General features: G+C 56.1%; 49 protein-coding genes and 14 pseudogenes (1 of these 63 only partly in view). 25 read left to right on the top strand and 38 right to left on the bottom strand.

Going from position 1 to position 56,969, the window contains the following annotated elements:
- Both WDJ57_RS16870 and WDJ57_RS16865 read right to left on the bottom strand, forming a co-directional pair.
- On the bottom strand, window positions 1–297 hold the 5' portion of the coding sequence (locus tag WDJ57_RS16870) for a metal-dependent hydrolase (protein ID WP_338902069.1). Its footprint begins 228 nt before the window's first position; the window shows 297 of its 525 coding nt (coding positions 1–297); it begins with the start codon at window positions 295–297; the stop codon falls past the left edge of the window.
- 524 nt (window positions 298–821) lie between these two features.
- Entirely contained in the window at window positions 822–1,004 is a 183-nt protein-coding gene (locus tag WDJ57_RS16865; protein WP_338902068.1) for a hypothetical protein, read from the bottom strand.
- 232 nt (window positions 1,005–1,236) lie between these two features.
- Between WDJ57_RS16865 and WDJ57_RS16860 the strand changes: the two genes are divergently transcribed.
- Together WDJ57_RS16860 and WDJ57_RS16855 are read left to right on the top strand one after the other, a co-directional pair.
- Window positions 1,237–1,923 carry a CPBP family intramembrane glutamic endopeptidase gene (locus tag WDJ57_RS16860; protein ID WP_338902067.1) on the top strand — a complete coding sequence of 229 codons (687 nt, stop codon included), beginning with the start codon at window positions 1,237–1,239 and terminating at the stop codon, window positions 1,921–1,923.
- Between the two features lie 257 nt (window positions 1,924–2,180).
- The gene (locus WDJ57_RS16855; RefSeq protein ID WP_338902066.1) at window positions 2,181–3,245 is read left to right on the top strand and encodes a DUF1616 domain-containing protein; all 1,065 of its coding nucleotides are present in this window, start codon (window positions 2,181–2,183) and stop codon (window positions 3,243–3,245) included.
- Window positions 3,246–4,206: 961 nt separating this feature from the next.
- Here the strand turns inward: WDJ57_RS16855 and WDJ57_RS16850 are convergent.
- The gene (locus WDJ57_RS16850; protein ID WP_338902065.1) at window positions 4,207–4,566 is read right to left on the bottom strand and encodes a hypothetical protein; all 360 of its coding nucleotides are present in this window, start codon (window positions 4,564–4,566) and stop codon (window positions 4,207–4,209) included.
- Window positions 4,567–4,624: 58 nt separating this feature from the next.
- On the opposite strand from WDJ57_RS16850, the gene WDJ57_RS16845 reads away from it, so the two are divergent.
- Window positions 4,625–5,125 (top strand): hypothetical protein, encoded by a 501-nt coding sequence (locus tag WDJ57_RS16845; RefSeq protein WP_338902064.1) that lies wholly within the window; start codon window positions 4,625–4,627, stop codon window positions 5,123–5,125.
- 415 nt (window positions 5,126–5,540) lie between these two features.
- Here WDJ57_RS16845 and WDJ57_RS16840 read toward each other — a convergent pair whose 3' ends face one another.
- From WDJ57_RS16840 to WDJ57_RS16830, 3 genes and pseudogenes are all read right to left on the bottom strand, one after another.
- Complete coding sequence (locus WDJ57_RS16840; protein ID WP_338901824.1) at window positions 5,541–6,356, bottom strand: IS5 family transposase; 816 nt, start codon at window positions 6,354–6,356, stop codon at window positions 5,541–5,543.
- A gap of 20 nt (window positions 6,357–6,376) precedes the next feature.
- A complete protein-coding gene (locus WDJ57_RS16835; protein ID WP_338902063.1) occupies window positions 6,377–7,495 on the bottom strand; it encodes a DUF7289 family protein in 1,119 nt (372 codons plus the stop codon).
- Between the two features lie 1,024 nt (window positions 7,496–8,519).
- A pseudogene (locus tag WDJ57_RS16830) lies at window positions 8,520–8,780 on the bottom strand (glycosyltransferase family 1 protein); the annotation flags it as partial.
- Between WDJ57_RS16830 and WDJ57_RS16825 the strand changes: the two are divergent.
- Window positions 8,772–8,938 (top strand): annotated as a pseudogene (locus WDJ57_RS16825) (RNA-guided endonuclease TnpB family protein); the annotation flags it as partial. The pseudogenes WDJ57_RS16830 and WDJ57_RS16825 overlap by 9 nt on opposite strands.
- Before the next feature lie 115 nt (window positions 8,939–9,053).
- On the opposite strand, the pseudogene WDJ57_RS16820 reads toward WDJ57_RS16825, so the two are convergent.
- The 3 genes and pseudogenes from WDJ57_RS16820 to WDJ57_RS16810 form a co-directional block, all read right to left on the bottom strand.
- Window positions 9,054–9,938, bottom strand: a pseudogene (locus WDJ57_RS16820) (cell division control protein Cdc6); the annotation flags it as partial.
- Between the two features lie 60 nt (window positions 9,939–9,998).
- Window positions 9,999–11,249 (bottom strand): RNA-guided endonuclease InsQ/TnpB family protein, encoded by a 1,251-nt coding sequence (locus tag WDJ57_RS16815; protein ID WP_338902061.1) that lies wholly within the window; start codon window positions 11,247–11,249, stop codon window positions 9,999–10,001.
- Between the two features lie 260 nt (window positions 11,250–11,509).
- Window positions 11,510–11,821: pseudogene (locus tag WDJ57_RS16810) on the bottom strand (AAA family ATPase); the annotation flags it as partial.
- A 436-nt stretch (window positions 11,822–12,257) separates the two neighbouring features.
- On the opposite strand from WDJ57_RS16810, the pseudogene WDJ57_RS21680 reads away from it, so the two are divergent.
- Window positions 12,258–12,302 (top strand): annotated as a pseudogene (locus WDJ57_RS21680) (hypothetical protein); the annotation flags it as partial.
- Window positions 12,303–12,354: 52 nt separating this feature from the next.
- Here WDJ57_RS21680 and WDJ57_RS16800 read toward each other — a convergent pair.
- The 4 genes and pseudogenes from WDJ57_RS16800 to WDJ57_RS16785 form a co-directional block, all read right to left on the bottom strand.
- Window positions 12,355–13,134, bottom strand: a pseudogene (locus WDJ57_RS16800) (glycosyltransferase); the annotation flags it as partial.
- Window positions 13,135–13,161: 27 nt separating this feature from the next.
- Window positions 13,162–14,070, bottom strand: a complete 909-nt coding sequence (locus tag WDJ57_RS16795; protein WP_338902060.1) for a hypothetical protein — start codon at window positions 14,068–14,070, stop codon at window positions 13,162–13,164.
- A complete protein-coding gene (locus tag WDJ57_RS16790; protein ID WP_338902058.1) occupies window positions 14,067–14,789 on the bottom strand; it encodes a hypothetical protein in 723 nt (240 codons plus the stop codon). The genes WDJ57_RS16795 and WDJ57_RS16790 overlap by 4 nt, the downstream gene beginning before the upstream one ends.
- Window positions 14,786–15,637 carry a hypothetical protein gene (locus tag WDJ57_RS16785; RefSeq protein ID WP_338902057.1) on the bottom strand — a complete coding sequence of 284 codons (852 nt, stop codon included), beginning with the start codon at window positions 15,635–15,637 and terminating at the stop codon, window positions 14,786–14,788. The genes WDJ57_RS16790 and WDJ57_RS16785 overlap by 4 nt, the downstream gene beginning before the upstream one ends.
- Window positions 15,638–15,881: 244 nt before the next feature.
- Here WDJ57_RS16785 and WDJ57_RS16780 point away from each other — a divergent pair, with 244 nt between their 5' ends.
- Window positions 15,882–16,121: a MarR family transcriptional regulator gene (locus WDJ57_RS16780; RefSeq protein ID WP_338902056.1), complete on the top strand. Its 240-nt coding sequence runs from the start codon at window positions 15,882–15,884 to the stop codon at window positions 16,119–16,121.
- 342 nt (window positions 16,122–16,463) lie between these two features.
- Here WDJ57_RS16780 and WDJ57_RS16775 read toward each other — a convergent pair whose 3' ends face one another.
- From WDJ57_RS16775 to WDJ57_RS16750, 6 genes are all read right to left on the bottom strand, one after another.
- The gene (locus WDJ57_RS16775) at window positions 16,464–17,732 is read right to left on the bottom strand and encodes a sulfatase-like hydrolase/transferase (RefSeq protein WP_338902055.1); all 1,269 of its coding nucleotides are present in this window, start codon (window positions 17,730–17,732) and stop codon (window positions 16,464–16,466) included.
- A complete protein-coding gene (locus WDJ57_RS16770) occupies window positions 17,729–18,667 on the bottom strand; it encodes an NAD-dependent epimerase/dehydratase family protein (protein ID WP_338902054.1) in 939 nt (312 codons plus the stop codon). The genes WDJ57_RS16775 and WDJ57_RS16770 overlap by 4 nt, the downstream gene beginning before the upstream one ends.
- Window positions 18,657–19,820 carry a glycosyltransferase family 4 protein gene (locus tag WDJ57_RS16765; RefSeq protein ID WP_338902053.1) on the bottom strand — a complete coding sequence of 388 codons (1,164 nt, stop codon included), beginning with the start codon at window positions 19,818–19,820 and terminating at the stop codon, window positions 18,657–18,659. Before WDJ57_RS16765 ends, WDJ57_RS16770 begins: the two co-directional genes overlap by 11 nt.
- Before the next feature lie 13 nt (window positions 19,821–19,833).
- On the bottom strand, window positions 19,834–20,070 hold the full coding sequence (locus WDJ57_RS16760) for a hypothetical protein (RefSeq protein ID WP_338902051.1): 237 nt from the start codon (window positions 20,068–20,070) through the stop codon (window positions 19,834–19,836).
- A 101-nt stretch (window positions 20,071–20,171) separates the two neighbouring features.
- Window positions 20,172–22,292: a DUF2206 domain-containing protein gene (locus WDJ57_RS16755; protein ID WP_338902049.1), complete on the bottom strand. Its 2,121-nt coding sequence runs from the start codon at window positions 22,290–22,292 to the stop codon at window positions 20,172–20,174.
- 128 nt (window positions 22,293–22,420) lie between these two features.
- Window positions 22,421–23,542 carry a glycosyltransferase family 4 protein gene (locus WDJ57_RS16750; RefSeq protein ID WP_338902048.1) on the bottom strand — a complete coding sequence of 374 codons (1,122 nt, stop codon included), beginning with the start codon at window positions 23,540–23,542 and terminating at the stop codon, window positions 22,421–22,423.
- A 123-nt stretch (window positions 23,543–23,665) separates the two neighbouring features.
- Between WDJ57_RS16750 and WDJ57_RS21675 the strand changes: the two genes are divergently transcribed.
- The 7 genes and pseudogenes from WDJ57_RS21675 to WDJ57_RS16720 all read left to right on the top strand — a co-directional run.
- Complete coding sequence (locus tag WDJ57_RS21675; protein WP_380630240.1) at window positions 23,666–23,950, top strand: sulfatase-like hydrolase/transferase; 285 nt, start codon at window positions 23,666–23,668, stop codon at window positions 23,948–23,950.
- Window positions 23,951–24,290: 340 nt separating this feature from the next.
- Window positions 24,291–24,608 carry a sulfatase-like hydrolase/transferase gene (locus tag WDJ57_RS16745; protein ID WP_338902047.1) on the top strand — a complete coding sequence of 106 codons (318 nt, stop codon included), beginning with the start codon at window positions 24,291–24,293 and terminating at the stop codon, window positions 24,606–24,608.
- A gap of 454 nt (window positions 24,609–25,062) precedes the next feature.
- Window positions 25,063–26,244 carry an ISH3 family transposase gene (locus tag WDJ57_RS16740; RefSeq protein WP_338902046.1) on the top strand — a complete coding sequence of 394 codons (1,182 nt, stop codon included), beginning with the start codon at window positions 25,063–25,065 and terminating at the stop codon, window positions 26,242–26,244.
- A gap of 836 nt (window positions 26,245–27,080) precedes the next feature.
- Window positions 27,081–28,235 (top strand): glycosyltransferase family 4 protein, encoded by a 1,155-nt coding sequence (locus WDJ57_RS16735; protein ID WP_338902045.1) that lies wholly within the window; start codon window positions 27,081–27,083, stop codon window positions 28,233–28,235.
- 79 nt (window positions 28,236–28,314) lie between these two features.
- Entirely contained in the window at window positions 28,315–29,220 is a 906-nt protein-coding gene (locus WDJ57_RS16730; protein WP_338902043.1) for a hypothetical protein, read from the top strand.
- A gap of 131 nt (window positions 29,221–29,351) precedes the next feature.
- Window positions 29,352–29,759: pseudogene (locus tag WDJ57_RS16725) on the top strand (IS4 family transposase); the annotation flags it as partial.
- Between the two features lie 141 nt (window positions 29,760–29,900).
- Window positions 29,901–30,576, top strand: a pseudogene (locus WDJ57_RS16720) (transposase); the annotation flags it as partial.
- 13 nt (window positions 30,577–30,589) lie between these two features.
- Here WDJ57_RS16720 and WDJ57_RS16715 read toward each other — a convergent pair.
- The 7 genes and pseudogenes from WDJ57_RS16715 to WDJ57_RS16685 form a co-directional block, all read right to left on the bottom strand.
- Window positions 30,590–31,483 (bottom strand): hypothetical protein, encoded by an 894-nt coding sequence (locus WDJ57_RS16715; protein ID WP_338902042.1) that lies wholly within the window; start codon window positions 31,481–31,483, stop codon window positions 30,590–30,592.
- Window positions 31,483–32,361: a glycosyltransferase family A protein gene (locus WDJ57_RS16710; RefSeq protein ID WP_338902041.1), complete on the bottom strand. Its 879-nt coding sequence runs from the start codon at window positions 32,359–32,361 to the stop codon at window positions 31,483–31,485. The genes WDJ57_RS16715 and WDJ57_RS16710 overlap by 1 nt, the downstream gene beginning before the upstream one ends.
- 47 nt (window positions 32,362–32,408) lie before the next feature.
- Window positions 32,409–33,401 carry a hypothetical protein gene (locus tag WDJ57_RS16705; RefSeq protein WP_338902040.1) on the bottom strand — a complete coding sequence of 331 codons (993 nt, stop codon included), beginning with the start codon at window positions 33,399–33,401 and terminating at the stop codon, window positions 32,409–32,411.
- Between the two features lie 68 nt (window positions 33,402–33,469).
- A pseudogene (locus WDJ57_RS16700) lies at window positions 33,470–33,633 on the bottom strand (IS4 family transposase); the annotation flags it as partial.
- Window positions 33,634–33,640: 7 nt separating this feature from the next.
- Window positions 33,641–34,177 (bottom strand): IS630 family transposase, encoded by a 537-nt coding sequence (locus tag WDJ57_RS16695; RefSeq protein ID WP_338902039.1) that lies wholly within the window; start codon window positions 34,175–34,177, stop codon window positions 33,641–33,643.
- On the bottom strand, window positions 34,140–34,697 hold the full coding sequence (locus tag WDJ57_RS16690; RefSeq protein ID WP_338902038.1) for a helix-turn-helix domain-containing protein: 558 nt from the start codon (window positions 34,695–34,697) through the stop codon (window positions 34,140–34,142). Before WDJ57_RS16690 ends, WDJ57_RS16695 begins: the two co-directional genes overlap by 38 nt.
- Before the next feature lie 365 nt (window positions 34,698–35,062).
- Window positions 35,063–36,631: a flippase gene (locus WDJ57_RS16685; RefSeq protein WP_338902037.1), complete on the bottom strand. Its 1,569-nt coding sequence runs from the start codon at window positions 36,629–36,631 to the stop codon at window positions 35,063–35,065.
- 426 nt (window positions 36,632–37,057) lie between these two features.
- On the opposite strand from WDJ57_RS16685, the gene WDJ57_RS16680 reads away from it, so the two are divergent.
- Window positions 37,058–38,080 carry an IS110 family transposase gene (locus WDJ57_RS16680; protein WP_338902035.1) on the top strand — a complete coding sequence of 341 codons (1,023 nt, stop codon included), beginning with the start codon at window positions 37,058–37,060 and terminating at the stop codon, window positions 38,078–38,080.
- Between the two features lie 224 nt (window positions 38,081–38,304).
- Here the strand turns inward: WDJ57_RS16680 and WDJ57_RS16675 are convergent, their stop codons facing one another.
- The 4 genes and pseudogenes from WDJ57_RS16675 to WDJ57_RS16660 form a co-directional block, all read right to left on the bottom strand.
- Window positions 38,305–39,297: a transposase gene (locus WDJ57_RS16675; protein ID WP_338902034.1), complete on the bottom strand. Its 993-nt coding sequence runs from the start codon at window positions 39,295–39,297 to the stop codon at window positions 38,305–38,307.
- A gap of 97 nt (window positions 39,298–39,394) precedes the next feature.
- A pseudogene (locus tag WDJ57_RS16670) lies at window positions 39,395–39,958 on the bottom strand (IS1595 family transposase); the annotation flags it as partial.
- Window positions 39,959–40,244, bottom strand: a pseudogene (locus WDJ57_RS16665) (zinc ribbon domain-containing protein); the annotation flags it as partial.
- Between the two features lie 102 nt (window positions 40,245–40,346).
- Window positions 40,347–40,586, bottom strand: coding sequence for a MarR family transcriptional regulator (locus WDJ57_RS16660; protein ID WP_338902033.1), 240 nt, complete (start codon window positions 40,584–40,586; stop codon window positions 40,347–40,349).
- Between the two features lie 310 nt (window positions 40,587–40,896).
- On the opposite strand from WDJ57_RS16660, the gene WDJ57_RS16655 reads away from it, so the two are divergent.
- Entirely contained in the window at window positions 40,897–41,085 is a 189-nt protein-coding gene (locus WDJ57_RS16655) for a hypothetical protein (RefSeq protein WP_338902032.1), read from the top strand.
- A gap of 334 nt (window positions 41,086–41,419) precedes the next feature.
- Here the strand turns inward: WDJ57_RS16655 and WDJ57_RS16650 are convergent, their stop codons facing one another.
- A complete protein-coding gene (locus WDJ57_RS16650; RefSeq protein ID WP_338902031.1) occupies window positions 41,420–41,650 on the bottom strand; it encodes a winged helix-turn-helix transcriptional regulator in 231 nt (76 codons plus the stop codon).
- A 455-nt stretch (window positions 41,651–42,105) separates the two neighbouring features.
- Between WDJ57_RS16650 and WDJ57_RS16645 the strand changes: the two genes are divergently transcribed.
- From WDJ57_RS16645 to WDJ57_RS16635, 3 genes are read left to right on the top strand one after another with little or no spacing between them, the layout of a single operon-like run.
- The gene (locus WDJ57_RS16645; protein ID WP_338902030.1) at window positions 42,106–42,969 is read left to right on the top strand and encodes a hypothetical protein; all 864 of its coding nucleotides are present in this window, start codon (window positions 42,106–42,108) and stop codon (window positions 42,967–42,969) included.
- Window positions 42,970–43,749, top strand: a complete 780-nt coding sequence (locus WDJ57_RS16640; RefSeq protein ID WP_338902028.1) for a hypothetical protein — start codon at window positions 42,970–42,972, stop codon at window positions 43,747–43,749.
- The gene (locus tag WDJ57_RS16635; protein WP_380630253.1) at window positions 43,746–44,678 is read left to right on the top strand and encodes a hypothetical protein; all 933 of its coding nucleotides are present in this window, start codon (window positions 43,746–43,748) and stop codon (window positions 44,676–44,678) included. Before WDJ57_RS16640 ends, WDJ57_RS16635 begins: the two co-directional genes overlap by 4 nt.
- 190 nt (window positions 44,679–44,868) lie before the next feature.
- On the opposite strand, the pseudogene WDJ57_RS16630 reads toward WDJ57_RS16635, so the two are convergent.
- Window positions 44,869–45,162: pseudogene (locus WDJ57_RS16630) on the bottom strand (RNA-guided endonuclease TnpB family protein); the annotation flags it as partial.
- Between the two features lie 138 nt (window positions 45,163–45,300).
- A complete protein-coding gene (locus tag WDJ57_RS16625; RefSeq protein ID WP_338902026.1) occupies window positions 45,301–47,157 on the bottom strand; it encodes a transcriptional regulator in 1,857 nt (618 codons plus the stop codon).
- Here WDJ57_RS16625 and WDJ57_RS16620 point away from each other — a divergent pair, their 5' ends adjacent.
- Window positions 47,158–48,129, top strand: a complete 972-nt coding sequence (locus tag WDJ57_RS16620) for a PD-(D/E)XK nuclease family protein (protein ID WP_338902024.1) — start codon at window positions 47,158–47,160, stop codon at window positions 48,127–48,129. It begins immediately after the preceding gene.
- Window positions 48,130–48,299: 170 nt separating this feature from the next.
- Here the strand turns inward: WDJ57_RS16620 and WDJ57_RS16615 are convergent, their stop codons facing one another.
- A complete protein-coding gene (locus WDJ57_RS16615) occupies window positions 48,300–49,223 on the bottom strand; it encodes an ABC transporter substrate-binding protein (RefSeq protein WP_338902022.1) in 924 nt (307 codons plus the stop codon).
- 287 nt (window positions 49,224–49,510) lie between these two features.
- Complete coding sequence (locus WDJ57_RS16610) at window positions 49,511–50,776, bottom strand: cytochrome P450 (RefSeq protein WP_338902020.1); 1,266 nt, start codon at window positions 50,774–50,776, stop codon at window positions 49,511–49,513.
- A gap of 248 nt (window positions 50,777–51,024) precedes the next feature.
- Here WDJ57_RS16610 and WDJ57_RS21670 point away from each other — a divergent pair.
- From WDJ57_RS21670 to WDJ57_RS16595, 4 genes and pseudogenes are all read left to right on the top strand, one after another.
- Window positions 51,025–51,117: pseudogene (locus tag WDJ57_RS21670) on the top strand (transposase); the annotation flags it as partial.
- 121 nt (window positions 51,118–51,238) lie between these two features.
- A complete protein-coding gene (locus tag WDJ57_RS16605; protein ID WP_338902018.1) occupies window positions 51,239–51,781 on the top strand; it encodes a winged helix-turn-helix domain-containing protein in 543 nt (180 codons plus the stop codon).
- Between the two features lie 173 nt (window positions 51,782–51,954).
- Window positions 51,955–52,254 (top strand): hypothetical protein, encoded by a 300-nt coding sequence (locus tag WDJ57_RS16600; protein WP_338902017.1) that lies wholly within the window; start codon window positions 51,955–51,957, stop codon window positions 52,252–52,254.
- 264 nt (window positions 52,255–52,518) lie between these two features.
- Window positions 52,519–53,373 (top strand): hypothetical protein, encoded by an 855-nt coding sequence (locus WDJ57_RS16595; protein WP_338902014.1) that lies wholly within the window; start codon window positions 52,519–52,521, stop codon window positions 53,371–53,373.
- Between the two features lie 194 nt (window positions 53,374–53,567).
- Here the strand turns inward: WDJ57_RS16595 and WDJ57_RS16590 are convergent, their stop codons facing one another.
- Window positions 53,568–53,990: a hypothetical protein gene (locus WDJ57_RS16590; protein WP_338902013.1), complete on the bottom strand. Its 423-nt coding sequence runs from the start codon at window positions 53,988–53,990 to the stop codon at window positions 53,568–53,570.
- 53 nt (window positions 53,991–54,043) lie between these two features.
- Window positions 54,044–54,544, bottom strand: a complete 501-nt coding sequence (locus tag WDJ57_RS16585) for a DUF7342 family protein (protein WP_338902012.1) — start codon at window positions 54,542–54,544, stop codon at window positions 54,044–54,046.
- A gap of 518 nt (window positions 54,545–55,062) precedes the next feature.
- Between WDJ57_RS16585 and WDJ57_RS16580 the strand changes: the two genes are divergently transcribed.
- The gene (locus WDJ57_RS16580; RefSeq protein WP_338902011.1) at window positions 55,063–55,206 is read left to right on the top strand and encodes a DUF2080 family transposase-associated protein; all 144 of its coding nucleotides are present in this window, start codon (window positions 55,063–55,065) and stop codon (window positions 55,204–55,206) included.
- Between the two features lie 9 nt (window positions 55,207–55,215).
- Entirely contained in the window at window positions 55,216–56,445 is a 1,230-nt protein-coding gene (locus tag WDJ57_RS16575) for an RNA-guided endonuclease InsQ/TnpB family protein (RefSeq protein WP_338902010.1), read from the top strand.
- 75 nt (window positions 56,446–56,520) lie between these two features.
- Here WDJ57_RS16575 and WDJ57_RS21665 read toward each other — a convergent pair.
- Window positions 56,521–56,733: pseudogene (locus WDJ57_RS21665) on the bottom strand (hypothetical protein); the annotation flags it as partial.
- Between the last annotated feature and the right edge of the window lie 236 nt (window positions 56,734–56,969).

The raw sequence follows: 56,969 nt of genomic DNA, 5'->3' as shown, positions 1-56,969 counted from the left end.
CACCGTCACCGGCCCGCCATCGAGAAAGTCGAGCAAGAGGTGACTGAAAAGCAAGGCGGAGAGCAATCCTGCATACACCATCTCATTTCTGAAGTGGCGTTCGAGAGCGACGAAGACGAACGCAATGACGCCAAGGGTCACGACAGAGTGAAGCGCACCCTGCACCCCCAGGAGCTTATCTACGTCGGGGAAGATGGCAACGACGCCGGCTGTGAGATACCACGGTGACCGAAAGAGATCTGGGCGGAGAACGTAGGCAACGGTCACGGGCAAGAACAGATGCGTGAGCAGATCCATGAGCGACTCTCGTTGTTGGTTCAACGAGGCCGGCTCACATCAATTCGGCGACGCCTGTCTGAAGTGACTGGAATTCTCTTTGTGGGTTTCGTGACGCGCTGTGTGGTCGGAGCGTCTCGTGGTGGGGTCAGTCGGTGGGATAGCCTCGCCTTCGGGGAGTGAGCGTCGTGGGCAAAAGAGACGCCTCAACGTCTCATACTCCGAGACAGACACAGGGACAGAGACACAGACAGAGGGTCATGAAGATTGAAGCCGATGGCCAGCCTGGTGACGGTGGCGATGTCGGCGATGAGGAAGGTGACTGTTGGGATGGGTTGGGATGTGGTGGCGAGAACAACTCTCACAGGCCCCGAGTGGTTGCAGAAAAGACCGAGCAGTAGCACGCATCCCTCCCACTGAAGCCGTCTGATTCATGAATCGAGCTCGATCACGCTGTGGCGGTCAACACAGGGCGCGAAGTCAACAGCACCTCGCTGGCGTCCGCTCTGGATCCCACCCGATCAGTCCGGCCACCATCGTGTTTGTCACTCGGAGGTGATGAAAAGGACCACAAGTGCCAGCAGCATCGAGACAGCCATTAACGGCATCCACTCACCTGTCTGACTCGCGTGATAGGCGGCTGCAACGGCCGCGCCGATACCAGCGAGGTTCACAACAGCGACGATACGCCGATCGACGACGATGTCGGGAGACCACGTTTCTGACATTATCGGGACGTCGGGCGGGAGAGGAATATACGGCCGGAACAGATTGCTCACTGTGCAAGCCCACGGTGCGTTTTTATATCTGAATCACCGTCACAGCCTGGGGATAGAACATGAGAAATGACTACATGTACGTCTCACTTGGCTTCATTCACTACATGTACTTCTCAGCCTCTAAGAAGTGAGATCTGGTTTCATAGCGACCGATTGTGTAGTCTCACATGGAGGAACGTGAATGGCTACCGATACACCGTGGAGGCAGTCTCGGTCGTCGATATCGCCTGCGGTCATCGTGGGATTAGTCGTTGCGCTGTTCGGAAGTTCGCTCCTTGGCCTTCTGGACGTTTCAGACCGCCTCAGCACGACGACAGCTGGCCAGCTGATAGTGAATGCACTCGTGATGTGGGCCTTGGTCGCGGTGGTACTCGTGGTTGTCCTGTATTGGGAGAACCGTTCGGTTGCATCGATTGGACTCACATTGCCGAGTCGGCGCGAAGCAGGTGTCGGGGTGGCTGCGGGCGTTGCAGGCCTCCTCGTTGGGCTTCTGGCAACAGGCATCGCTGTTGTGGCATTTCAGTTGGACCAACCGGAGACACTCTCGACGCTTGCAGACCTCTCTTTGCCCGTGAAACTCGTGATTGTCGGGACGGCCGTCATCACTGAAGAAGTGTTGTGGCGCGGGTATCCGATCGAACGACTGACTGAACTTACGGGCAGTCTCTGGATCGGGGCTGGCGTGAGCGGCCTCGTGTTCCTCGCCGTCCACTACCCCGCGTGGGGTCTCGTCGGTGCAATCCCACAGGCAGTCTTTACACTGGTGATCGTCGGTGTATACGTCAAGACTCGCAACGTCGTTGCCTGCATGCTTACGCATACGGTCATCAACGTCGCCATGGTCCTGGTGTTGCCAGCGCTCATGTGAAGAGCGCTGTCGGGTGGGAGAACTGGTATTGTCAATTGCGGGTGTGGGCGCTTCTTGATTGAATTCGCCACGAGAGCTCGGTCTGGTCGGCCAGTCCCACCCGGGTGTGCACGCACTCTGACTGAATCCACACAACTCTCAGCGCTCACTCTCAAGAGGGCGTTGTATTGTCACCCAGGGCTAGCCACGAAGCAGTTCGCGAGGTGCATGAGGAGAGACCGACCAGTTTTTGAACGCTACAGGTAAACATAATCTCAATGGGAACTGATCCAGACTGGCGCGCGCTGTTCCCGCCGGCAGTCAGGCGGTTGCCCGCCGATCTCGCAGCAGTGCTTGGCTACGTCGGTCTGACCCTGCTTGTCGTGTTTCTCCCCGTCATCAACGAGACGCCGCTGCGAGTCGCCGTGGGCCTCCCCTTTGTCCTCTTCGTCCCTGGCTATGCCTTCATTGCTGCGCTCTTTCCCGAAGCAGGCGCGACTGCGAGCCAGACCGAGGCGGAGTCATCGGAAGATACCACACCAGCCACCGGGGCTGAATCGACCGTCAGCCGTCGAGAGCGTGGGATCGATGGCATCGAACGCGTCGCCCTCTCATTCGGCCTCAGTATTGCAATCGTCCCTCTGATTGGCCTCATCCTGAATTTTACCCCGTGGGGGATTCGTCTGGTCCCGATCATGCTCTCACTCAGCGCGTTCACGGTCGTGAGCGCCGCAGTGGCAGCTACGCGGCGCTGGGCACTCCCTGCAGACGAACAGTTTCGCGTGCCCTACCGGCGATGGCTCGCCGCGGCGAGAGCCGAACTGTTCGACCCTGCCGACCGAAAAGACGCCGCCTTGAACGTCTTGCTCGTCATCAGCGTCTTGCTTGCAACAGCGAGCGTTGGCTATGCCGTGACTGTCCCGAAACAGGGCGAGTCATTTACAGAACTGTATCTACTCAACGAAACCGACGATGGGGAGTTACTCGCCGATGACTACCCCACCGAATACACGCTGGGCGAATCCCGGTCGCTCTTGGTCGGGATTGGAAACCACGAACACCAGCCGACCGAGTATACAGTGGTGGTGAAACTCCAACGCGTTGACCGCCAACAGGTCGGCAACGAGACGCGGGTAACTGTTCTGGAGCAACAGGAGCTGGATCGGGTACAGACACGCGTCGCAGCCAACGAAACGTGGCACCAGCCCTACGAGGTGACGCCACAGATGAGTGGGCGTGAGCTACGGCTTCTCTTCTTGCTCTACCGCGGCGAAGCACCGACCGCGCCCACCATCGAGAATGCCTACCGCGAGAACCATCTCTTCATTAACGTGACTTCGTGATCTCTGGTGGGACGTGCTTCTCTCGGTGGGAGACGGGAGGGGAATGAAGGCAACGTGAGTGCGCGAGTGCAGTTTCAATACCACACAGAGCATCGCCAGGGAGCCCGACCTAAGGATTGTTCACAATCGAGGCGACTCTCCGGTAATCAAGATACTATAGACTCGAATCCGAACAGTGTGGAGTACCACCGACGCAGGCTCATAGCCACGGCACAGAGACGATTCATCTCGTGGCCGGAGCGAAAGCCGCTTCAGAGCCACTAGCAGGCCTTCTCGAGGCGTCTCATCTCCAGACGGCGAGCTCGCTCCTCTCTCTAAGGGTCGCCCTCGGAGCCATCATGCATCGTCGCTGCTGCCGAAAGCGCTTCACACACGGCTTCCGTCTAGCGGTTTTGTATTTCCTGCTGGGAAGGCATCGATACGGGGCAGGATGAAGAGCCAACTCTTGGTTACGCATCGCCTGTATTCGAGAACAAGAGAGGCTTTCCCGGGCATATTCAAAAATCCCAGATCGCCATTTTCCTGGCCCCACGGGAAGTCACACACAACGGAGAACCTCCAGCAAGAGAGTTCTACCGGCGACAGACGCCGAGTGTGAAGATTTTTCGTGATTGCAGGTGTCTCCTCAGGCACACAAGCAAGTGACGTGGCGACTGCACGCACGTGCGTGTCTGTCGTGTGGCTGGCGTGCGTGCAGGCTTTGGTATGAACCGAATGGGCGTCTGTGTTGGGACCGCTGTGAGTCGTTGGCTGAACGCAGAAAATCCGACTAGCCGGGTCGACACTCTGCGTGCGCCTTCGGATACTCGTCGGGGCTTCCGTACGGGTAGAGGCGACCTCATCGCTGTCTGGTTTGCTCTGTGTCTACCCGAGAAGGGAGAAATAGCGTGACTCCAGGAGAATCCCGCTGAAAAGTCTGGAGTGTGAAGTACGAGATGGAGTCACGCTCGATGACTCACTGCTATCCATCGTCCTCAGCATCGCCATCGGTAGTTCCGTCTGCGGTATGCGTTTCTTCCGTTGTGCTTGACTGGGAGTTCGTATCCGTTGCCGTGATGACGATCGTGTAGTCCTCACCATAGTCACCCACCTTGCTCAGTGTGTCAGTTCCAGATGCGTTGGTTCCACTCACCGAGGCGGATGTTGTCTGTATGACGTTGCCCTCATCGTCTTCGAGTGTCACCGTCACAGTAGTGAGGCCGGTATCGTCGCTTGCCTTCCAGTCAACGCTGAATGCAACGCGCTCACTCGAGCCTGCGTTTGCATTGGTCTTACATTTCTGTGAAGTCAGTTGGTAGAACTCACAGCTGTTGTCCTCCACAGCCTCGATTGTCGTCGTTGGTGAGTTGTCTTGCGGTGTTGGAGACGGTAGTGGTGTAGTGGGCGTCAGAGTTGGCGTTGCTGTTGGCGTTGCGGTGGGCGTTGCAGTGGCAGTCTGCGTGGTCGGTGGCGTTGCAGTCGATGTCGAAGGTGGCGTACTCGTCGGTGTTGCAGTGGCAGTCGGGACTGGCGTCGACGTGGGAGTCGGCGTTGGAGTTCCTGTTGGCGTTGCAGTCGCTGTCGACGGTGGCGTTGCGGTTGGCGTCGTTGTGGGCGTCGCTGTCGACGGTGGCGTTGCGGTTGGCGTTTCGCCGCCTGCTGTTGGTGGCCGAGCCCCATCGGAGATATCGACTCGATTTTCGGTTACGTGGAGGTACGTGATGTCGTTAATCGCCTCGAATTCGACGACCATGCTCAGCGAGCTATCGTGTCTGAGGATACCGTTTCCAACGTTCGCTGTTCGAACGACGACGGCCCCGAAGATATTCGATGTACACCCAGCATTTGGATTGCCACAGGCGCCCCCACCACTAATCGTGAGATTGGCTCCAGGTGCGTAGATCAGCCCAGTGAACTGTGGAGTCCCCCCAGAGATGGAATTGCCAGCGGAGTGCACCATCATGAGCAAATCAGCTGAATCACCGCCGGTATTCACCGCTGGATTGCCGTTCATGACAATATCGCCTTTGACATAGAATGTGACCCGACCATTATCACCCGTGATCGAGTGATCGGTAGCGCCCGGCCCGCCTGTTCCTTTGATGCCTTGTTGAACGCAAGACAGCGTCGGGGTGGTGTGTCTGATCTACAATCTCAGGGTGTTAGAGACGACTTTTCGACCTCAGAAGATCAAGTAGCCGACTCTACCAGCGTTTGCTGAAGAGTCAGAACTATGGTATCTAGGGCCATCGTGTTGATGACGACGGCGATGCCTCTCCCGAATACGTCCGGAGAAGGGGAGCAGGCGGCGAGCCCCTAACTCGCCGCCTGCGTCAGATTATGCACGATGCACTTCCGAGTCAGCTCCCGGAACTGGCCGTGCCAGCTCCGGGAGCGCAGCTTCTCGCCGTCGTCTTCCTTCAATTGCGAGAAGCCCGTTTCACTCATCCAGCGCTGGTTGTAGTCCTCGTTCATCCGGGCGTTGTGAGCCTTCTGCAACGGTGTCTGCTCCCTGTGTTTGATCAACGGTCGCGTTGACTCGGAGCGACACTTCTCGCGGAGGTCACTCCACGAGTAGTTCGCGTCAGCGGACAACACACGCAGGTCTTCCGCGTTCCGGCGGAAGACCTGCATCCCGATGTAGCCGTCCCACGCCTTCTGTGTCGTGAAATGAACGTCCTTGATCGCCAGCGAGTTCACGTCAATCAAGATCGTTGTCTTCATCGACTGGAACGAGTAGTTCGCTCGGTCGCGGTAGTGGTAGCTGGTTTGATCGCGCTGGAAGCCACTTGCATCGATCGCGGCTTCACCACTCCAGCCCGCCTGCTCCGCCGACGCGCGGAGCAGGCGGCGCAGTTCACGCATTCGGTACTCTTGCTCCCACCGGCAGAACGAACTGTAGTGCGGTGCCTCGTCAAGTTCGAACACGGCGAGGACATCAGACATCTCGTTGAGGTAGTCCTCGGTCTCCCGGAGACTCTTTTCTAGTTCGACACGGAACAGAATCAACGCGATCTGTACCCACTTGGCGTACCCGGCCGCGCCGTCCGGCGCGGCGGGTACGTCCGGCTCGTCAACGTGTTGTTTGGCTAGCTTTCGACACATCCAGGCAAGCCGTCTGAGCGATGCCATATCGCCAGACGGCGTCCATTTCAGGGTGAATGTGTCGGAATATCTCCGAGAGAGCGCCTGAAACCCTCCTCAACCGGACGCAAAACGAGGCATCCTTTGAACGTCACAGAGCCATTGACGACGACCGTGACATCTCCATTTGCAGTATCGAATTCCGTGCCTGAATCAATTGTCCTGTCACCATCTGCAAAGTATGTCCCATTCTCGAGTGAATCGTCATTCAATGCCGTTGAGAGATCGGTGCAGCCACCTGCTTTGCACTCGTCGATCCGCTGTTCGATTTCGCGATCCGGCGAGGGGCGATCGACGCCTTCTGTGATTGGCCCCACGATCTGCCCGCTCGGCCCGCTCTCGACAGGATCGCCATTCTCTGCGGTTGCAGCAACGGCATAGTTGAATCGCTCTTTGACGGGGACCGTAAGCGTCACCGAGACCGTCTCATTGCCAGGGTCGTGCACAACGCTTCCCTCATTTCGGTCACTGAAGTACTCATACCAGCCGTCGTGATACTCACTGGTGACCGTCACTTGCACCTTCTGTGTCGTAAGTGGGTTTTCGCGATTCTGGGATTCGTTCGGGTAGATCAGCGTCGTTCCATTCTCTCTGACGGTGAGGGGCGAAGTGGCAGACGAAGTCTGATCGACGCCAGTGACTCTGATGATGGGGAAGGTGAGCGTGCCGTTGCGATAGTGATATTCCGGGACGGAGACCATCTGAGTGTAGTCATCCTGGTGACGCCAGACACCCCCTCCTTGGTATGCAACCACGGTCTCACCGACTTCGTACTCGATTGCGCCGTAGGTCTTATTCAGCAGGAGTGTTTCCGTGCCGGTCTCGGAAATCGAGGCGAGTTGAATCCGGCCGGCATCGTCATCGACGCGCACCGTCCCCCCATCACCGCCGCCAAGGCGAATCTGCTGTGTCGGTGAATCACCCAGTGCAACCTGACTCACCTGAGAGTCGAGTTGTGCCATCGAATTCGAGGCTCGATCAGCCCCAACCTGATCCTGGACGTCAGTCAACGCAATCGTTCCGATTGCAAGCGTTATCGACACTCCAGCAATCACCATGCCAACCATGAGGACGAAGCCAACGACTGTTGATATCCCGCGGTCGGCCGTGGGTGCTGGAGTGGTCATACGTGGTAGTTGGTCAGTAACGATATAATTAAATCGAGCGTTTTCTGAGCGTGAAATAACCCGCGTTTTTGTTGAATCAAAGGTATCTCTGAGATATTTTTACGGGAGAAGTGGAGCCTCGAATAGCGTGAGATGGTGTTCAATCAGGTCATAGAAGATACGATACGGCGCATTCCATAGTGAGAAAATGAACGGAGCACGTAGTACTATGAAGCAGTTCTCGCTCCATGAGGACAACATGCGAGACGAATCGAGATGTCTGAGATCTCCCTGATTCGATCAGAGTGGGTTTTCAGTTGCTTCGCCTTCGCTCGAAGACCGCGCTTGTGCCTGCGTCACCCGTGATATCAGACCGATGGAGTGCAGCCTGCCCCTTCGAGCGCATAGAGAGCCACTGCGTTTGTGAGCCACGCTAGCGCTACGGGAGGAACGACACCCAGCAGCGGTATGTTCTCCGTGGCCGCGAACGTGCCTATCGTGCATGAGACGAGAGACTGCCTTCTCACCCACAGCAGAGAAACACGCGAAGATGCTCGCCGCAGCGAACTCTCAGTCACCAGCTTGAATCTTCACACACGGACTCCGTCTGGCGGTTTCTCTCTCTCGGTCGATGCACAAACGACTGGAGTGACTCTCTGCTCTGGGGTCGACTCACAGCCACAGACGTTGCATTCGACATCGAGACGGCCTCTCTGTGCTGTCTCTGCAATAGTGATGTTCCCCGAAGAAACAGGCAGCCAGTCGCCACACAACGCGATAATCGGGCGCGAGAAGGACTCTAGCGGCCGTTCAAGCCAGGTGTGAATATTCTGGGTGCACCGAAACGCAGCTATTGCATGCGTTCAACATATCGAGTTCGAGAGACAGGCCGTGATCTGTCGAGGGCCACAGCGCCTGCGTCTAACTCGACGGTATTCGACGAGTGTGGACGCCGACTGGAGGTCTGGAGTTACCTGGGCGTACGCACAGCGATGGGAGAGTGAATGCAGTTGTATGCAACAGGGACGTTCTGGCGAACGACTGCTCACCAGGAGCCCGCAATCGCACGCTGATAGGCAGTTTCTGCCTGATCGGCGACTGCATCCCAGTCATAGCGCTGTGCGCGTTCGGTCGGGTCTGTCGGTGGGCGCTTCCCACCGAGTGCTGCTTCGAGTGTCTCTGTGAGGGACCCCACTGTGGGATCGACCAGGAAGCCAGCATCGTCGATGACTTCGTCCGCGGCCGACTCTGGGTGGGCAGCGGCAATGACGGTGCAATCAGCGGCCATTGCCTCGACGAACGTGATGCGAATGCAGCGATGAATGTGCTTCAACGTGGCTTTTCTGAACTAAGGCTGGGATGGCCCGAAGACACGCCTGTGGGGACGCGCTCCCTACGTACACCGATGACTTCCTAGAGGTGTCTGCAAAGCGCGTCGTAGAAACAGGAAGCCTCGAGACGTGACCCCGAGGCGATTTGCGAATGCCTCATTTCAGACTCTCCCCACCCACCCCACTGCTTCCGCTGTTAGCGCAGAACAAACACCACCGTCAACAGCAGAAAACAACGTCGCCTCACTTCAAGCGGACTCCAACAACGTTGCTAATCCGCTTCGGACTGCCGAAACGGACTGCTCCAACCGATGTTCGTTGTACTTCCCACCGCCTTTCCCTCGATTGTATTCCGCTGACGTTGTAATTCCTAACTGCGCCAGTTCCCCCAGATAGTCGCGTACTGAGCGCTCCGAAACTGGACTTGTTCCTTCTGCATGGGCCACTTCACGGTACATATTCACAACTTCACGCGTCCGTGCTGGCGTCTCGCCACGCTCGTGAAGCAGCGTCAGTGCGTACAGAACGAGTTTCCCGTGTTGAGAGTAATTCTGTATCCCTTTCACCACCTGATCTGTCTGGACGCGCTCGCGGGCGACCTGCACATTCGCTTCGGTCACGACATCCGAACCGGTCTCCCGTGCGACGTCCCCGGCCTCCAGCAGAAGATCCAGGGCCTTCCGTGCGTCACCCGAATCCTTCGCGCCGTAGGCTGCACACATTGCGACGACCCCGTCTTCGAGAACGCCATCCTGAAACGCGACCCGTTCGCGTTGTTCGAGCACAAGCCGGAGTTCATCGGCGTCGTATGCGCTGAAGGAGACTTCTTTTTCGCAGAGAGATGAGCGAACCTTCGAGGAGAGTTGACTCCGGAAGTCCAAGTCGTTCGAGATACCGATCACGCCGAGTTTCGTCTCACTAATGTCGCCGTTCGAGCGCGCACGCGGCAGTTTATATAGCAGCGAATCGTCCTCGATATGGTCGACTTCGTCAAGGATAATGAGTACCGTTCCCCCACACGCATCGAGTTCATCGAAGAGGAACTCGTAGACACTCGCCTGTGGATACCCCGTGTTGGAGATTTGCCGTCCCGGCTCCCGGAGTTCGTTGACCAGTTTCACAGCCACTTGGTGACATCCTCCCCGCCGTGAACGGCGGGACTTCCCGTACCGCAGGTTGGGATATTTGCCGGTCTACGACACGACTTGCTCTCTCGTGCGAAACATCCCGCTCTCGCGGTCGAACAAGTATGTCGATGGCTGTGCCACACAGCCGTTACTCCTATCCTCACCGTGAGGACTCGGAGTTATCTTCTGGCGCATGTTCTCCGCCCCGTTGCAATCCGCGTTCCCGACCAACCCACACGACTGGCAGGCGTACAACCCACGTTCGACACGGTTCGCTTTCGTGTCGTCACCACACTTTGAGCAGGTCTTCGATGTATCCCACTCGTTCTCTTTCAGCACCTCGACGCCACGTATCTCGCCTTTGTATTCGAGGTACTGGTAGATGCGGTCGAACGCCCACGTATGCAACTTCTTGTTGCCCGTCTTGCCCCAATCAGATTCTCTCACGTCTTCGGGCCAACTCACCGCGAGCGTGCCCACGTTCCGTTCGACACACTCGGTGATGATGGTGTCCGTCAGTGTGTGGTAGAAGTGCGTCTCGCGGTCTGCGAGTTTTCGACGCGCCCACATCGACTTCTCAGACGGGCCGTTCTCACCCTCAGTATCGTATTCAGCACGTTTGAAGTAGTGCTTGTCTTCTTTGAGCGAGTTGCCGGGGTAGAGAACGTATTCGTCGGGGAACGCGACCGTGGCAAGGTTCTTGATGCCAAGGTCGATTCCCGCAACTTCGCCGCCTGCGGAGTCGAGGGTTTCGAGTTCGACTTTGCAGACGAAGTGTAGTTCCCACTCGTCACCAGTCCAGACCGCACGAACGTTCTGCACCGAGTTGACTTCTGCGAGGTCAACGTCGGGCCGTGTCTGGTACCCACAGAGCAGGAAGTCCGACCAATACTCCTTGAGGTTCGAGCCTTTGCTGAGTCGAACGCGGTTGTTCTCGGGGTCGTGTTTGAAGCCGTCTTCTTTGAACGTAATCGTACTCTTGGGTCGGGTGTCGCCGTGTTTGCGGTAGCCGGGCGGATTCGCCTCGTCGAACTTGTGTCGCAGGTCGAACCATGACTGGAAAGCGTCGGAAAGTTCTTCGATGACTTTCTGACTGGATTGTGCGTTCAGGTCTTTCCAGCACGGTTGGTTCTTCATGTACGATTTCAGCACGCTTTCGTCTGGGATTTCGCCGGTTGCGTTCCAGATTCGGTCGACTGTCCATCGTGCGACGTTCCAGATTTTTGAGGCGGAGTCTCCGAGCGAGTCGAGGCCATCACAGACCTGTTGCTGGTTCTGGATGGAACCAACGTAGGTGCGAGTGGCCTCAATCGCCATACATAGCCTATGTCGATAGAGTTACTTAATGATTCGGATTAGCGTGGAATATCCGGCCTTGCTATCGACGGTGGTCGGTGTAGGAGTTGTCGGATTCACTCCCGCCGTAGAGTGGTATGCACAAGAACTGAATAGTAAACGAAGACGGGCGAGCGGCTACACAATCGGTGGCTTCGCCTTGCTCGCAATCACTGGTCTGTAACGCTCTTCACTGACTATTCAACAGTTGCAGTGACCACTCAACGGCGGGATTCTCTCCTCGCAGAAAGATAGGACGTGTTCAGTCCATCGCAGTTGATCTCAATTGTGCGTAACGCAAGTCCCGATACCTTGGTTGCGTCCGTTTCGAGCGTGCGGAGAAGGTAGCGCGTGGCTGCTGTCTTCCCGACGCCGCTTTTCCCATAGAGAAAGACGTTCGAAGGGGTCTCATTATTAATGACCGGTTGGAGCGCCGCGTGATACCGGCTGAGTTCTTCATCGCGCCCGACGAGGTTGTCCGGCGTCCACTCTTCGAGGAGTGCCTCTCGGTTTTCGAAGATTGAGTTGTTTGGGGTGAACGAAAAGTCGCTCATAGCACTATCACTCAGCAGTAGTATATAAAACCAATAATTCCGCTGTTTCCGCTGTTATTGTTGTTTATCTATTTTGAGTTGGCTGGTTCCCCTGGTAACGCGGAGAGAGTAGTCTCTCAGCGCCACCTCTGAAATGCACTCGAGAAACGTGTGGTTGGGAGTCACAGCGAGACGATCAACGGAACCGATGGGGTGTCTGGGTGCTCTCATCTCCCCGAGAGCTGTCACGCTAACAGCGGAACCAGTGGGGTACGGATGAGCGAAGTGGTATGGTTGGATAGGTTCGAGGCGAACACCCCACCGCTTCCGCTGTTAGCATTGTTCCATCACGATACGTTTCGTCTGTGACTCGCTTTCCCTTTTTACTAACAGCGGAACCAGTGGGGTGGGGGTGTTTTTCTAAAGGCTCGGTCTCTCGTTCACCCCCTACCAGCCAATTGCTCAGCAACTCGAGCTCAGATCGGCGCTGACGTCTCGATTCGATCTGCTGTTCATGGTCTCGGACTCCCCCGACGAGGAGGACGACCCGGTGATCACCACGAGCCATCGATGGCACGCTGATAGGCTGCTTCTGCCTGATCAGCGACTGCGTCCCAATCATAGCGCTGGGCGCGTTCGACAGGGTTCGTAGGTGGGCGTTTCCCACTCAGTGTGGCGTCGAGTGTTTCAGAAAGGGATTCGACCGTGGGATCGACGAGGAAACCCGCGTCGTCGATGACTTCGTCCGCGGCCGAATCAGGATGGTCCGCACCGATGACGGTGCATCCAGCGGCCATCGCTTCCACGAACGTGATGCCAAACCCTTCGCGTGTACTTGGCGAGACGAATACAGACGCGGCACGCATCTGTGCGAGAACCTCCTCATACTCTTCAAGAAATCCGAGGAAGGTGATTTGGTGGCTGCTGTCAAGTGCTTGTGCCTGCATTTCAAGAGCATCCCGCTCGGGCCCGTCACCAACGATTCCGAGCGTCGCATCCGCAGGCGCACCGCGGTCAAATGCGTGTAGCAGAACATCGACATGCTTGTCCGGGATTAACCGACCCGCGAACAACACGTCAAACCCAGTATCCGCAGGGGATATCTCCCGAATCGACGCGTAGTCGATACCGTTTGGAACCGTTCGTACCTTCGACCTCTCAACCCCGAGTTTCGCGAGTCGGTCTGCGGTCAGGCCTGAGACGGCAATTGGATACTGCGGTACACGTGCAGTGAGACGCTCGACAACCTTTCCGAATGGGGCGAGAGCATCGAGGTACTCCTCCCAGTAATTGCGCCAGACTTCATGCCACGTCGTGACGAGGAATTCGTTGGTAGTGTTATCGTCTGTATTCGGGTATCGTCACCCGGGCCCGATGACCTCGCTGGAGCCGAGCGGGTGTACACGGAGTTCACCGAAGCCGTACTTCGAATGCGTTCCAACCCGGGTGATTGCGTTCTTCGCCGTTTCGACCGGTCGGTCACCGGTGTACACGACGGTCTGTCCGTGGTCGATGGTTTCGCAACGATACACGTCGCCCCCCTCGACGATCCGCTCCTCGCGGGTGCGCAGAGCGTCTTCGTCTTCGGCACTCCACCACCATGGAACGTCGACATCGTTTGTGTCCGGGTACGTCGAGCGAAGCACGAACGGCGTAACGAGTTCGAGAACGAACGAGTCGCTCTCTTCTAATCTCGTGTACGCCAGTGTGTCGAGGTCAACTGTTTGGGTGGCCTTCAATCGAGTCGTGCCGTAGCCGTAGTTCCGCTGTCCGCCGAATTGAATCCCATCGAGTTCGTCGTCCTCAACGGGGAGTATCCCAGATTTCTCGGCGTGGAGATATGCGTGGACGAACAGCCCCGTCGTGTGTGTATTCTTCCGGGCCGACGCCGCTTTCCCGAACACCGTTTCGTGGGCGAGGGCTGGTTGTCCGGACTGCGTGCGGATATCGTGAGCGTTCAGCGCGTCCCGTGGTCGGGATTCCAGCAGCCACCGATGCTCGGGATGGCGATGGAGGAACAAGTCATCGTAGGTCTCGACCTCGGGAAGTGTCCCGCCAAGTGCGGGCCTCGTACCGCTTTTCGAGTGCGTATCGGGGAACACACCGAACTGGCCCGGAGTGAACACGCCGTGGCTGGCGTGAATTGCACTCTGGCGCTCCCCGGAGAGAGTCTTCGTGAGCGCGTGATAGATGGCGTTCCCGCTCACGTAGTAGGGGTGGCCGAGGTAGTCGGTCTGCAGTTCCCAACACACCTGCTGGATTCGAGTCATCGGGGTGCCCTCCAGGCCAGGAAGTCCTCGATGTATTGCAGGGCTGTCGACCACGACCGGATTCGCCGCAGGTTCGCGTCGAGGGCCATGTGCCACTTCTCGCCCGTATCGAGTGGGTGTTCGGGAAGCCGTGACCAGACCGACGCCCACGACTGTCGGGGCGTGGAACCGAGTCTGGCACCAGAGACGGCTGTCTCCGGGGTGATTCGCAGAGAGAACGAATCGCCGGCGAAGACCGTTCGGTATGGAACGACGTGTTCCGAAGCATCGACGGCGAGGGTGAGATCACCGAACGTCGCTCCCTGGCGATAGGCGTGATAGAGCGCGCCGACGAGGAGCGTGTGGTACTTCAGGCTTGTATAGGGGTGATATGGGCTCTCGTTGACCAGCGCGGCCACGTCGCTTTCGAGCCAGCGCTCGTGTGCTCGCTCGGAATCGGACTCTGTGAGAAGCTCCCGAACGGCATGGTCGTCTGGCGCTTCGGTTCGGGAGAGCTCGCTGTCGCCGGTGAGCACCGACAACCTGAACCGGGAGACATGCTGTTCGACCGTCGGTGTCGGATTGCCGGGTGGACGGCTGAGCGCCGCCGCGTCAGCGTCCGCCCCGTGAGGGACAGCCTGATTGACCGCCACGCCGGCGAAGGTTTCCGAGGCGAGTCTGTGGCTTTCGCCGGTGAATTTGTGGGCGTCGTGTCGATAGACGCTGTGTAGGTCGGTCATCGGCACTCAATACGGTTTCTGAGTGCTGTGCGGTACTCGGGGAGACGCTCTGCGTTCCAGCGCTCGTCTTTTTCTTCCATCTTCGCCGTGGCCGTTTTGCCCCGGTCGAAGACGCGTCTGAGTTCTCGATCCTCATACAGCGGATTCAGGAGGGTGCACTCGATGATACCGGCGCCGAAGTTCCGCTGTCCGCCTAACTGGTGCATGAACTCTGTGCGGTTGGTGTCGAGGAACTCGATGGCCTCGGCGAGTAATCCAAGAAACTCCGGTTTCACTTCTCGAAAGGTGAGCTGCCAGGATCCGTCGAGATTGGCAACGGCATCGAGTTCGGTGTTCCGGAGGGGTGTGCGATTGTCTTCTTGGTTCCGGGAGACGACGTTTCGGTTCAGTCGTCGATAGTGGCCTTCGGCTTGGCCCTGGGTGTAGTCAACGCTAGAGCGAACTGGCGAGAACTGGATCGGCCGACGCATCACCTTGCCCGGCTGGTTGCTAAATCCCCCGAACAAATCGAGGACGACGCACTCATCACCGTGCTCTCCGCACTCGCCCTTCGGGTGGTACCCTGCTTCGAGGTCGCGGTCATAGATGCTGTCTCGCCGGAAGTTGGCGTTCGCCTCCCCGGGATGGCAGACTGTGTCGCCGTGATTCTGTAGGACTTTCTCCATTCCATGTCGGAGCCAGCCCGAAAGCGGGAACGCAGGAATGATACCCCCGATTTGGTTCTGGGGGTCGTCGTCCTCGTAGTTGCCACTCGATGCGTGATGTCGGTCGGTCAGGATCGAGTCGCCGATGACGAGGAGATCCGTCTGGATACGGATGTACACGTTGCGGAACTCCGGGTTACCCATCGTCCGCCCCGGCGTGCTGTTCGATACGTTCTTGTAGTGGTAGCTGTAGGTGCTTCATGCTTCGTCGTGGTGGCGAAGCGCGGGGATTCGGTGTGCCATCACCGGCCCCATTTCTGCGGCGACCCGCGCTTCTCATCTGAACGGTCGAGTGATGTTCTAATAAATGTTACGTTGTAACTTCTAAAAGAACATCGTGGTGATGTTACTTCCGAATGGATAAGTGGAACATGGTCGTATTTCGGGTATGATGATCAACGAGCGGTTCGAGCCCGACGAACGCCAGGAGGCGATTCTTGCTGTTCTCAAAGAGGGGCGAGAAGAGGGGCGGCCGTGGGGGTATGCGAATCCGAAACGGCTGGAGGAGCAATTGGACGTGCGCCGGCAGTATATCAACAGGTCGCTGCGGGGGTTAGTCGATGCTGGGTGGGTCGAGAAGGTCAATCGAGGGCTCTATCGGTTTGTCGACGATCCGCGAGAAGACTGAGTTGAACCAGACAGAGACGATTCCGAAGGAGAGCGCAACGCGAGAAGGTAATGTATCTCGAAGATAGACCTCGTTCAATCGGTGGTTGGCGGTGTATACCTACTACTCCGTTACCGGAGGTATGAGTATGGCTCAGCTCTGAGGACAGAGACCCAAGCATGGGGGCGAGCGCGAATGTCTCGTCTGTGAGAAGCCTGCGGAGTACCGCGATATCGATATTCGAGGACGTATCGTGTTCGACTGCGAAGAGTACGCCGCCAAGTAGTTCTGGATCGACCTACAGCAACTTGCTTACCGGAGCCATCTCGAACCCTGTAGCGTTGTCGTACTAACGGACCCGCCTCACATCAATTCAGCAACGCCCGATTGTATCGACTGGAGTTCTTCCTCGTGGGTGTACCGCCGCTCTGTGAGCGGTCGGAGTGTCTCATGGAGGTCGCTGTCTGCCGAGAGAGGCTCGCCTTCAGTCTGTCTCTCGCGTAGGTCGTAGGTCTCTTCCTGAGTGCACTCGCCAGCTTCCCACGCGGCAATCTGCTTGGCTCTCTGGGTTCGGACGGCGATGAGATTCCGGTCGTTGCGCCCATCGTAGTCCGAGGCAATCGCCCACGGGTCGAGATCGAGCGAGCCATCCCCACCGGCAAACTGGTCGACGATCGCGGGCACCTGCGTGAGCGACAGCGCGCGGGTGGGGTCGTCGATGCCATCGACAGCTTCCGAGACGACGAGGGGAACGTGAATGTTCTCTTCATACAGTGCGGGATAGAAATGGCCGTAGATATCGCGCTCGGCGAAGGCCTCGCCGTGATCGCCGAAGACGACGTAGACGGGGTCGAAGTCTGCAAGGCGTTCTTGGAGTTCGTAGAGTAAGACATCGCCAAAGCGAATCGAGTCATCGTAGATATCGATTATCTTCTGGATTTCTCGCTCTGAGAGGTCCGGGTCGAGATCGTCGATGAGTTGGTTGCAGCGATAGTTGTAGTAGTATTGCTCGAAGAGGGTGCTCCACGTGCGGTATTTTCGAGGCGTGAGATGCGGGAAGTGCGTATCGAGGGCGAACACCCACAGAAAGAAGGGCTCTGACTGGTCGTACACCCAGGCTTCGATCTCGTCGATATATCGATCCCAGGTCTTGAAGGCTTCCTCGCGCCGGAGGTAATTCCGGAAATTCCGAACGAGCGTATAGAGCGTCGAATCCGAGAGATGCTTCTGGAAGAGCTGTTGGTACTGATCGCTCGAGAAGAGAAAATCCTCGAAGTGATCGAAGCCTCTGTCGAAGCCGTAATGCCGGGATGCGTAGGCGTTTGGATTGAACGCGCCAGTGGTGTATCCGCGCCCGGAGAGGTCTTCTGCGAGTGTGCCATATCGCGCTAAATGGCGACGGGCGTGCTCTGGATTGGCAACCTGATCGCGGGCGACCATAGGCTCGCCCGTGAATATCCCCGCCATGGAGGGATTCGTCCGCGAGGCTGGTGAGATTGCATTCCGAAAGCCAACGCCGTCTTCGGCGAGTTGATCCAGGTGGGGTGTCGTCTCGCGGTCATACCCCATGTAACTGCAGTGATCGGCCCGGAGGCTGTCGTAGGTGACGGCGACGATATTGCGCTTGCTCACGTCACGAGCACCTCCTCGTCTTGCTGGAGGAGGTCTCGAAGGCCGGAGACGAACTCGACACTGGGCTGCCAGTCGAACTCAGCCTGCATGCGCGAGATATCTGCTTTGAGGTGAGGTCGATCGCTCTCTCTGACGCGCTCGTCGTCCTGGGTGATGGCAATCTCCTCACCGAGGGCCGCACTCGTTTTCTCGACGACTTCGCGGACGGAATGTTCACTGCCCGTGCCGACGTTGTAGGTTCCATAGCCCTCCTCGAACTCGCTCAATAACGTCGTGAGCGCCCCGGCCACGTCCGAGACGTGGATAAAGTCGCGTTTCGGTGTGAGATTCCCGAGTTCGATCTCTCTGTCACCGCGTCTGACCTGCTTCAAGACGGCTGGAATCAGGTGTTCGTTCGTCTCGTTCGGCCCATAGACGTTGAACAATCGCGCCGTTGCCGTCGGGGTGACTGTCTCGCGCTGGAAGAGACGCATCAACTCCTCGCCGATGAGTTTCGTCTCGCCGTAGATATCCATCGGCCCAGTCTCGGACGTCTCACTATTTGCTTTCTCTCTGGGTGGATAGACCGCTGCCGAGGAAGCAAAGACGACTGTCTCGAGGTCGGAGACAGCCCGTGCCCCGGCCAGGAGATTGCGCGTCCCCATGACGTTCACCTGGAAGGTCTCCTCGGGATTGTCGTTGCAGTATGGGATGTAATGTAACGCGGCGAGGTGGACGATGCCGTCGGGGTCGAACTCCTGGACGAGCGCTGGGACGTCCTCATCTCGGAGATCGATGTCTTCGAAGCGGACGCTGTCCGGGACGAGTGCCTCTGAGCCGGCAAAGCAATTGTCTACGGCCAGCACGTCTGCGCCGGCGTCTGAGAGTTGCCTCACGAGGTGTGAGCCGATGAAGCCTGCCCCACCAGTGACGAGAATGTTTTTCTCACTTAGCATTCGCTAGCTGTGAGTCTACCTGCCCAACACTTGAATATACTTTTTCCAATTCATCGACAATCACGTCCCAGTCGTGTGCCCGGCCGAACGCTCTTGCACCGCGTGAGAGGTCTTCGAGCAGGGTCTCGTCGGTGAGACAGTCAGCGAGTCTGTCAGCAATGGCCGCTGCAGAGACATCGGTGATGTAGCCCGTTTCGCCATCGTCGACGACGGCCGTCGACCCGTTTTCTTCGTGCTCGACGACGATGCTCGGAACGCCACAGGCGTTGGCTTCGAGAATCGTATTCGGAAAGCCCTCGCGTATCGACGGCAGAACGAACACCGAGGCGGCTTTGAGGTTGGCGATGACGTCTTCATCGGCCTCGACGAATCCCAGAAACTCCACCTGGTCGGTGACGCCGCGTTCGCGCGCCTCGGCTTCGAGTGCCTCGCGTTCGGGCCCATCGCCGATGATTGCACACGACAGCGGCCGGTCGAGTTGTGTCGAGACTCTGTCGACGGCGTCGAGTAACAGGTCGACGTTTTTGTGTTCGGAGAGTCGCCCAACGTAGATGACGTCCCAGTCGGCGTCTGCTTCGGGTACCTCCTGTAGCCCATCGAAATCGACGCCGTTTTCGACGACACTGAGGCCATCCGTCCGCCCGAGCGAGCGGAGGTCTGCCTCGATATACGCAGAGATTGGGATGACCGTCTCCGCAAGGCGAGCGGTCACCTGCTCGACTGCCTGCCCGAAGATACCCTTCCAGCCCAGGTAGTCATACCAGTAGTCATCCCACACCTCGTACCACGTGACGACGAGCGTGGAATCTCTGAGTAGTTCGTGGGCCTTGGCCGGGAAGGCCGGGAAATACGGGAATTCCTGACAGTCGATTATATCGAAGTCTTCGCGAAGGAGAGCAGGAGCGACCGCAGCGGCGAAATACAGTGCCTGTGGGATCGAGCGTCTCCCGTCGACGTAGAGCTCTCGGGGTTCACAGACGCCATGGAATGTGACCCCCTCGCGTTCGATGACTGCGGGGCCATCCCAGTAGTGCATCCCGTAGAGATGGACGTCGTGGTCGTCGGCGAGGCGACGGGCGAGTTCCCAGATGCGTTTTTGTGCGCCGCCTTTCTCCCAGGGATAAACCGCGTCATAGACGAAGGCGATCTTCATGAGGGTGAGTGAGTTATTCGTTCAGGTAGCCAAGCGATTTCAGGCGCTCCTCAACCTGACGTTCGTCGACTGTCGTCTCGTCGTCTTGACCGGATTCGTCATCCTCACCAATCTGGTAGAGGACCTCCTCAAGGACGTACGTGACGTACTCGCTACGGTTCGCGAACTCGGTCCGCTCCACGTGATGGTCGACCTCGGAGAGCACCTCGCCCGGAACCTCAACAATCTCTCGTTCCCGTTGCCCACTCATGATTTCACCGTCAGATGCGAGGCCTATATGGGTGTCGGTCAGCGACAAATGCTATGATGGTCATCGCCGGCTCCCGGTACAGTCGCATGCCCGGAACTCGGTCAGCAGTAAAGCGTGGCTCCACCGTTTTCGTATACCTTTGAGTGCGCGCTCGTGTTCAGCTCCGAGGTCCGGAGGAACTCGTTCTCGAAGTGACCGGATGGCATACGGATTACGCCAGCGTCAACGCTCAGCGGACTCAGGTAGATGCAGTCTGATCCTGTTGCCGCCGAGACGTTGCTCCGGTACTCGTACGCTGGCGGAGGCATTCCTATTACCCCTGAGGTGGGGTTACCCGGCCAGACGCTCCCGTAGACAGTCCCCGTTCCGTGGCGGTTGAGCCAGGCACCACCGCTCGCACCGGTGTCGGGCAGCGTCTGTTTGTAGAGGTAGCTCTGGCTCTCCGGGGAGCCCTCCTCAACGACCCGATCCTGGTAGACGAGGACGTTCGGGGAGTACGCGCCGGTCACCGTTGCGGCCAGCAGCCCCGAGGAGAAGACGAAGAAGGGCAATAAGACGGCCAGGCAGAGAACCGTGGTGATCCAGTCCGGGGACGAGGGACGGCGGGTGACGGCGTTCTGGAGCCCCTCGACGCCGACCGCAAAGAGTGGGGCCACGACGGCCAGGGAGACGGCGATTGTCCGGGCGGTGTTGAACCGCTCGACGGGGCCGAGTGTGATGGCTGCCAAACCCCCGGCAGCGGTCGCGATCGCCAGATACGAAAAGTTGGTCTCGATCCCGTCCTGTCCTCGGATAGCACGGCTCACGGCGACGAGCCAACCGATTCCGATGAGCGCGAACAGCACTACTGTCAGAACCTTGATCCCGTTGAGAGAGAGCGAGGAGAAGGAGTTCGCGGCGTAGTTCGCGGTTGCGGAGTTTGAGGGCTGGAAGAAGCCCTCCTGGAGCCGAAGGAAAAAGTCGATAACGGTGCCGGTGAGACCCCCAAAGGCTGCAGCGCCGGGAGAAACATACGCGTACCATGCAAAGCCGAAGAGGCCAATAATGCCAACTGATTCAACAGTGAGCGGGCCATGGTGTCGGTTGGTCCGCCCTAGGAGTCGCCGCGCGAGCGTGCCGAGGATCAGCCCCGCGACGAGCATGGCGAGGAACATGTATGCGGTTCCGTAGTGAGAAACGAAAACCGACGACCCGAAGACGGCGAGCAGAACCCGGCGAACTAGCGCGTTGAGATCAGTATCCAGTAGAACTTTTACGAACAGGACAATGAACAGGATGGCGACGGCCGTTCTGGTGTTACGCGCGAGAACGGTAAAGAACGAAAAGAAAAACATCAGCGCGCCAGCGGCCAAGTAGCCGGCCTGATCCCTCCCTCGGGTCGCGAAGGTTCGGTAGAGTGCAACCGGTGCCGTGGCGAACAGCAGCGGGTGGGCAATCTTGAAGATGTGGTGCACCTCCAGCCCCGTTAGAAGGGTATGTAACGGATGGAGGATGATGATCCGTAACATGACGGCCTTATTGGCACGCGGGAGCGCCTCGGGATCCCAGTAGCCGGCTTGGAGGACCGTATAGACCAGATTTGCCTCCTTGCCTTGGTCTCCCCACAAAAGGAACTCGCTGATCATCGTGTTGTGGAGCAGAAGGGCGAGTGCGACGGCGTAGATTACAGCCGCGCGGTGCGAGGCGTTGAACGCGCCCACGACGTAGAGGAGGCCGACTAAGGCGAGCGCCAGTACAACGAACAGGTTCGTACTGCCGCCCTCTACGAGGAGCGCCCCGACAGCAGCAGCGAGAGGGACAGAGGCGAGCAGGTACAGACGGGTTGACGAGGGGAGTGCGACCTCGACGGTTTCGTCGGGAACGCGATACCCGACTCCTAGGCCGAGCCCCGCGAGGAGCAGCGCGAAGGCAGTCCACACTGGGAGTGGGTGGATCGGTTTATTGAGGAAAACTCCATGGGCGAGGTTGACGACAGCACCGAGTGCCATTAGAAGCGACGCCGAGAGGGAGACACCGTACAGGATCGCTCGGAGGTCAACGCTGTTGGACTGGGCTAGCACAAGGTAGGCGAGCAGACCTGGAACTACTAATACTAGCAGTAGCGAGACCGGAGCGAGGACCTGCGCGAGTACCGATTCTGGAAACAATAGTGCAACGCCGGCGGTCCCAGCGGATGCGGTGGCGAGGGTCAGATAGAGAGTTCGTTTGGAAGTCGAGACCATCAGTCTTTGTTGGCTGGAGTTGGTATGTTTTTTTGGTATTGGCAGTTAGGAGTACCGAAGTTGGCTGTTGATTACTTCGGCCTTTTGCAAGGATTCTTGTCGGTTGGTAGTGTAATTAGGGGGGGCAGTCACAGTTCGGGGTCTAGCGCATCGTTTTCGAGAATATTCCTGTAAACGTGCTCGGTCTCCTCGGCGACGGCATCCCAGGTGTGGCCCTCTGCGAGTTTACGGGCATGTCGTCCCATCTCTCTTATTTGTTCGGGAGCATCAGCGAGTGATTCGATAGCTCGTGCGATCGCTTTAGCGTCACGCTCAACCAAAATCCCCTCCTGACCATCGGTAACCAAATCAGGAAATCCACCGATGGCGACTCCGATAACTGGTGTCCCGGCCGCCAGCGACTCCATGAATACAAGTCCGAAGCCTTCGTACGTCGAGAGGAACAGTGTGAGGTCAGCACTTGAGTACAGTCTGGGAAGACGCTCCTTAGAGACGTGTCCCAAGAAGTGCACGTCGTCGGCTACGCCAAGCTCGCTTGCCTGGCGTTCGAGGGCTTTCCGCTGTCTGCCACTGCCTGCTATCAGTAGCTCAACGTCAGTGAACTCGGATTCCGCAAGCGCTTTCACCGCGAGTTGTGGCCCCTTCGCAGCGTTCAGTCGTCCGACGAACAGGAGCGTCAGTTTATCTTCCGATGTTTCGGGATATTGATTCGAGACTGGACGGAAATGTTCTGTATCGACACCATGGGTGATTGTAATCACGCGATCAGCAGGTATGCGATACTGTTCGACAAACTTCCTTTCCATCGATTTGCTGATGGCAATGACTCTGTCCGCCCGTCTTGCAGTGATCGCGTCCATCACGGCGTTCATGGGATGAAATACGTACTTTAGCAGATAGTCTGCGGGCTTCTCTGGCGTGTGGTAACGGATGGCGCTCAGGGCGAAACTGTGGCTCGTGAGGACAATGGGTGTATCAAATGTGACGCGATCCCCGAGTGCGATCGTTGAAGACGGCATTAACGTGCCGTGAATCACGTCGTAATCATCGAGATCAACCCCAGCTCGTGCTCGAATACTGTAATAGAGGGTTTCAAAAGTAACGAGATACCGTCGAGAATTCGTAAGTGTATGGACAGTGGCATTATCGTGGACTTCTAACGTCGACTCGTCTTCCACTTCCGATTGAGTATACACATCCACGTTGTGTCCGCGATCGCCCAACGAATTGGCAATTTCATAGGCATACATCGCTGACCCACCAGTTATCGGGGGAAACATCTTTGAGAGGAGACAGACTTTCATCGGTGGTATATATTCTTGATAGCATCGGAACTATTTTTATATTTATTCCTCAGACTTTCCATATCACCGATGAACATCATTCTCGTCACTATCGACTGTCTTCGTCGTGATCGGTGTAGCGTGTACGGCCATCACCGGGGCACGACGCCTGCGCTCGGTGCGCTCGCCTGTGATGGCTTCGTTTTTGATCGGGCGTACGCGGCGGATCCGGCGACCACCGAGTCGTTCCCGGCATACTCGCCGGGCCGCTCTCTGCTCAGTGTGTCGCTGGGCAGCACATGTACCAGAAGGACCTCTTGGATGGTGCCCCGACGATTGGTTCACACCTCCGCGACGGTGGCTGGTCAACTGTAGGCGTGCTCTTCAATCCACGCATTGGTCCCCACGTCAACTCCGACCGCGGATTCGAGACATTTCGGCACCTTCGATCCCCGGGGGATGCTTCGAGTGGTGACGACGAAGGAACGTCGCGATCCTGGGTTCCGAATATCAAGGTGGGTGAGCGGCTGTATCAGCTTCGCGACCAAATGCGGACTTTAGACTCGGTGCCGCTGCGGTACGAACTCCCGTTCCTGGCGTTCAGATACTACCAGGAGTTCACCGGGTGGCCCTCTGTTCGAGGCGAGGTTGTCGTCGACGAGTTTCTGAGACGCTCTCCGGGGAGTCTGAACCGTTCTTCGGGTGGACGTGCCTGATGGACGTGCATGGACCACTCGAACCCAGGGTCGTCGGGGAAGGGGGACTCTCTAGCGACGGACAGCTCTCGCAGTTCCGGTCCCACGCCAGACGCGTGAGCAAAGTCTACGATCCCGCGGCGGAGGCACGATACGACAGTGCCGTGCAGTACGTGGATCAGCAGGTACAGCGGATCGTTGACTGGATACAGGACGAAGGGCTATGGGAGGAGAAAGCACTGATCGTGACGGCTGATCACGGCGACGCGCTCAGCGACCGCGGGATCTACGGCCACCCCCAGCACTACATGTACGACGAACTCCTGGCGTGCGGCTGATCGTCAGGGTACCAGGTCGAGAGGGTAGCCGGAGCGAAGGGCCATTCTCGCTCGGGTGGTTGCACGAACTGGTAGCGGAGATCTGTGACGTCAACACGATGGACGCACCGATCACGTCGTCATGAGAGAGTCTCCTGAGCGATGGTGCTGCGGAGGATGTCGTGTTCGCGGACTCGGTCAGAGACCGCGGGCACAGCGTGGCCGCGTGGCGAGCGGACGAGAAGTTTGGAGTACAGACCAGGGATTTATCAGGTGTGGCAGAGGCGAAGATCGGTCCGCAGGGGAACTATGATCTCGCGACCGATCCAACGGAGCGGCACGGGTCAGAGGTGGGCGTAGATGCGCTCGAAGCCGCGGCACGCGAGGTTGCCGTTGAACCAGCGACATTCGGTAGTTCCCATCGAGTCAGCGGATAGCCACGACTGACGAAGTTACGTTCGCAGAAAGCGTCTGGATGGGTGTTGTGAATTGCCTCTACCATCCAGACACTGTCCTTACGGCTTCTGACCTTGAAACCTTAGCGGAGGGTCTCCTCGAAGAGATACCGATCCCCGGAGTCGAAGGCTCCGGCTTCGACTCCGGGATTATCCGTCGAACACTTCTGCAAGCCGCTGTCGATCAGAAATCAATCAAAGCCGTCACCGACACCACTCAGGGAACGTACTCCGACGACTACACGCTTGCTCAGCTTCACACGGTTCCACCAGACGAATTGGAAGCCGTCGTTAACGACCTCTTCGCTCAGCACGCGGCGATGATCCTCGGCCCCGGCCCGAGGATCATCTGCCTCGACTTCGTCGATATCCACTACCACGGCTGTCCACACACTGAAGCGGGCGAACTCTGTCATACGAAATCCCGCGATGGCACCTCCCAGTGCCATCGCTACCTCGCCGGATTCGTCCTCTGTCGAGCGAAACCGCTGGTCGTCGCTGTCACGCCCGTCCGTGGTGATGAACCCAAAAGCGACGCGGTCGAGCGATTGCTCGACCACGTCGCGGCCCTCCCATTCGAGGTAGGTGGACTCCTCGCAGACCGTGGATTCTACGACGGGACATCCATCGAGCGACTGGATGCCACGGCACCAGTCGCTCTCCCGGTCATCCGCCGTGGAAAGCAGATGGCCGAGAAACTGGAGACGACGGTGTCCTACTGGACGGAGTACGCGATGTACGAAGGGAGCGAGCGGGAACTGCGCTTCCCGCTCGCGGTCTGTGTCTCCTACCAACAGGGCAACCGAGGCAAGCACGGCCTGCTCGTGCGGGCGTACGTGGCGTGCGATCTGGCCGATCGCACGCCGAAAGAAGTCGAAACCCTCTACCAGAGGCGCTCAGCCATTGAGACAGCCTTCCGGACGATGCGTGAAGCGCGTGCGCGAACAAGCACGACGGATCCAGCCGTCCGGTTGTTGTTCGTGCTCGTAAGCTTCCTGTTGCGGAATCTCTGGGTGATCGTGCGATGGGGCGTGCTCGCCACGCCGCGGCGCGGCGGGCGAGCACTGCCCGCTTGGTTCCGTTTCGAGGTGTTCCGTGAGTGGGTTGACCACGCTCTCGACGAGACGTTGCGTCGAAAGTGGGAAGCACCGACCAACGGTACTGGAATCCCGCCAACCTACAGCCAGCTGGACGCGGGCTGAGGCCGCCCGCGTCCAGCGACCATCTCGTGATTGAGCGACAGCTTCGCGTCTTGTCTGGGTTGATGGCGCTCTCACTGGAGTTAGAACGCCGTCTCTGTTTGAATCAGTGAATCGTCGTTCTGGTCGCGGTTGTGTTGCTCCAGAAATTGAGTCAGTAATCAGGAACGATGGGAACTACCGAAAGTGGGAAGCACCGACCAACGGTACTGGAATCCCGCCAACCTACAGCCAGCTGGACGCGGGCTGAGGCCGCCCGCGTCCAGCGACCATCTCGTGATTGAGCGACAGCTTCGCGTCTTGTCTGGGTTGATGGCGCTCTCACTGGAGTTAGAACGCCGTCTCTGTTTGAATCAGTGAATCGTCGTTCTGGTCGCGGTTGTGTTGCTCCAGAAATTGAGTCAGTAATCAGGAACGATGGGAACTACCGACATTGCGGGACAGCGAATACTCGTCTGGAATCGACGCTGATACAGAGGATCAGTTGAAACAGCTGGGAGATGCCGAGTGAGAATCACTCTTTTTCGTCCGTCTTTTGGGTACAGAGTGAGTGGATAGATCATAAGTTCACGGTTAGACGGAGTAGTTTTAGAGAAGGAATCTCCGATTTTTGATGCTGTTCACTCTTTATCCGGTAAATCAAGTCTGCCCGCCGAAAACTCATATTGGCACCTATCAGGCTCTGAAAAGGTTCTATATCTTTCTTGAGGGGGGCGTACTAAGATACATGTGTTATCATCCAACGTGTAATTCTAATCAAGATTTAAGATTCTACAGGGGGCTACTCTGAGTCGAAGAGATTGGGTTGACTGAACTAACCCGAATATAGCGACACAAATATGAAAAATTGTAATACCGTCCTTTTTGTCTCGCTGGGCCCAGACCTCACGAATCCTGCAAGTGGAGCAGGGACACGTCTCAAGTACCTTTCCCGCGAACTCGCTGATCAAGGGTGGCGGGTGCTGGCGTTAGTTCCAAGCGACGCTTCAAACTCCTATCCAGATTGGGTCGCAAAACGATATACTTATAATCAGTGGTCACTCCCTCTTCTCACCGATGTCAATCCATCATTTGTAAGATCTCTTGACCACGTTCTCTCATCCGAAGCTATCGACGTGATTCATCTTTCAGCAGGCGTATGTGCAGCAAAGGCACTCACGGTACTTAGGTCAGAGACAGCGGTGGTATACGCGTCACAGAACGTTGAGGCCGACCACGCGCAGGACTTCGTTAATCCTGATCTCCCAGTCTTCAAGCGCTTTCTCGGCCCCCGACTGATTCCGCTGATTGAATGGGGAGCTGTCCACTGTGCCGATGGAATAACGACGGTTAGCGAAAAGGATCAACAACGATTCATAGAGCGATACGGTGTCGATAAGGCGGATGTCACGGCAGTTCCGACAGGCACGAAAGCAGTGAATCATTCCGAGTTAGAGCCACCAGCTGACGTTCGTGATCGATTGGGTTTGGGTGACGGATCCCTGGCAGTATTTCACGGATACTACGAGCACCCACCGAACAGGGAGGCTGCCGAGTTGATTGATCAGCAGATCGCGCCGGCGATGAGAGAACGGGAGGTTGACGTAGAGTTTGTACTCGTAGGACAGAATCCTCCTGACGTATCATCCCCAAATGTTCAGGCTGTCGGTTTTGTTGATGATTTGCTGTCGGTACTAAATGCCGCGGATGTAGCTGTCGTTCCAATTTTGCACGGCGGTGGAACGAAGACGAAATTGTATGACTACGTCAGCCTTTCCCTACCTATCGTTGCTACAAAAAAAGCAGTAGAGGGGATTGACCTCGAGTCCAAGCGACACGGTCTGATTACGAGTGATGTAGATGAGGAATTCGTATCCTCTCTAATGACCCTCATTCAGAACAAGGACTTATATCAGCAAACAAAGGGCAATTTAGCAGACTTAGCAAGGAAATGGAGTTGGGAACGTTCCGTAGCAAGATGTAGCACTGCGTATCATGATTTGAACAATCCATAAATACCAAGGACTTTGTAAGATTAGGTAAAATCAAGTAATGTTGAATGCCCCTCATAAAGGATCGATTCCTACATAATCTATGTTAGATAATATTACAAGATTTGTTGATATTTGGAGAGAAGAAGGGCTAAGCTCATCAATCTCGGAAACTAGTTCATACATTAAAGGCCAGGGATTTAAGTTATATACTGTGTTTCTTCCACAGCAGGGGCTTTTTGAGGAAGAATGGGAGGTAGCAGTCATTTTGGACGCTTGTAGGCCAGACACGCTTCGAGAAGTATCTGCAGACTTTGATTGGCTACCAGAATTTGATACAAAATATTCTGTTGGTCCTGACTCCCCTACATGGATGGATAGAACATTTTCTGGAGTGGATGAGACCTTGCTATCTGAAACGGCATATGTAACTGCAAATCCATTCAGTAAGGACCACGTCCCAAACGGGAAAATGGGAAAGGTGGACGAGGTATGGAGATATGCATGGGACGATGATTTGGGTACAGTCCCAGCGCGTCCTGTAACAGATACTGCTATCAATACAATACGGAATAACCACAAAAGGGTAGTTGTCCACTATATGCAGCCTCATTTTCCGAGCATCCCAGACAATATGGGGTTCAAAATAGAGAAGGAGAATGGTAAAACAGAACAATGGGTCTGGGACAAAAAGCCGAAGAGGGAAGCTGAAAAAAATCGGATATATTATGCATACAAAGAGAATCTGGAGTATGTTCTTCATGAAGTAGAACTTCTTCTGAATAATATTGACTCAAAAAAGGTTGTGATAACAGCGGATCATGCCAACGCATTTGGGGAGTTCGGAATATGGGGGCATCCCAAAAACCAACCTGCGCCTATAGTTTTACGAGTTCCCTGGATAGAGACAAAAGCTTCTAATACCGGAGGTTATCGACCAGAAGACCATAGAAATGGTAAGCTATCGGTTGATCTATCTGATCAACTTGAAGCGTTAGGTTACAGATGAGGTTATGGATTGTTATCATCCGTCTTTAGTTAGGAGACGAACCGCGTGACAGCAGCGGCTTATCGAGGCTTCTTTGCGAGAGAAATGAGGAGGCGACGGCTGTGCACACCAAAGCCTCCTCATCGGGAATCATGCGTCGGCTCACTACACTGTTTCCCTCCGAGTTCCTCGACGAGCACGCCGAGGAACTCGGCGTGGTCGAACGAGAGGGGAAGCTGCAGATTCCTGTCCTCGTGTGGGCGCTCGTGTTCGGCTTCGCCGCAGGCGAGAGCCGAACACTCGCTGGCTTCAGACGCAGCTACAACTCCACAGCTGACGCGACGATCTCACCTGGTGGCTTCTATCACCGACTGACGCCGACGCTAGCGGAGTACCTCCGCGACCTCGTCAATCACGGTCTCGACGAGGTCGCTGTTCCCGACGCTGATGTCGACAGATTCAGAGACGTGATGATTGCTGATGGAACGGTGATGCGGCTTCACGAGTTCCTCTCTGAGGAGTTCCAAGCCCGTCACGAGGAGCAGGCTGGAGCGAGAGTGGTCTGCATTAGTTTTGACCCGTAACTGGAAAACAGACGAAACCCGGCCGATCATTCGCAGGCTAACAGCTTTTCGAACTTGGTCTCCCGTAGTTACTGTTCAGGACCAGGGGTTAGAAGTTGCGCTGATCACTCCAGGAGCACCTATCTCTTCGACTCGTGGTTCGCCCACGATTCCGACCTTCCCGAACACATCGAATCCTACGGCAAGCACTGGATCGGATCACTTCGGAGCAATCGCAACGTGACCTATGGTGGCGAAGAAATCAGCGTTGATGCGCTGGCAAAGCGCATCAACACGACCGAGCCTGATATCGACGATGATACCTCATCTGGACGAAGAAGCTTCCCATCTCCGAATTCGAAGACGTGAAGCTGTTCATCGCCGAAAAATATATTCATGAAGACGATGAGGACAACCCGGTCAATTACCTCGTCACGAACATAATCGACGCACCGACCGCTCACATAATTTGCGCCTACTCCATGCGTTGGCGCATCGAGACGTTCTTTGAGGACTCGAAACAGGACCTCGGCCTGGGAGACTGGGAGTTGCAGACTGACGAAGGTGCCAGCCGTCACTGGCACCTTCTTATGGCTGCCTACAGTCTCATGCGTCTTGATCTTGGTTCGAGCGCCTTGGGGAAGATTCGCTCGAAAGCGTCATCGCTTCGAGCGAACTCGAACACTCGCTGAAGGAAGCCGTCTACATCCTTCTCTCGTGGGTTCGGGACAACGATGAGAAGGGTGTAGACGACCTCATGAACGAAATCGACCATCTTTTCGTTCACTCAACCGACGCCTACGTGCAAAGCTGAGTAATGCAGAGATTTACCCAACATAGCCCAGTGCTCTTAGTTTCTCCGTCGTAGTCGTCTCGGACGCAGCTTCGTACTCTTGGGGCATATGTGTCCCTCGATCTTCGGCTGTAGTCGTCACCCACGGAACCTTTCGAACACAACTGAATGGCATGTGAATTGGGTGGCCGTAGATGCCCCACTCCCCAACGCCGTTACCGTGGTCAGAGGTGATGACCACTCGTTCGGCGTCAACGTTCTCCAGCAGGAGCTTAACCTCATCTAGAACGTATCGAAGATTCTCTCGGTAGCCTTTCCACACCTCCGACAGCGAGAGTTCAGAGTTTCGAAAGCGTTGCCAGGTATCGTTCGCTCCGTCACCATTTAATCCGAAGTTGCCCCGGCCGAGTGGCGTTTTCTGTTCCCACGGTATAAATGGAACATGGGGTTGGAGATAATGGACAAGCAATGATTCGGGGCTGTCGCTTCTGTGTTTCTGAATCGCCCGATCTGTGATCACGCGCGGGGGTACCGTTCCCCCCTCTTGGTCCCAGCCGTACTCCCAGACGTGGTCAATAGAATCCAGTTGCGACTCGTCAGGGATTTCTTGTGAAAAGGGATTCGCGGACACGTAGGCAGTGTCGTTGAGTGAATGTGCATCCGCTCTTGAGAACGTTTTTCGAGTCCAAGCGTCTGTCTTGCTATCAACTGACAGTTTACTATCGGGATTTGATAGAAAAGAATATTCGTCTGAAACCTCCTGCAGAAGGTCAAATCGGCACGCATCAAGGATAAGACAGAGGTCCCAGTTGGTATCAAAGATGTTTTCGCCCCTTCTGAGGTTGCCTATAGGATGTAAGGACTTGTAGTAAATGGGTTCAAGCAGATCAGGAACTTTAAGCTTCATTAGAATCTGTTTGAGAGGCATTATTCAAAAACTATACGAACTACCTTTCGCTTTACGTAACGGGCAGACTTGAAAGAGACAGGACCCGCAATAACAAGTAATAGCCAGAACCAATTTTGGAGTTGTAACGGGTCTTCTAGTAGAGCTTGGAGATATGCTTGTCTTGCCTTGGAATACTGCCCAAGGTTAGCAGCCCTACGTCCTTCCCCGCGCATATACTTTGTGAGAAATTTGCGTTCTGTTTTCTCACCGAATTTTTGAGCTAGACCTCTATGTTTATTTATCATTTGTTCTTTATCTTTATAGAATATGTCAATACTATCAGTTATCTGTTCATGGCCACCAGTATATTTATTGACAAGGGCTTCTGAAATCGTACTGAACTCGGTATGAAGTGATAATCGGATATTGAAATCTCCGTCTTCGCATAAAGTGAGGTGTTCATCAAAACCACCTACTTTTGTAGCAAGATCTCGGTGGACCATCATCGCTGAAAGCGTTCCATACACCCCAGTATTTTCGAGAAGTTTCTTAGTTACGTCCCCCTCTGTTTGAGGCTGAGAAATGCTGTTGATTCCATTAGGACCGATTTTTTTCACTCCTACGTGACATACACCGGTACCCGTTTCAGAGATTCGAGACAGTTGTTCCTTTGTCTTAGATGGCAACCATTCATCATCGTCATCTAAAAACGCTAAATATTCTCCATTTGCGTTCTTTATACCGAGATTCCTCGCAGCACTCGGAGAAGAAGCATCAGCATCCAGGTACTGGGTTTGTTCAACACTCGCATTGGTTACGAACTCACCTATATTTGGTGTTTTAGGGCTCCCAATTACGATTAGTTCCATTGGAGAATATGTCTGTCTTTCAATACTACGGACGGCTCGTTTGAGCATCTGTGGTCGGTCATGAGTCGGGACAATGGCTGAAACAAGGGACGACATTATTTCCTATTTGGGAGATAGCCTAACGCTTCAAGGTTTTGTTCAACGGTCATATTCTGATCCTCTTCGTACTTTGGGGGATGATACGACCCGTGATCATCAGCAGTTGTCCATGTAACAGGTACTTGACGTACCTTTGGATGAAGACTGCCGGTATTGTGGCCAAAAACACCGAGTTCACCAAAAGCTTCTCCATGATCTGCTGTGATAAGCACTCGCTCTGCATCGAAGTTATTGAGGAGACGTTCAATAGAATCAAGGCCAATCCGAAGTTCTTGGATGTAGAGATCCCAGAGAAGATCAATATCTTTCTTCGATTCGACGTGTCTCCAAGGTAAAACGCCAAACTTGGAGACTGGGATATCGCCACGCTGTTCAAGAGCACCGACATACGGATAGTGAGGTTCGATTAAATGAGCAATCACTCGGTCAAATTCTTGTTCTCGTCCAAGACGAATAACAAAATCTACAACTGTTTCCGCGCTTGCCTGTGGTTGGTCTGACTCAGCACCGCGTCCAGGACCGTATTTCCAGGCCGGAATATGCACCCCTAAATCTGATTCAGATACAGTTGACCAAAACTTAGGGAGCACAGACATATCCAATTGTTGTTCGGGATTATATCCCTCTCTAAGAATCCTCCGTGGCCATCCATTTGCGGATACAAATCCGGTTGATACAATTTCATCACGAAAATGATGAGTAAATGTATTGGCTGTCCACTCAAGTGTTGAACCACCAACTGAGGTTGCTGTCTCGATCTTATTGGGAGTCAAAAAATCGTATTCTGATGCAACAAGTTTTAAGGCGTCAAGTCGACAAGTATCCAATATAATAAGTAAATCCCAATCACAAGTATAAATGTTTGTTCCGAGTAACGAACGTGATGAGGCCGTGAGCACACCATCACGATATATTGAATCAAATAAGTGTTTCAGAGCTTTTATAGGATGACGAAGTCCTTTCTGAATGGCGTCATCTGCAACTTTCATAATTCTATGGTTCTTCGTCAGTCTTAATTCACCCCACTTCTATTTATAACAATCCCATTCGTCTTTAGTTAAGACTCACACCTCGGTTGCGTAGCGGTAACGAACTCTCTTGCAGTATCGGTCGTTGCTTATGGATTTTCTGTGCATCCTCAATCAACCGCTCTAACAGTGGCGGTGGCGAGTAACCGAGGCACTCACCGAGTTCGTGGAGGATGAGCTGGGCGTGCGACCTTGAGTGGTCAGCGTAACTTTTGAACATCGGGAAGAAAGGTCTCGATCCAGTCGCCCGCAAAACTGAGTCGCTGCCTAAGTCGGAGAAATGTCTCGGTGAGGAACTCACGGAAGTGGTCTTTATCCTCAAAAATCTCCGGTGAGATATCGCGTTTGCGATCTTTCCATAGCGGTTCGATGGCATTCAGTGTCGGCGAGTATGGCGGGAGGAAAACGAACTCGATGCCGAGTTCGTCGGCCCGTTGTTGGGTGACCTTCGCGTGATGGGAGCCGTAATTGTCGGCCACGAGCAAAATCCGGCCCCGCGGATTCTGCTCGCGGATCTCTTCGAGTGCTTCAACAATCGTCTCTTTGACTAACCGCTCTTTGTACGAAATCACGCTCGTCCCAGTCAATGCGTAGAAACCGATCGACCGCCACGGAAACGTTACTAACGGCTTCTCGATAGTGACCGTCCGGTCAAACGACCACAGCCGCTGCGAGTTCTTGAACGGCTGTGGCCACGCCTCATCGAAAGAACCCCAACACGGCCGGCTCGGCCTCATCTTGATTGTCGTCCTCGCCGAGCGCCTGGCCGAGGCGCTCGGCGAGAATCTCCTCAGCGTCATCTGGACGACGTGGATCCATCGGACGTGGTTTGGCGTAGTTCATGCCGGCTTCACGCAGCTTTCGGCTGAGGTGTGCCGGATGATACGTGACGCCGTAGTGGTCTCTGATGAGTGCGCGAATCGCCTGTGGCATCCATGGTTGGCCGTCTCCGAGATACTCACAGAGGTCCTCGAACTGTTTAGGTGAGAGCTTCGGCGGCGGCCGGCCGCCGAAGCTCGGGCGAAGCCTCTCAACACCGCCTTCATTCCACGCCTGCGCCCACCGACGCGTCGTGGATCGAGAGCTCCCGACGCGTCGACCCGCCTGTTTGCGCGTATCGCCCAGATAGAGATCCTTGATGAAACACAGCCGCCGGACGAGACGGGCCTCGTCCGTCGACTGTGCATCTTCTATGGCTTGGTCAAGCTCTGCTTCTGACAAATGGCGCACTAACCGCTCGCGCTGATTCGTGTTCATCGAGTCCTAGACGCTTCCAGAGGGATCAATTCTTTCGCAGACCACTCCGGCGGGGGGTGAACACGTCGTACTCAAGCAAAAATCGAACTCCAGGTGCTCGAACAACGGGACCGTCTAGGTAGTCGCGCCCTTCCAGAAGTCGTTTACCGAAGCTACGTCTTGCAGGGTTGCGCTTGTGCTGGACAAACTTCACTCACCCTGCTGCTTCGTACGTGACAGTTTCTATCACACGTTCTTCAACGTGGAAGGCTGAGGACCACATAGATGATCTGAACCCGATCTCCCCGAAAAGTGTGTCATCATCGGACGGAACCTCAAAAACAGCGCCTTAGGGATCTCGGCTATCTCCAGTGAGTGCCACCACCTTACCTAACGAAACGTTGTAAGGATTTTGATATGGATGCGGCAATTCCAAGTCGATTTAGAAGACCGTCGATCAGAGCGAGTTCAACGCTGTAGATGGACCGCGTCACAAGTACTAGAGTGAGATGGATCACTCCGATACCCACTGCGACAAAGACGCCGAAACCAAAAGACAAGTTACTGAACGGTATTGGAGCAGCGAATAGTAAAACGAACACTATTCCCATTAGGGCTGTTGGAATCACGTATCCTCGGTTGAATGGGTGAACAGTATACTTCCGGTAGATGAAATACGACTGGACCACATTGTTGAATATTCGTGCTGTCGCAGTCGCTATCGCTGCACCGATAATTCCATAGGAGGGAATGAGGATGACGTTGATTGCGACATTCAAGAACATCGTCCCGGCAGAAATGTACATGAGGATCTTCGTTTCACCGACTGCCGTTAGGAACATCCCAGTAAGTCCGGGAAGCAGGGAGATTACGAATCCGACGAGCAGTATTCTGAGCGCCCAACGGCTTGCCACGTACTTTTCACTGAAGAAAAACGCTAGTGACTGCTCTGGAAACAGGAAGAAGAGCGCAAAGACTGGAAAGGAGGCGACAACAATCCACCGGGTGGTGACGGTGTAGAGTTTGTCCATCTTTCCCCGATCCGCATTGGCATCGAATCGAGAGATGATTGGTTGGAACAGATACCCTATCGCGGGTGTAAATAGCAAAGTAACAAATACCCCCATTCGAAATGCCACTTCGTATAGACCTACTTCTGTCCCGGATTTGAACATACCCAGCAGAATGAGATCGCTGTGCTTCGCCACTACGTTGATTGCTCCCGAAGCAGCGAGAGGGACAGAAAACAGTAAAAGCTCCTTGTGCCGGGAGATTGATCCACGTCTTAGTACCTCCCAGGCGGAGAATTCACTGACCCTGTAGAGTAATCCCATTCCCACAGCAGCAGCAACCACGAATGCCGAGGCGTACGCAAATGCGATGCCTGTAGTCCCGTACCCGAGGGAAACGAATAGCAAAATTCCAGCAAGCTGCAGCCCTGGACGTAACACGTTCTGTGTCAGAATACGCGGATAGGTCGTCTCGTAGCCACGAAATCCACCGAGTCCCATTTTGAATATCGCGTAGAACGGGAGAATCGCGGCGAAGATACGGATAATCCAGACGAGGTCAGGGTTCCCGAAGACCGCCGTTGCCAGTAACTTCGCTGTGAGAAAGATTCCAGCACCGGTTATCACTGATAGGACCCCGACGATTTGAAAGGCTGAAGAGAGAATACGTCGACGCTCGTCCGCGGTTTCCCGCCGAGGAAGGTAACGAGATAACGCAGCAGGCATTCCAGCAAGTGCAACAAGGCCGAATAGATTCAATACAGAGAGCCCGATAACTACAATTCCATATCCATCTACTGGGAGATAGCGGGCCATTGTGACCCGCGTTAGGAACCCGAGTCCCTGACTCAGCAGTGTGGCACCGAATATGAGCACTGCACTCAGACCGATAGAACCCAATGCGGCCCGGATTTCAGAATAATCAGCATCTTCGTCAGAACTCATAATGTAATAGATAGGCTCTGCATGTCTGTTCTTAACGCAGTTATTTGAAAATTCGGTATCGGAAAGGAGGCGGTCCGATTAGCAGCATGTGATTTGAGAGAAACCTGTTCAGCTTCAATACTGAGGGCAATCCGACCAATCGGATAAAGAGTATTCGTTTAGTGTTCTGTAGATATGCCCGGGACATAATATAAAGTAGAGGGTGACTCCATGAGAATCCCGCTGAAATCCCTGGAGCGTGAAGTACGTCATGGAGTCCCGAAGGTCGATCTATGACATGCACCTCCGAGTACGGGAGGGTGACGGACCTCGGATGCGAAGGAACAGGAGAATTGGGAGCGCAGCCCGGCCGACCGAGGTCGGCCGTGGCTGCAAGCCCGCAGCGATGTCGTTCCGCTTCACGCATTCAGGACTCCAGAGGAGACCATGACCGCAACCACTGATCACTACTTGGGCATTGACCTCCACAAACGGCAAGCACAAGTTGCTGTTCTCGACGATGAAGGCCAAGTCGTTGAAGAGGTCCGCGTCGCCAACGCGGACCTCGACGAGATTGCACAGAAGTACGCCGGTAGTAACGCTGCGCTCGAAGCGGGAAGCAACTACTTCACCATTTACGACAGACTTGACGAAGAGTTAGACGTGACTCTCGCCAATCCGGCCAAGGCGGATTGGCTCGAAGATCAGAAACAGAAAAACGACCGCAAGGACGCCAAGAACCTTGCACGGTTCCTCCGGTTGGACGAAGTGCCAGAAAGCTACGTCCCGCGAAAAGAATTCCGGCGCTACCGCGCGCTTGCGCGCGGTCGCAAGAAGTTGGTAGACAAGCGCTCAGACTTCAAAAACGAGGTCAACTCGCTCCTTGATCAAAACGGCGTCACCTACGATGGATCGTTGTGGAGTGAGGAAGGGCGTGAGTTCCTGCGTGAACTCACGCTCGACGACGCGTCGGAGTTGTTGCTGGAGCAGTGGTTGGAAGCAATCGACGAATTCACGGTGAAGATCAAGCGGATGCAGCGGCGGATTGAAGAGGTAGCAGCTGACGTAGATGAGCTGGATACGTTGATGTCTGCGCCAGGTATAGCGGCGTTTTCTGGCTTGATGATCTACGGCGAGATTGGTGAAGTAGAGCGGTTTGACCGCGCAGCTGAAGTAGTGAGTTACGCTGGATTGGACCCGGTGATCCGCGAGTCTGGCGACTCGCGGAGAGAGGGCCAAATCAGCAAGGAAGGAAACGGTTACTTGCGGTGGATCTTGGTTCAGTGCGCGAATACCGCCGTACACAACGCGAAGGATCCGTACTTGAGCCAGTTCTACTGGCGGTTACGGAACAAACGAAACAAACCGCACAAGGTAGCGATCGTGGCAACAGCGCGCAAGCTGTTAGTGGCGTTGTTCAACATGCTCAGGAAGAACGAACCGTACGACCCACCGGAGGTGAGTGCCTGAGAGACGCCGGGGCGTCTCTCATCGGCCGGGCCAGCGCACGATGAGCGACAGGTGTGTCGAATGAAGATGCCCCCGCACGGCGAATGTGGAAGTGGCTGAGTCGACTGCTTGCCGTGGGTTTTCAGTCTCAAAGGGAGGCGAGCAATAGGGTCACCAGAAAATCTAAGCCGATAGACGTGGTTTGTTCAGTTAGCGGGATTCTCAGCGATGTCATAGAACTCTTGTCACACCGTGATGATCGTACTTCCCGGATTGTCTCCACGTTCGTAGTTGGTGATAGCGACGACGAGGCGAAGGCACAGGGCAAGAAACACCTGCGCTCGTGCGTGGACGCGGCCTCGGGCGTGCGTTCGCCCGAGGCCGCAGTCCTTCACTGATTCGTTGGTTCGTTCGACTCCAGTACGGCGGTTGTACGTCTCATCCAGCGTGGACTGCTTCAGCTGAACGTCCTCGCTGTGTTGTTCGATGCGGTCTTCGACCCTGTACTCGATGTCTTTCGGGTCGTCAGTGTTTCGTGCGTTGTACGGAGCGACTGGCACGACCCCTGCGGCCAGCAGGTGGTCGTGCCAGTCGAGCGTGTCGTAGGCGCTGTCACCGACCATCCAGATCGGCTTGGCGACGGCGAGCGCGTCACGCGTGACGCGCATCGCCGTCTCCTCTGGCGCTTGCTTACTCTCGGTAAACTCGGCTGCAATCGGGATCTTTTGCCCGGTCGAGACGATCGTGCAACCGTAGCCGTAGTAGTACTCGTCGTTGGTTGGATCGTAGCACTTGGACGCGTCTTGATCGGCGGGCATCGCCCTCACGTCGGTTGAATCGATACAGTAGGTCAAGTCGAGCAGGCCGCGTCGGGCGGCCTGCTCGACGAGTCGGTCAAAGACCTCGTTGACGACGTGTTCGAGGTCGGTGAGAAAACGATCGACCGCGTCTCTCGACGGCGGTCGATCGAACCCACAGCTCAGCCAAACGACCGTGTTCCGAAGCTCTCGCTCAACGGGACGAATGCCGTAGATGTCGTGGTAGTAGCAATGGAGGAAGGCACGCATCAGTTCTGGTGGCTCGTGCTCTCGTGTTCGCCCCGTCTTCGCTGGGGCGAACACGTCGAACTTTTCGAGAAATCCGAAGGAAAGGTGCTCAAACAGCGCCAGCGTCTCAGTTTCCACGACATTGAAAAACGAGTCTACCGAAGGATCATCTTGCAGGGTCGCTGGACTCATTCCACCTCAGCGTTCACCCTGCTTCTTGGTGTGGTAACTGTTCTATGACACCCTCTAAAGTATACAAAATCGCTCTTGTGAAGCAGGTTGTTGATTTTCAGAGTGCAGCGTCGAGAACATGTTTGAGCGTTTCTTCACCAGGCTTTCTGTAGAGTTCAAGGCGGAGCTGCAAGGCACTGAGATACGGTGTCAGCTTGTTTTTGGAGATTCCTCGGGGAAGAGGCGAGAGCCAGCGCCGCACCGACGACGCGCGGATTTCGCATGTGTTGACATGTACGTCGTCGTCAGCGTGTTCACCCTCGCTGTGGATGACGTACTGGCGGTCGAATATGTCGTCCACATTGAGCGGGTCGTAGACCCGAAATCCATTGGTATAGACGATTAGCGACTCCTCCTCGTGGTCAGCAAGGAGGAGTCGCACAGTCGATTCGTCGCCGGATTTCGCTGGCACAACGTAGCACCGGTCACTACTTCGGTCGACTAGCGTGAACACCGGCGGCTTGTCCTGTACATGATTGCCACGACCACGCGTAGACAGGCCACGCGAGCGCGACCGACCGTCACGCTCGCGACTCTTCAGTCCGACTGAGACGCACACTTTGTCGGTTTCCACGGGCCCAGTCAACTCCAGACAGGGCGCGTCGAGCGCTCGGGCATAGCGCTTGAGAGTGGGATTTCCTGTTTCTACGACGCGCTTTGCAGATACAGACGTATCCACAGTGAGTGCAGTCTCCAAAGGCGTTGATTCGAAATGAACCACTCCTACGTTTTCGAGACAGCAAGAAAGGATATGCCACGCCACGTTTGCGTCCCTGTCAGCCTCGGACCCGCACGAGGGACACGAGTGATCGCGAACCCACAACGGTTTGTCTGTCGGGACGGACACCGAAGGAGGCACACTCTTTGGTCGTTCCGCGCGGATTCACGGCGACGAAGTACGTTCCTTCGGAATAGCCGACTGCAGAATCTGGAATAAAGATCAAAACACCCAGAATGCCAGCAAGAGGAGATGTTCACTGGCGTACAGCAGACCAACGGACAGCGTCGCTTCACGCCTCCTCAACAGTCCACCATACAACTGCTCGGGCCCCGACTTCCTTACGCTTAACGAGCCCCTGATCGTGTAACTCGGTCAGCTTCCGCCGTGCAGTCTCACTGGAGACGCCGATTGCCTCGGCAACCTCACTCGACGTCAGCACTGGGTCATCAGTGCTCGCCAGCACATCCAACACGGCGTCGATCGTCGCCATCTCGGTGTACTTCCCTTCATCGTCTCGCTCGCGGCTCATACCCACACATACGCGTTGCAGAACATATAATCCTTATGCCACGAAGCACAAGGCTTATGCTAGTATTCCTCGTGGGTTAATATACAGAAGAACAGTCTCTTCGGGGTATTTTCGTCGAGAAATGCCCGCGTGCTAGAGACACGCAGGCTGGTCTTCTGATCCAGGGAAGACCAATGGTAACTACGCAACCCACCAGTCAAAAACGCATCGTTGATGAACCACCCTGTGAAGAGTGTGCCGCACTCCCGGGGGCGTTCCCCTGTGCCCCGTGTTACATCACGGGGAAGAAAGATTTCCCAGGAGACGGGGAATGAACACCGACGAGCGCATCGCCCAGCATGCAGCCGCCGGGTTGACGCGCGCACTCGACCCGGATGCATACAGGCACTTCCAGGCAATCCTCGAGATTCTCGGGGTGGACTATCCAACCCCACTCGCAGAGTGTCCAGTCTGTGGACGCGTCGGCCTCCCCGAGCGTATCCGGATCCACGACTGCTAGAGCGCAGTCGATCTCAGACGCGGGAATTCTTTCTGAGAGTGTCGTTGATACAAAGTTACGTGTGTAACGCAGCTGTCTATCACAGTCATGCAGAAGTGTGTAAACGATTGTATCAATGCTGACCTTTCGAGATAACTGATTACACGTCCAAGCCCTCTTTGCCCATCCCCGAATACATTTTTTACTCTGTAGCCAAATATCACCAATAATACCCTCTAATACGAAGATGTGGTGTTGCCAAGAGACTATAGAGTGGTTTATCACCGTAAGATGGCTTTACTTGGCTATTTCTGCTCGTAAATTAGAGATATAGTTGTTCACTTCCCATCTGTTGTTACTGTTCGACAGACCAGACCAACGAATTCCCGACTTTCTTCTTCGAAACTCTCCCTTCATCTAGAAGCTTCCGAAGCCGATAGTCTGCACTTTGGCGTGCAATCCCGAGTTCCTCAGCCACTTCTTGCGTCCCGGCTGGCGTATGTTTTCGAACAGCGTCAATCACCTCCTTGTCGCTGTGAGTCGGCTCAAACCGGCCGCCTTCGTTCCGTTCTCGTTTGTCGTCCATTACTCTCTACGTCGTCGGTATCCCTCTTCAACGTACTGCTCTGTGACAGAAGGCACAACAGTTAATACGGTATGCTCTGTAGCAGAAGGTGACGAATACCCGGCCCGTCGGGTCGTGACCATCGTGGGAAGCGCCCGGGTGTTGGAGCCACCCAGGCCGGGATTCTGTCGCAAGAAACCCATGAGCACCTTACCCCTCGTCAGAATTGAACCCTTCGCCACGTCGGTTGTACAGAGCGATGAAAACACCTGCAGGTCACGCGGGACACGTAATGGCCATCTGCACGACGCTGCGTCCAACGCCGCGTGTTGGGAGGAAGCCAGTGACGCCCGCGTAAAGAGCGGCTTCACGGACACAGGAGACAGTAAGACTAGTCAGAGACCTGGAGTCGGACGTCTCACCAAGACCCCTCTGGCGGCACTGGAATCGCCACTGAACCCCTGCTCGCCACCAAGATGATCAACGATCTCGATACGGACGTCTTCGTGCGGATTCAGACCGACCTCCTCGTGGTCGGGGATAGCATCATCACCGACCGACATCATGCCTCGAACGGCAACTACCAAGACGACGACCCGCAGAACCAGATCGGCGGCATCATCCCCGCCTTTGCACTTTCAGGGTGGCTTCGCCACGGGATGGAACACGTTGTCCAGAGGAAAGACGGCACTGCCTGCCATCCCGGCGAAGCCAACGCGAACTTCATGAAGGCCAGTGTCTACGACCGCGACCTCGAGGACGGCTATCACGAGAAGGGCACATGCACTGAGGATCCAAAGAAAGACAATGGCTGTGTCATCTTCGATCTCTTCGGCGGGTTCGCCGGGATTCCTGGAAAGGTCATGCGTCGCCCGGTCAAGTTCAATCCCATCCGTTCGAGCGTAGACTACACGCGCGGACAGGCCGAGGGACACTACCGTCGGCTGAATCGGAATGTCGTCTCTCGGAACCCCGATGACGGCCGGGAGCCACTGCGCAATACTGAGCTGGATGCCGTTGCCAATCTCGACGGCAGCTGGCATCTCTCCTTTCGCGAGATGAAACCCGAGTTCATCGGCCTCCTGGCCGTTGCCATCGAGTTCCTCAATGACCACAGGACCGACTTCATGCATCAACTCGGTGGGGCGCGAAACTTCGGCGCTGGCATCGTCGACTGTCACCTCATCAACCCACTCTATACCGAGCAGGAGTTGAAGCGTGTCTTCGACCGCGGGAAACGCACCACCAAGACGATGAAAGACAAAGACGACCAGTGGGCTACGGAGTATCGCCCAGCCCTCGTCGACGAACTGGAGACGCGCATCGCCGCGGGGCTATAGATGGTCGAAAAGGCGACCCCAAACGACGCCCAGGGCAACAGCGATCACGGCGAGATGGTCCTCGCCTACCGCCACGACGCACATAAGCTCAATGGCCATCCCCACGACAACGCCCCAGAAACGTTCGCTGGCGTGCCGGTAAACCAACCAGTCCCACACGGCGCGGACGGCGATGCATCGGCACTGAGCCGCCCCAGCGCGAAGCCAAAGCAAACGGTGAAAAACCACGAGACACTCTACCGGCTGTCGCTCATCGAGGGCAAGAGTCGATACGAGCCCGAGCGGTTCACGCGAAACAGCGTGGAGAGGAGTGTGCGCGCCCTCCTGACCGAGAACGACCCAGAGACCATGCATCAGTCGTGGCTTGAGAGCGACGTTGTCTCGGCGTTCAACGAGAGTGTCTACTACCCCTACACCTCGCTGAAGTACCACACACTACTCGTCGCGGCCCTGCTCGACAACTACCGCGACGGCCACGCATTCGCCGACCTGCGTCTGGTAGTGGATTCTGCTGGGAAGGTAGTGCCCCATCGGACAATCTATGCCAGTGCAGACTTCGCGCTCCGAATCGACGAAAATTCCGAGGGACGGCCATCCGCTCGTCTTGGGAAGCGACCGTGGCGGTCGTGGGCCTCAACCTGGAACAGACTGAGCGCACACCCACTCGACGTTGCTCACGAGAAATACGACATGGTACTCGATGCGAACCTTCGTCGAATCGGCGCGTGGTCTACTGCCCTCCAGTATATCGAGGACTTTCAGGAGGCCTTCGAGCGATGACGCACATTCAGCAAGTCCACTGGGAGTTGACGATGGACTACATTGGACACCCGTACTACGTGAGCGGAAACGCCATCATGCACGCCCTTGGCCAGCACCTCTCGTACGATCGCCATCGTCACCTGCATGCGAGTCACGGAATCTTCGTCCCCGGCCAGTTCGGGACGTTCCCCGATGAACACTCACAAAGCGGATTCAGGCCGTACCTCGGCAGTGGGCTCCCAGAAGTCGAAGCATACGACGACCTGTTCCTGCTGCGCCAGGCGTCACACTCCTGGCTGCTGGAATCCCGGCCCCGAGATGCCCTGAACACGCACGATATCCGCGTCCAGAGCGGTCACCCGGCACTTTCTCACGAGACAATCATGGGAAAGCCGGAGGACGCACGGCGGCAACTACAGACCACGAAGTGGTACCTCAACGCCTACCTCCACGCTGATCACGAGGGTGTCCTCCCGATCGAGGAGAGCACACTGGAGGGACTTCGCTTCGGCGGGAAGCGAAACTATGGCTACGGTAGTACGCGCCTGAAAGACACACAGGTCATCGACGTAGAGGCGTTGGAGTACTCCCGGCTCGAAAATGGTGAGGCATTCATCCTCGAACTCATCACGCCATTCGTACTGGAGTCCGAGTACCCAGACGCCCACGATCAAGACATCCCGTGGTGGTGGAACGAAGAGCGCCACAACCTTCGCGAGCGAGCGGAGAAAATCCTCGAGCAACGCGAGGTGTACAATCTCCAGACCGTAGACCACGGACAGGTGGTCGCATACGACGGCGATCGCCCAGTGGAGACTGCAAAGCGAGGCATCAGACGGGTTGGCACTCACTCAAAGTACGGCTTTGGCGAGCTGCGCGTAAAGCCAGTCGAAGCGCAACCAAACCAGCATCAGGACTCGGAAAGGAAGAGGAAGGCCACCGGTTGAGAGACCAAAACGAGACCTGTGGAATCGACCTGAAACTATCGACGACACCTGAATAAAGATATCGTATCCACAACAAGAACAAACAGACGAAATGTACTCTCCCATTTATATACACCGAGAGTCGCTCCTAGCGGGACCGAGAGGAACCGACGAGAGGTGTTTTTCGGCCGTATGAAATCCTCGCCATGTGAGATGTTTCAGCGTTCTCGTTGAGGCGTTCGACTCCGCTTTTGACGGCTTCGACCGCACGGCGAATCCCTTTCTGGACGAGATTCGCGGTGAGGTCGGTTTCGTCGCGGAGTTGGTCATAGAGAGCGCGTTCGGCTTTCGCTTTGGAAGTGACGTGGTAGCCGTCGCCGCCGTGCCAGCACCACTCGCTCGCGGTGTTGGCACAGTGTCTGAACTGCTCGACAGTCTCTCGAAGGGAGTCGTCGACTCCTTCGGGAGTGTCGAGTTTGATGACGGCGGTACGACGGTATGCCACTGTGTTTTCTCATATAGGTCTTGTGTCACTTATAGAGTTGGGAGTCTGTCTGCCGTCGTGACGTGGTTCGTGGCATCAATGGTCGGTTTCACTCCCCGACCGCAAGGGTCGTGGTATCCGCCTTGTACCGCCTGTGAATTATTCGATCCGCTGATACGTGTTAAGCCGACCACTCCGGTCGACGGTAATCTGGCCATCCTCCTCGAGCTGGCGGAGTTTGTTGTAGATCCGGTGGTCGGGAAAGTCCAGCTCTGTGCGGAGGTCTTCGATCGTGTTCGGGTCCTCCAGCGAGACGAGCAGCGCGTTCTCGAGACAGTACGAGACGAGCCGGTCCGTGATGGGTGCAACAATGTCGTAGCGCTCTTCGAGAACATCGAGGGTATCGAGCACGGCAAACGAGAAGAATCGGCCAGTGCGGTCGTCCTGGGTCTTGATCTCCTCGAAGATGCCCTCCCAGTCGAGATCGGCTTGCTGGGCGATCAACGCGACATCTTCGAGGTCGCCCTCCCGTTCCATGATCGATTTGAACACGAAGATGTCGCTCAGCGAGAGCAGATGCACGTGGAGATTGCCGTACTCGAATGACTGGTCGCACCGCTCGATCATCGCCTCGTTCAGCTGGAGTTGGCCTGCGACGGTCTCGACGAAGATGCCCCAGCGCGGAAATCCCTCCTTCTCGAGCACAAGACTGGGGTCGAGTTGGTTGTATGCCGCTTCCAGGTCGCCACGCTCCTCGTATCCCAAGTCCTGGAGCGATTCAGCGAGTGTGAAGAACGTCTGTCCGTCCGCAACGACGAGATCGACGTCCTTGGTCGAGTCCTTCAGACCACGCAGAATGAGGTTACCGCCTCCGAGAAGATAGGTGTCGACAGGTGCCTCCAGATAATCTCCAAGTTCTTCGAGTCCTCGCTGGAGGCTAGCCTCAGGGTGGTGGCCACGCGGGTAGACCCCATAGTCATTTGCGAGGTCGATAAATTCCTCCCACGGGAGAAAGAGCTCTTCGTGGTGGACCTCTCGCTGGTCGATGTATGCGAAGAGGTCAGCCCACCTCTCGACGCAGTCCCACCTGTTTGCGAGCCGCCAGAGATCGCTGGAATCGAGGGTAGCGCGGTGCGTGAGATAGAACACGGCCGCCATCGCCATCTGTTTCTTGTTCTCCGCGACGGTCACCGCATGGATCAGAATATCTTCGAGATCCAGCGAGCGATCGCCTTGATAGACGTAGGTCTTCGCTGGGTAATAGTCGACACCGTAGCGTGTGAACGCCGAGAACGCAGTCGGCGTGCCGTCGACGTCACCTTTGCTCGTCGCCACGAGTCGGTCGCCGTTCGCGCGGTATTCGGTTTCGAACGGTGTCGTTCGGGTTCTGGCGTCGAGAAACGACCGAAGCGTGTCGTCACTGATGGCATAGCCGTCGTCAGTATGTGCGATCGCACCAGTCTCCTGGATTTCGTTCAGGTGCTGATAGAGTGTCGATTTCGCGAAACCTTGCTTTTGTAACTCAGCGATTGATATAGGGCCCGGAAGTAGCGCAACCAGGATGTCCTCTTTCGTCCCTGTCAGGACTTTTTCGAGTGCGTAGCGGTCGAGGAGCTCGGCAAGCAGTGACGCTTCGTACGTGTGGGCCAATTGCACGCCGTCGGTTCGGTCCACAAGATGGGCATCTTCGAGATCGCCAACGATCTCCGAGGTCCAGCTCTGACTTTTGTCGATCGCATCGGCTAACTCGCCGATCGAGTAGGACCGATCCCGCAAACAGTCGATAGCCCGTAGCGCTGCTTCCCTCATAGATTCCAATTTTACCGATATATTTATAATTATATCGGTGAATATGGAATTCAGATCCTTCACCGCTAAAGGATGGCACGGTGCAGGTACCGACGCCACGGCCACAGGCGCCAACGCGGCCAGCGACGCCGACGCCGACAGCACAGCGCCGTTACTTAACACAATATCCAGGAATAACTTAATCAATTTTCGCTGTGACTGCTGCATATGGAAATTGAACAAGGAACATCCTTCGAGACTATCGGAGAGCACGAGATTGATTTTTCCGTAGCTCAGTTGGTAGAGACCTCCGATTCATTCAGATGTTGGTTTGTCTTCCAGGCCGTTCCTGCTATTGAATGTGATGAGTATCTCGGAGGGGCTATACACGCGAGTTACGCCGGAGAAGGTGAATCCGATATTGAGTTCGGATTCCTCACGGAAACGGGGGATCGGCATATCGTATTGGTGGAAAATAAGATAGATGCCGCCAAGCAACCGGACCAGATTGAACGATACTACAACCGGGGAAAGTTCCGTGTCGACCGTGATGACTGGGATTCGTACACAGTCTGTTTGTTAGCTCCAGAGAGGTACGTGTCCAAAGAAGATGAAACGGGATTTAGTTCGATCATCTACTATGAGGACGTTCTTGAACAGATCGAGAACCTTTCACACGATGGGGCGGAGTTCCTACAAGATGTGTTTGAGGCGGCTCTAACGAAATCTCGCACATCAACGACACCCAATGCTTCTGACACCCTACATGCAGTCCGAGATCAATTCTTGAATGAAACGGAAATACAACATCTTGAATCAGATCCGGAGTATTCGGGGTACAACAAACGCACTTCGTTCAAATCAACGCACCCGGACCATCACGAGGCTATTCGGTACGATGTATATGTCGGGGAAGTAGGTGACGCAGGTCACACAAATATTAGGTTACAGATACAAAGCACAGATGGTCTCACCGAGGGAGGACGGGAATCACTAAAATCAACAGCGTCAGAGCATACTGAGGCCATTCCAGATTACAATTGGCGTTTACAGCGAAAGAAAAATATTGTTTTCAAACAGGTAGGGCACGATACTGTAATCCAAGACGACTCATACGAGACTTATGCTGACGCGATCGTCGATGAGTTACTCACCCTCACGAATACGTTTCATCCAATATTTGCTGAAGAGCGTAGCTGACGGTGGCCTTCTACTAATCGTCTGAAAATCACATAACTCGACGACTATTCCGTTACAAGTGACACCAGCATAATACTGTTGAGTTGCTGCATAACAGATTGAGTACAATTTGAGACTGATAGATAGATCGGGGGTTGACATGGGGATGCACTGTTCGGCTGTGAAAGATTCTATGACACGCTGCATGAACGTTTCCAGGTCCGCACGTTGCTGTCCGTCAGACCGTAGTTCCACACGTCGGGATCGAGAAGCGCACGCTGCTCCGCCAGCTGGTGGTGTGCCCATACGATGGACGTGTTCGTTTTCACATGCCGATTCAGTTCGCGACGGCGGTCAAGCGCCGCCGTGAACGCCTCGACGAGATTGGTGGCCACCCACGAGTGGTCCGCGAGGACCTCGTCACGCACGACCACGACGTGCATGATCGGAAAGATGGCTGTCTCCCGGTAGTACTGTCGCTCCTCGGCGACCGGGTCGTCGAACACGAAGTCGAGGTCCTCGGATTCGACGACGGCGTTGAACATCGACGAGACGGGATCCATCGCCGCGTCAAGGTCGCCAGCGCGAAACATCTCGCGGTACGCCGACGGATCAGCGACGGTATCGTCGCTCTGGTCCCGCGGGAGCGGCTGGACATCGAACCGAGGGGGAATGGCCGTGGGCACGCTCGTCTCGCGTTGATACCAGGTGACGGCTTCGAGGTCGAGTCCGTAGTGTTCCTTGGCGATGCCGCGGATCCAGACGCCTGGCGTCGAGTGCCAGGTCTGAATGCCGACCCGTTTGCCTGCAAGATCCGCAGGGTCGTCGACGGGGGCGTCCGTGTGCTTCCACAAAAACGAATGCCTGAAGCGTCGTGCCGGGAACACCGAGAGTGCAGTGCACGAATACTCCTCGTCGCTGGCCCTGGCCGCGAGATACGACGCCAGCGAGACCTCGGCAACATCGTAGTCTCCGTATTCGAAGAACCACCGATTGCGCCGGGGCGGGTACTCTGAGACGACAGTCGCGTCGATCCCATCTGGCTCGACCTCGCCCGACAGCAACGCCCGGTTCACGTCCCGATTCCCAACTGCAATCGAGAGGTCGAGCGGCATACCTGCACTACATATTATTAAAGAAATGTATTTTTTGGAGAATTTTGCTGAAAGAGCCTTGCGTTCTCGCCGTCCAGTTCTCTATGGATAAAACCACTACACTAGACGGGTTTTCGACCATCGGTGTAGCTGTCTCTATCCAGAACTGTTGTAATTAGAGGCCAACTACGTGACTCAGTCTTGTACGTTAGCCTCGGAGAAGTCCGTAATCGGCATCATCAGTCCTTGCTACCGCCTACGTCACGCCCCTAATTAATCATACGGTCAGCAGTATTATCCTTCGATGATCACCGTTTGTGAACACGCATTCGCACATCCTCGGATGGCTGCAACGTCAGCTCCATATTGACCTCGGGCTCGGGCGAACTCAACAGCTCGAAATCGACGCGTCGGGCGAGAATCGGGATAATGTGTTTCAGCTCCATCATCGCAAAGTGCATGCCGATACACTGGTGGGGACCACCGCCAAACGGGAAGTACGCGAAATCGGGTCGCTGGTCGCTCCGGTCTTCACTAAAGCGTTCGGGCCGGAATTCCTCGGGGGCGTCGAACCACCGGTCGTCAGCATGAACAGTGAACTGCGGGAGCAAGACTTTCGTCCCTTCGGGGATGCGGTACCCGCCCAGTTCCGTCTCCTCGGTGGCCTCGCGGAACAGCATCCCGGCCGGGGGATACATCCGCATCGCCTCCTTAGCTACGTGCTCGGTGACCGGGAGGTCTGAAAGATCGTCGGCCGTCGGTGGCCCGTCTAGTACGGTCGTGACTTCCGTCTCCAGTCGATCGTAATCCTCCGGATTGCTCCCCAGCAACAGCCACGTGAAGGTCAGTGCCATCGCTGTGGTCTCGTGACCGGCGATGAGAAACGTGATCAGGTGATCGTGGATCTCCTCGTCGCTCATCGAGTACTCGTGGTCGTCCTCCTTTTCAAGCATCATCGTCAGGAGATCCTCGTATTCGTCCGGATTCGCGCGTCGTTGTTCGATGAGCGTCTCGACCGTCGCGTCGAAGGCATCCATGGCCTGTGTGTATCGACGGTTCCTGTGTGTCGGCACCCACGACGGCAGGAGCATCTCGACGGCGCCGAAACCGCTCATATCGGCCATCGTCTGGAGTTCGTCGGCGGCGTCAGTGATGACCTGCCTGTTCTCCCCGAGGTCGAAGTCGAACAGCGAGTTCGTCAGAATCGACAGCGTCAGGCGGGAGAACTCCTCGTTGAGGACGATTTCTTCGCCGTCGTCCCACTGGTCGACCAGCCGTTCCGTGGCGGCAACCATCGCCGAACTGAAGCCCTCCAACCGGTCCAGTCCGAACATCGGCTGGAGGAAGTGTCGCTGTTGTTTCCACTCCTCGCCCCGAGTGAACGTGAGTCCCCGCGGTGCGATCTCGTAATCGAGCAGTTCCTTGAGTTCGTCGAAGTTCCACCGCTCGTAGGTGCCCTGTCCCAGCAACACGTCGCCGATATACTCGGGATGGAAGACAGCGACAGCGTCGATACGCGGAAACTCACAGTGGACGACATCGCCGTACTCCGCGAGCTCGTCGAAAAATCCCATGGGCTGTTTGATATACTGATGTGCATGTCCCAGCACTGGGAGACCATCGGGGCCAGGTGGGAGGTTTTGGGGGCCACCGTTCGAACCTGAACCCCTGTCTCTACCTGTCATATGTTGTTTTTATGAATGAAGATTAATAGAAATTTTTTCCCGGGATCACAACTCTTCAAACAGTTCAAGTCCGGAACAGTGACGTCCTCAGGTTTCTGCGAAACCTGATGGGCTGTACGAGAGCGACGCTCTCGTGAACGCCGAGCGGCGGATTTACCGCCCACCCTGATGGGTTCGAGGCCGAGTTCACGGACAAGCCCCACCCTCCACGAGCGAACCCGTCAGGGTGAGCGAAGTAGGGTGGAGTAGTTGACAGAGGAATTCTGCAGCCTGCTGAAGTTGGACTCGGATGGCCAACGCAATAATTTGCGGAGGGGTAGAAATATTACGCTCGAACAGGTACTGGTGCGTATGTCGCCCGAGACTCCGTCCGACGATGCCGAGTGGGTCGAGACGTGGAAAGAACACGCGTCGGCGTTCGACCGCGTGAAATCGGTCACGATGACGCTCTCGGATCCGCAGCCAGCGTCCTGGATTGCGTCGGAGGCGGCCGTCTCCCCGAATACGGCCCGGGACCACCTGCGCCGGCTCATCGATCTCGGTGTGGTGACAGCGACCGAGAAAGATGGCACCCGCCACTACTATCCGGACCCGCTGTACACGCGGCTCCGGGATGTCCGGGAGTTGCTTGAGGAGACGACGAAACGCGACCTCGCGGAGCAGGCAGTCGACTTGAAAGACGACATCGCGGCCTGGAAAACCGAGTACGACGCTGCGTCCCCGACGACCCTGCGTGAGCGAGCGGCCGAAGTGGGTGTCTCTGCCGAACAGGCGCACGAACTCATCGCAGTCGCGAGCGACTGGGAACTCGCCCGCTACCGACTCTCGCTCGTCCAGGACGCCATCGAGAACTACGATACCTGGTCAGCCGATTCCTCGTCGATCACCGTATGACGACCGATCCTGGCCGGGATCGTCACCGCATTCTCCGCGAGCTGCGTAGTGAGTTGGCGCGACACCCAGCCGTTCGATCTGTCGAGGGGGAACCGCCGTCTGCATATCGGGAACTGCGAGCGACACTCGACCCGTCGTGGTTCGGCCGCCCAGCCGAGACAGCGTCGCTTCGGGTGACGTGGATTCCGAATCCGTCACCTGAGCCCGAGGCATCTGATCGTGGGAGCGACGCGTGGCGGCGCACACCGATTCGGGCGTACGACACCCTCCATTACAGCGAGTCAGACGGTCTCGACTGCGGATTCCACTGCGAACCGAACCCACACGTTGACGGCTTGCTCCACTATCAGGAGCGGGACGACACGAACGACGAGTACACGTACGTGCCGGTGTCGTTCGACGCACGCTCGGTGGCGGGTCTCTTGTGGGAGATGATGGACGCGCTCGCCGACCGGCTCGGTGAGGCCGATTGAGTAAGCTTGTCACCAAAGCCGTGTGTTCGATAGCAGCGGAGATCGTGGTCACAGCCCACTCGATGTGCCAGTAGAGGACTGCCCTCGTCTGGTCTTTTCATCCTCCACACCCGCTGGACAGTCACCCACCCTAACAGACGAAATCTACTCTCTCCGAAGCGCCTTATTAGCAACAGCACCGTCGTAAACCGACGCGTGCCGTCACTTCCCGGGCTCCCTCACGCGACCTCCGATTTAATTACCCCGGGCCGGATATTTCTGGATGTGAAACAGTGTCCAGAGACGCCTGCACTGGAGGAAACCGAATCGTTCTCCGGGCATGTGTGGGTCGAAGAACTCCCGACCGGTGGCGAATTCCGCTTCCAGGTCTCCTCCGCTGGGCTGGTGACGTTCGCAACGCCCGAGCGTACGTACGACTCACGTGAGGCGGTCCCGCTTCCGTATTGGCGGGCGGCAGACGCAATTTCTACACGCCTCGATCGCCAGGTGCTGCAGGCAGCACGAAGCGATCCGGGTGCGGTGACGTTTTGCGGGGTGGCACCGTGGAATGCGGGCATTGCGTATCCGTGGGATGCAGTCCCGGCATTCGTCGGGGTCGACGTCTGGGACGAGGCAACGGGTTCGTTCTTACCACCGGATAGGGCAAGCAGTGTCTTCCAGCGGATTGGACTGTCGACGCTGCCTGCAATCGAGAAAGAACTCCAGACGGCCCACACCGATCTGACGAGATTTGAAACAGCAGAGGCATTCCCGGAATCAGCGTGGCGAGACGGCCAGGCAGTGGGCGTCCTTATCCGTGATAAATCTGGGATGCGCGCACAGGCGTGGCGTCGAGAGCCCACGCCCACTGCCTCACAGCCCGAGATAACCCAGGAGCCAGCTGCGACACTGGCAGAATCCTACGTCACGACCAACCGGATTGAGCAAACGGTTGCCGCGCTTCGTGACAGCGGACAGTCAGTGACGGTAGATGGGATCCGTGACCGACTCATCGCAGATATTGCCCGAGAAGCCTACAGCGAATTGTACTCCGACGGTGAGTTTATCGCATCACTGTCTGCGTTTCGCTCGCGTGTTGGCGAGCGCGTCCAGCAACACCAATTCGACACCGGGGAATGACCGGGAACGGAGACGAGAGTGGACGAGGCGGAAAGTCTACGAAAAACAGGAATCCCTCAATCACCTCCTGATACACACCGTATATTTTGCACGAGCGATATCGACCTACCAGAGATTTGTGCGAACCATCGTGACGGATACTGAGGCTGAGTTCAGCACAACAAAGTGAGGGTGAGTGACCAGTCCAACGGTCGTCATGGCGGATTTGTGCCAGCGTTCATGCTGTCCAATGCATCCTCGCCGAGTGCCTGTTTCCACAGTAGGTGGACTGCCCTGGCGACGAGGTCGATCCGTTTTGCTTCGAGACATGAGGCCTCGACCTCCTCATCCACGTTTGACGCTTCCGGGGGCGGATGGAAGTGTCGGTCGTCAGACGGTATCGAAAACTCATGGGGATGGATATCCCAGCGAAGATTGCGTTCGGAATCATCTGAGTGGTGAATGTTGTAGTCCCCCGCTGTCGTCCATCGCACCGCAAATGTGGTCTCCTCTGCACCTCCGGGGCCGTACGGGATGGTGAGCCGGAGTTCTCTGGGATCAACTCGATCATCGATCGCGCCAGAGGCCATCGGTTCGATGGAGACGAACGCATCGCGAAATGCGTCGAGCTTCGCCACGTCGATCGATCCTCGAAGCGCGTGGGATTCGCTCTCTCCACCGTCAAAGTGCATCAGATTGCCTCTGCGACCCCGGATACGTCTTCGACGCCACTGAGTGCGAGAGCCACCTCGGCGAACGCGAGGTTTCGCCGCGTCGTTCGCCATTCCAGAAGCGTCTCTGGGTCGATATCCGCGTGGGCTCGGACAGCCCCATCGGGCGAGTTGGCGTTGAACCGCTCGCCGTACTCACGAAGGGTTTCGCGCATCTCGAGTACGCGTCTCGAGAGCGTATCGACATCCGTCTCGTCAAGGATACGCCGCGCCTGTTCGAGAGCGAGTGAATCGTTCGCCCGTCGATACAGCGTGGCCTTCGAGTCAGGCGAAGCTGTCTCCGTCACGTAGCCGTGTTCGACCAGGGAGCGGAGGTGCTTGCGAGCCGTCTGCTCCGAGGTGAGAGATTTGTCCGCCACGGTCGCTGCAGTCATGGGCTCGTACGCTGTGTGCATCACGGACTGCACGCGATCGAAGGGAGTGGTATCACGTTTCCAGTCCTCCTTCGCGTACTCGTTCACATTCTCGAACGGTGGGGCTGGGTCTGGCATGGGTGAGCGTACGATACGTAAGAATATCACTCTTCGGGTTGATATATTGATCTGTCCAGGTGACTGTTTTCTGGTCCTGGAGCGGATATATCCCATCCCTCAAAGGATTGTTTCCCCACCCTATACGATTGGATAAATCCAGTACAGTCGAAGCGACCCCGCGCCAGCAGCCAGTGTGGTGTCCGCTCGCGCGCCACAGAATTGCTGTGCGAAAAGAGAGAATGGACCCTGGCAATTCGACGCGAGGATATCGTCATCGTCAATCGTAAACAGAAATGCAGAAACATGTTTATGTGAATCTGTCTTCTTTTTTACCTGAATTGAGGCGCTAAGGCCCCTTCCTCAAGGAGCAACGCAGGGAGCGAAGCGACCGAGTAGCGCAGTAGGGAGGGGATACAGCGCCGCACAGTTCTCATACACGTTCGACACTCGGCCCACAGGCCCACGCTCCGGTACATTTATGTTTATACAATATTTAAACAGTAGCGATGGATAGGCACGAAATAGAAGGCCACGAAGTCATCGCAGGGACGGCGAAAGCCACCGGCAACGGCGCTCACGTCCTCGTCCCGAAGGACTGGCGTGGTGCGAACGTGAAAGTCGTCCGAACAAGCGAACCCACCGACGAATAACCCCACCAAATGAACTACAACTACAGGTATCGGCTACACCCGTCCGACGCGCTCGAAGACCAGTTAGCGTGGACAGTCGATACTTGTAGACAGGTCTATAATCACTTCCTCCACCGCCTGAATCGGAACGACGATACTTCGGCGTACACCGAACAGAAGCGGCTCCCCGATCTCAAGAGGTGGTGGAGCGACCTGAAAGAGGTACACTCGAAGGTTCTCCAAAAAGTCGTCCAACGGCTATATGACAACCTCTCGACTCTCCGTGGCCGCAAAGAGAACGGCTACCACGTCGGCACACTCAATTGGAAGGCTCCGGGCGAGTACCGCAGTTTCACCTACAGTCAATCCGGCTTCAAGCTCAAAAACACGAGCGGTCGGACGCGACTGTGGCTCTCGAAACTCGGTGAAATCCCGCTCACCTTCCACCGTGACCTGCCCGACGACGCCGAAATCAAAACGGTCACAATCAAGCAGGAGCCGACTGGGAAGTGGTACACCATCTTTGGCGTCGAAACCCCCGACAACCCGCCAGAGAAGCCAGAGAATCCAGAGAAGTGCGTCGGTATCGACGTGGGGATTCTCCAGTACGCTCACGACACGGACGGCACGGCCGTCGAATCTCCCGACCTCTCAGATGAACGCGAACGGTTGGAACGCGCACAGCGCGACCTTTCACGGAAGGAACACAGCTCTGCGAATTGGGAGAAACAGCGCCGGGTTGTGGCTGAGCGCCACGCCGCCCTCAAGCGAAAGCGGCACGACTTTCTCCACAAGTTGTCGAACTACTACGCTACCGAATACGACTTAGTGGCCGTAGAGGACTTGGACGCGAAAGGGTTGGTCGAACTTCCGGGCAACTCGCGCAACCGAGCGGGCGCGGCGTGGGGAACGTTCCTGCGGATGCTCGGATACAAGTGCGAGCGGGAGGGGACACATTTCGTGGCGGTTGACCCGGTGGGGACGACTAAGGAGTGTGCGTCGTGTGGCGTTTCGACAGACAAGCCGCTGTGGGTGCGTGAACACTCTTGCCCGGCTTGTGGCTTCAAGGCGGATAGAGATGCGAACGCGGCGTGGAACATCCTTTCTCGCGGTCTTGAACAAGTAGGAGTGGGACACTCCGAATCAATGCCTGTGGAGACTGCTCTTCCTGTGGACACCGATTCGGTGTCTGCAAAGCGCGTCGTGGAAACAGGAAGCCCTACCCTCAAGGAGCGAACGGCGTCAGCCGTGAGCGAGTAGGGTAGGGTAGTTCACATATGACCGGCACTACGATGCGTTCGATGTGACGCCGCTTCCATATCGCGGGTGACCGACTCATCGCAGATGTGGCCCGAGAAGCCGACAGTGATCCTCCGTGGGAAGTTCGGCTCCCGGCCCCACGGAGACACTGTGCGGGTTCGTGCACACGCCTTTGGGACGTTCGTGAGGGTGTGATTTCCCCGACCACTCGTGGTCGTCGCACTCGAATCGCACGGACCGTGCCATCGGCCTGACTTCTGTATCGCTGTTTTCTCGAAGGGCCGCCTCTGGAATCCGCTCTATTAGTATACACACTTATATACAAACTATACGTAGAATCTGCGTCAGCGTTCACAAGTATACTATCTTGATTCAGTGAGAGAATCCCGCCGTTGAGTGGTATGCACAAGAACTGAATAGTAAACGAAGACGGGCGAGCGGCTACAGAATCGGTGGCTTCGCCTTGCTCGCAATCACTGGTCTGTAACGCTCTTCACTGACTATTCAACAGTTGCAGTGACCAC

Origin of the sequence: Salinibaculum sp. SYNS191, assembly GCF_037338445.1 — an archaeon.
In the GTDB taxonomy this organism is placed as follows: Archaea; Halobacteriota; Halobacteria; order Halobacteriales; family Haloarculaceae; genus Salinibaculum; species Salinibaculum marinum.
The sequence above is the reverse complement of the archived record's forward strand: the minus strand, read 5'-3'. Positions and strand labels throughout refer to the sequence as shown.

Bases quoted from the DNA above. Each gene is read 5' to 3' on its own strand.
- WDJ57_RS16835 (WP_338902063.1), bottom strand. From the start codon at position 7,495: ATGACCACTCCAGCACCCACGGCCGACCGCGGGATATCAACAGTCGTT.
- WDJ57_RS16615 (WP_338902022.1), bottom strand. From the start codon at position 49,223: ATGCCGCTCGACCTCTCGATTGCAGTTGGGAATCGGGACGTGAACCGG.
- WDJ57_RS16695 (WP_338902039.1), bottom strand. From the start codon at position 34,177: ATGAGGCCGAGCCGGCCGTGTTGGGGTTCTTTCGATGAGGCGTGGCCA.
- WDJ57_RS16680 (WP_338902035.1), top strand. From the start codon at position 37,058: ATGACCGCAACCACTGATCACTACTTGGGCATTGACCTCCACAAACGG.
- WDJ57_RS16750 (WP_338902048.1), bottom strand. From the start codon at position 23,542: ATGTATGCCTATGAAATTGCCAATTCGTTGGGCGATCGCGGACACAAC.
- WDJ57_RS16740 (WP_338902046.1), top strand. From the start codon at position 25,063: ATGGGTGTTGTGAATTGCCTCTACCATCCAGACACTGTCCTTACGGCT.
- WDJ57_RS16650 (WP_338902031.1), bottom strand. From the start codon at position 41,650: ATGGACGACAAACGAGAACGGAACGAAGGCGGCCGGTTTGAGCCGACT.
- WDJ57_RS16675 (WP_338902034.1), bottom strand. From the start codon at position 39,297: ATGAGTCCAGCGACCCTGCAAGATGATCCTTCGGTAGACTCGTTTTTC.
- WDJ57_RS16735 (WP_338902045.1), top strand. From the start codon at position 27,081: ATGAAAAATTGTAATACCGTCCTTTTTGTCTCGCTGGGCCCAGACCTC.
- WDJ57_RS16795 (WP_338902060.1), bottom strand. From the start codon at position 14,070: ATGACTCGAATCCAGCAGGTGTGTTGGGAACTGCAGACCGACTACCTC.
- WDJ57_RS16760 (WP_338902051.1), bottom strand. From the start codon at position 20,070: ATGAGTGGGCAACGGGAACGAGAGATTGTTGAGGTTCCGGGCGAGGTG.
- WDJ57_RS16625 (WP_338902026.1), bottom strand. From the start codon at position 47,157: ATGCAGCAGTCACAGCGAAAATTGATTAAGTTATTCCTGGATATTGTG.
- WDJ57_RS16785 (WP_338902057.1), bottom strand. From the start codon at position 15,637: ATGGGTAACCCGGAGTTCCGCAACGTGTACATCCGTATCCAGACGGAT.
- WDJ57_RS16755 (WP_338902049.1), bottom strand. From the start codon at position 22,292: ATGGTCTCGACTTCCAAACGAACTCTCTATCTGACCCTCGCCACCGCA.
- WDJ57_RS16605 (WP_338902018.1), top strand. From the start codon at position 51,239: ATGTCGCCCGAGACTCCGTCCGACGATGCCGAGTGGGTCGAGACGTGG.
- WDJ57_RS16710 (WP_338902041.1), bottom strand. From the start codon at position 32,361: ATGCTCAAACGAGCCGTCCGTAGTATTGAAAGACAGACATATTCTCCA.
- WDJ57_RS16855 (WP_338902066.1), top strand. From the start codon at position 2,181: ATGGGAACTGATCCAGACTGGCGCGCGCTGTTCCCGCCGGCAGTCAGG.
- WDJ57_RS16580 (WP_338902011.1), top strand. From the start codon at position 55,063: ATGGATAGGCACGAAATAGAAGGCCACGAAGTCATCGCAGGGACGGCG.
- WDJ57_RS16645 (WP_338902030.1), top strand. From the start codon at position 42,106: ATGATCAACGATCTCGATACGGACGTCTTCGTGCGGATTCAGACCGAC.
- WDJ57_RS16860 (WP_338902067.1), top strand. From the start codon at position 1,237: ATGGCTACCGATACACCGTGGAGGCAGTCTCGGTCGTCGATATCGCCT.
- WDJ57_RS21675 (WP_380630240.1), top strand. From the start codon at position 23,666: ATGAACATCATTCTCGTCACTATCGACTGTCTTCGTCGTGATCGGTGT.
- WDJ57_RS16865 (WP_338902068.1), bottom strand. From the start codon at position 1,004: ATGTCAGAAACGTGGTCTCCCGACATCGTCGTCGATCGGCGTATCGTC.
- WDJ57_RS16815 (WP_338902061.1), bottom strand. From the start codon at position 11,249: ATGGCGATTGAGGCCACTCGCACCTACGTTGGTTCCATCCAGAACCAG.
- WDJ57_RS16715 (WP_338902042.1), bottom strand. From the start codon at position 31,483: ATGCCTCTCAAACAGATTCTAATGAAGCTTAAAGTTCCTGATCTGCTT.
- WDJ57_RS16765 (WP_338902053.1), bottom strand. From the start codon at position 19,820: ATGAAGATCGCCTTCGTCTATGACGCGGTTTATCCCTGGGAGAAAGGC.
- WDJ57_RS16610 (WP_338902020.1), bottom strand. From the start codon at position 50,776: ATGGGATTTTTCGACGAGCTCGCGGAGTACGGCGATGTCGTCCACTGT.
- WDJ57_RS16770 (WP_338902054.1), bottom strand. From the start codon at position 18,667: ATGCTAAGTGAGAAAAACATTCTCGTCACTGGTGGGGCAGGCTTCATC.
- WDJ57_RS16685 (WP_338902037.1), bottom strand. From the start codon at position 36,631: ATGAGTTCTGACGAAGATGCTGATTATTCTGAAATCCGGGCCGCATTG.
- WDJ57_RS16745 (WP_338902047.1), top strand. From the start codon at position 24,291: ATGGACGTGCATGGACCACTCGAACCCAGGGTCGTCGGGGAAGGGGGA.
- WDJ57_RS16640 (WP_338902028.1), top strand. From the start codon at position 42,970: ATGGTCGAAAAGGCGACCCCAAACGACGCCCAGGGCAACAGCGATCAC.
- WDJ57_RS16660 (WP_338902033.1), bottom strand. From the start codon at position 40,586: ATGAGCCGCGAGCGAGACGATGAAGGGAAGTACACCGAGATGGCGACG.
- WDJ57_RS16705 (WP_338902040.1), bottom strand. From the start codon at position 33,401: ATGAAAGTTGCAGATGACGCCATTCAGAAAGGACTTCGTCATCCTATA.
- WDJ57_RS16730 (WP_338902043.1), top strand. From the start codon at position 28,315: ATGTTAGATAATATTACAAGATTTGTTGATATTTGGAGAGAAGAAGGG.
- WDJ57_RS16620 (WP_338902024.1), top strand. From the start codon at position 47,158: ATGGAAATTGAACAAGGAACATCCTTCGAGACTATCGGAGAGCACGAG.
- WDJ57_RS16635 (WP_380630253.1), top strand. From the start codon at position 43,746: ATGACGCACATTCAGCAAGTCCACTGGGAGTTGACGATGGACTACATT.
- WDJ57_RS16840 (WP_338901824.1), bottom strand. From the start codon at position 6,356: ATGGCATCGCTCAGACGGCTTGCCTGGATGTGTCGAAAGCTAGCCAAA.
- WDJ57_RS16655 (WP_338902032.1), top strand. From the start codon at position 40,897: ATGAACACCGACGAGCGCATCGCCCAGCATGCAGCCGCCGGGTTGACG.
- WDJ57_RS16575 (WP_338902010.1), top strand. From the start codon at position 55,216: ATGAACTACAACTACAGGTATCGGCTACACCCGTCCGACGCGCTCGAA.
- WDJ57_RS16780 (WP_338902056.1), top strand. From the start codon at position 15,882: ATGATGATCAACGAGCGGTTCGAGCCCGACGAACGCCAGGAGGCGATT.
- WDJ57_RS16690 (WP_338902038.1), bottom strand. From the start codon at position 34,697: ATGAACACGAATCAGCGCGAGCGGTTAGTGCGCCATTTGTCAGAAGCA.
- WDJ57_RS16790 (WP_338902058.1), bottom strand. From the start codon at position 14,789: ATGACCGACCTACACAGCGTCTATCGACACGACGCCCACAAATTCACC.